The organism is Mucilaginibacter psychrotolerans (assembly GCF_004519315.1).
In the GTDB taxonomy this organism is placed as follows: domain Bacteria; phylum Bacteroidota; class Bacteroidia; order Sphingobacteriales; family Sphingobacteriaceae; genus Mucilaginibacter; species Mucilaginibacter psychrotolerans.
The window spans coordinates 1-57,671 of sequence record NZ_SOZE01000027.1; the positions used below are offsets into that span (position 1 = coordinate 1).

Here is a 57,671-nt window from a genome sequence, read left to right on the forward strand (position 1 = left end):
GCAACTTATCTAAAAGAACAATTAGTGCCTATCTGGTACCATATCCAAAACAGTGGTAAATACACTCCGAAAAGACTGCTTTTAAATATATAGGGCAGTCGACTTATTCACCAAACCCTAAGTAAGGTGATGTAAAATACTCATTCGCTTTGGCAATGGACAGCAGTGCTTAAATAAAGGCGAGAAAGCATTGACTTAGTTCAATTGCCGGCAGCACCATACAGATGATCAACAAATCTGGCTGTCAAATTGCCATCTGCTTTACTACCAATGATTGCATGGCAAAGAAAAGCATCATAACACAATTTTTGGACCTCTGCGTCCTGCTGTTCATAGTCAGTAAACCAGGAGATTGTACCCGCATTTTTTAAACTGCAAAATGTAGGTTAAAACCAAAAGCCGCCTCAGTATCTGAAGCGGCTTTTATACATGCCGAATGCAACATAAGGATCAACAGAATACTAACCTACCGAGTTTGGCTCGCCGTGCGGAGTATGGATAAAGGTTTTGTTTGCGCCTTTAAGTTTAAACAGCAGTTTAAACATACTGAAGAATGCCAGCGGTAAATTCAATATTGCAGTTAATAGCTGTTTGTTAACGTATCTGCGTGGCACAGAAATCATTACTGCTGCATAAGTTGCAACGCATAAGCCAAACCAATATACTACGGGCAAGCCCGCTCCGGGTATCAACGATAGTAAAAAAAGCATACCAGTAATGCCCAACATTAAAACCCTGGGAAGTAAAAGCGTTTGTATTACTTTATCAAAAAAATCTACATTTCCTTTACCCAATTGTACAAAACCGTCAATTAGATAGCGTTGCATGTAATGCACCTGGGCCGATAACCATCGGCGGCGCTGATTTTCGAAGTTGCCCTGTTTGGCTATTTTTTCGTCGTAAACAATTGCACGCTCAGCATATTCAAATTTGATTCGCTTGCGCAGCAACCTTAGTTCCATCTCCTTATCAAAACCGCCTACTGCGGTAATCTCGGGCATTATTTCTTTAAAAAGGCTAAAATCCAATGCCACGCCCGATCCAATTATAGCACACGATAAACCTAATGCCCGGTGCCCTTTTCTAAAAATATGGTTATTGATGCCTTCGCTCAAGGCATCCAGGTAAGCAAAACCGGTGTCGGTATTTTTGGCTACGCGCTGGCCTTGCACAACCTGGTATCCGCTAACTAATGCATCGTTCATACGATGCAGGAAATCCTCTTTACAAACGTTATCTGCATCCAATATCAATGCGTAATCATAATCGTTTTCGGTTTGCTGCATAGCCATATTCAATGCCTTTGCTTTGGTACTTTTTTCGAATTGCACTTCAACCACCTGTATAGGCAGCAGTCTTAACCTTTCAAGTGTTTCCTGTTGCAAGGAATCGGCAATAACTACAATATGCCGCTTATCCTGCGGATAATTTAAGGTTAGTGCAGCTATAGCGGTATCTACAATAACTGCATCCTCTTTATAAGAGGGTATATAGATGGCAAAACTGCCCTGCTTTAAGGCATCACCGGGAGGGCTAAGGCGGCGAATACAACCCGCAAGTGCAAACAGCAGCAGATAAGCTGCCTGTAGTGCCAGCAGTATGAATATGGCCAGGCTAAGCCAGTAAAAAATTTCGTTTAAATAACTCATTTCTTAATTCTTTATAGGTTTATAATTCATATTCCAGGCGAGCCCTTTGCATATTTGCCCCGCCATGGCCAGGTTGCCCTTCGCCAGGAATTTAAGGATAGCAACAGGTTCTGATATTAAAGTGAAGAAAATTTTGCTGATGAGTCCTTTTACCCCAAACACATTTCGGCGTATAAAAAGCAGCCTGTTTCTGTTTTGATAATAAACTTTTATGGCGCTCATCTTGCCCACACTCATCGATTCTTTATGCAAAACCAACGACCTGGGCTGGTACCAAACCTTAAACCCTGCCCTCTGCGCATGTTCGGTAAAATCAAGTTCCTCGTAATAAAGGAAATACATTTCGGGTAGTAGCCCTATTTTATCCAATACCCGGCGATGTATGGCCATTGCCGCGCCGTGGGCGAGGTGGGTTTCAATAGGCATATTAAACTGCCCATTATCTTTTTCGCCAGATCCTATGAACTTTCCGCGCGCCGTAAATGGGTTAATGGCATCGCCACCCGCGTATTGTATAATATCCGGGGAATGGAAATAACGAATCTTCGGGCTGATGATGCCGATTTTATCTGATGTAAAAAAAAGGTCGACAACGGGCTCTATAAACCCGGCAGCAACTTCGGTATCATTATTAAGCAAGAAGATAATCTCTCCTTTAGCAACTTCTATACCCCGGTTGTTGCCGCCTGCAAAACCCTGATTAACTTTATTTTGGATAAACTTAATATCCGGAAACTCGGTAGCCAGATAGCTGGCATCAACCGCCGAGGCGTTATCAACCACAATGATCTCGATATTGCGGTAAGTTATTTTTGATAGCGACCGCAACAATTCGGCTGTAACTTTATCCGTATTGTAGTTTACCGTTATAATAGAAACCAGCGGAAAATAAAAGGTCTTGTTCATTTTAGTGTGGTTAGTGCATGTATTGTATCTGGTTTGGCATTCTTATCCCAACGATAGGCGAGCCAAATGAAGGCCATGCTCATGAAGCCAACTATGCCGCTGGGTGCCTGCCCTAATATCTGATTACCGTAACTTGCGAAAGCTATACCCACAAAGCCCGAAAGTAAAGCCATAGCCATTTGACGCAGCATAGCGTCATTCTTCATTTTAAAAATAAGTACGGTACCGGTTATAATGAATGTAAACACCATACCCAGGTGCACCCACAGACCAATGATGCCGGTCTCGGCCCATATTTTTACATACCAACTGTCGGTTGCTGTTTCTGCAAGAAAAGTACCCGGACTAAACCGCTGCCCCCACGAACCTGCAGACCCAATACCACCACCGATGGGCCTGGTTGCCAAATAGGCCTTGAACTTTTTCTGATTTTCGATGCGAACCTGTAAAGACGGATCATTGGGATCAAGCGCGCTGCGCATGCGCTGCACCTGGTAATTGCCTGCACCTGCGTTGGTAAACTTTAGCAGGCAAAACAATACGCCTACGATCATGATGCCTACGGATAGTATCTTAAAGTTTCTGGTCAGGAATAGATATACCATTATACCTGATAAAGGCACAAATAAGGCCCCGCGTGTTCCCGAAATAGCCATTCCCCAAAAAAAGAAAGCAGCCAGTGCCCAATACATGAGTTTGATTTTAAACTTATGTGGCCCGAAGGAAAGTATCAGGCAAACCAGCAATATATGGCCCATAGCCGCGCCAAATTGCCCCGCATCAGAATAAAAGGAGAAAGCACGTAGTCGGCCAAACAGGATATGGGTTTTATAGGCACCCGCGTCAAGCCATATCTGTTCGTAATGGTTAACGCCCAAATACAGTTGTTTCATGGCCCAAAGGCATGCTATTACACTCCAGATAATCCAAACCTTAAAAAAGATTTTCAGCTCTTTGGGGTCATTAAGCAACAACAAAGTAAGGATAACCAGTTGTATCATGTATAATGCTACGCCGCGTACCGCGTAAAACCAGGCTACAGCGCTGCGCGATTCCGGATTGACCAACTCAAACACGCAAAACACGGTCCATACCGCTATCGCGTACACAAACGGATTTTTCAAATAAATAAAGTTTCTTTTTCTCGATTTAGCTAATGCGGCAATTAACGTAATCAACAAAAATATATCTATTGACAGCCCGAATGGTGCGGTAGAATAGCGTACTGTACCGTTTACGAAAAAGCCAAAATTAAGTACCGTAAATAAGCCAATGCGGGGATCTTTAAAAACCAATACGAGATATAAAACAACAAACGGCAAAGCTAACAATGCCCCCGCACCTGCCACATCCGTACGAGCGATAACAAAACCCAGTGCTACTGCAACTAAAGCGATAAGCGATACCTGCACCAGCCATTTAGGGAATATTTTCGCAGAAGTTATCATAACGGTAAAGGCACTTTTTTAAACGATCTTATGGCACTTATTACGCCTTCATCCCAAAACGATTTTGCGTTAAAGGTTCCCAAAACATCTTTAAGCTGAACCCAGCCGATGATAACACCCGATAAAAAGGTAAGCGTAGAAGCAGCGGCAACGCCATATACGCCAAACCCGAATTTCAAGGCAAGTAAATCAAGCAATACGTTGGTTATCAACATGGCAATTACCTTGATGGAGTTTTTGCCCGGTTGGTTACCCGCGTCGAGCAAAACACCGCAGTACCTATCAATAGGGATGAGTATTGCATACAAGCAAAATATTTGCAGCAATAAGGCCGACTCGTGGTATTTTGCACCACCCAGCAGGTTTACCAGTTGCGAAGGCAAAATGAGAAAGGCTAAGATCAGCGGCAGGATAACTACGATAAGCAAACCGCATTCGCGATAAAAGAATGTTTTTAATGCCGCAAATTTACCCTGGTGCCACAATACGGTAGCATTAGGTATAGCTACCGAAGCCATTGATCTAACCGGTATCTCTACAGCTTCAATTAATTTTTGAGGTAACGAATAAACGGCCACGGCCGCAGGCCCCAACCAAAGTGCTATGATAAATTGGTCGGAACTGCGCAACAAGCTGGCGGTAACCATAGTTATCATGCTGTACTTACCAAAATTAGAAAGGTCTGCTCTTTCCTGTTTCAAATTGGTGAACCATTTCCCTAGTTCGAGCCAACCGAAAAGAATACCAGCCACGCCTGCCAAAAGCTGAAGTGCAGCATAACACAAAGCAATTGTGCTTATACCTAATTTTAATTTTGCCTCGAACAGTAATAAAGCTGCAAACGCCAGCGGGAATAAAAGGCGCATGATTGCCAACTTTTTGAAAAACATTTTGGCCTGTAATTGCCATTGCAACAACTGATATGGCAAGGCGGCAATTAACCAAATCACCGTAAACCTGCGGGCCAGGTCAAATGCGTCGTCTTGCGCTTTTACCAGGTACATCAGCGGCAAACCTATAGCGATAAAAATAAATGTAAAAAATAAAAGCAGTTGCCAGGCTGCCGCTACAAGCTTAGCCCGGTGAAACTTACTTTTTGACACCACATAAAAGCGCACGAATGGTGTTTGTACCCAACCACTTCGAAGCAGCTCCAGCAGCGTATACACGGTGAGTAGCATAAACCATTTACCGGCATCTTCCTTTGAAAAGGTGCGGGCAATAAGCCCAAGGTTTACGAAGCCCAAAAGCGCAGTAACCCCGTTAGACGCTAAAGACCATGAGGCATTGCTGCGAAGCAGTTTCTTAATCATATCAGCTCGGTTTGATAATTATTTGATTTGAGGCGCTTACTGGTTTTGTATTGCAACACATAGTTTATGAGTTGCCCGGCCCTTACGGCCCAGTCTGCTTCTTTTGCGAGCTCCATACGGGCTTCACGTGCCTGCAGGGTGTCTGCCTCTAAAGCAAACTCCAGGGCGCTAACAAAACTTTCGGGGCTATTGGCGAAATGAACAGCCTTATCTGCCTCGCCAATAGAGGCGAAAGGCGTCATTACAACCGGCAGGCCCATCGCCAGATATTCATTTGCCTTTAATGGATAAATGGCGGCGGTAAGGTCATTGCATACGTAGGGTATTATGCCCACATTCATACTGGTAAGTAAATCAGGTATTTCGGCTGCACTAACGGGTGGTGTAAAAACCACGTTTCGGTTTTTCGATAGCTTAGCTTTGATAGCATTGTCAAATACCTTACCTATGAAAACAAAGGCGGTGGCCGGCATCTGTTTAATAACTTCCTGCAAAAGGCCAACATCTAATCGATCATCTATATTACCCGTATAGCCAACAATTTTTGTAGATGCCCCCTGCATTGAACGGTTAAATTTATGGCCATCAAAAGCATCGAAATGCACACCATTATTTACAACTGCTATCGGCGTATCTTTTGTTTGTTTACGTTTTTTTAACACATCCGAGGTTACAACTACCAGGTCGGCAGCATTGGCGTATTGCTTTTCTTCGCGCTCGGCAAAGCCTTTAAAGTAAGGCACGCCTGTGAACTCATCGTAGATGTATGACACTTTAAAGTGTACGTTAATAAGCTTCCAACGGTTACCTAAAAACGGTTGATAGGCGTTAAATTCTATCACATCTGTCATCCCTAGCTTACGGATTGCCCTATTGATATAAAACCCGGTTATAACAGCGTTGATTTTGCATAATACATTAAACAACTTATAGGTATTTGCTGCAAATGCCGGTAACGTTGGCGGCAGCGATAGCACATACATACCGGTTTGGCCATCACCGCTCACCTTCCTTAACCTGCTTTTTAGGCCAAGCAGCCGTTTCCAGTCGAATGGCTTTTTACCTGTAATCCCTTTCACTAAATCGGTAAATGTGTAGTTATAATCTACATAAAGCACCAGGTTATCTACCGACAAGCATTTCATCAATTCTACGGTAGATCGCAGGTAGGCGGCCTCCCATGCAGGCAGGGCGCAACACACTATATGGTTTGGCTTTTGCACTTATCGTAAATTAAGGGTTATCACTTTTTTTATTTTTTTGCGCAGCCAGCTTCGTTCTTTAGGCACTTCCCCAATTATGCTATCGAGGTTGTTTTCGTCGGCATTTACAAGCCAGGTGCACAGGTTTGCACCTGCCAGCATAGTTTTTAGTTTAATCAATAAATCTTTGTCTACCGGCAACCAGGTATCATTGGCGTTTACCATGAGCAAGTTAACTGCCGAATTTTTAACTATGGCAGCCGGCAGACTGTGCTGGGCGGGGTTGGGCGCAACATAAATAATGAGTTTGTATGCGCTAAGCGTAGTATCTACCAGTTGCGCAACATCAATATAATTCAAATGGGCTATTGCTGGTTCATAAATGCTGTACTTCCCTTGAGGTAGCGCAGTGGCAAATGCAGCCTGCTTACCGGATGGAATTACCCAGTGCACACTATCGAACAGTTGCGAAAGCATGCCATCAGTTAGTTTTATGTCTTCAGCATTAAAAAGGCCTGTTTTGGTTTGCAGCAATGTAATCTGCGCCGTACCATGAGCAGTAACAGCTTCATTCAAGGCAGGCAACAAACCGCTTATAAATTGCTCGGCGAGCAAATGCCTCAAGGCTTGCACATAAGTTTTAGGCTTACTGCTATTGGTGGCAATTGATATGCCCGCTAATGGTAAATTAATCAGTTTCTTTGCCCTATCGGGGGTGCGTATAGATGAATCCATCAACTCCCGCCCAATAATAACAGAACCAACGAGTATAAAGCCTACAACGAACGATAGCATCACCAGCAAAGCGCGGGTAGATTTCTGAGCTTTCAAGGGCAAAAATGGCGCATCCTGAACAACTATATTTGAGTTTAGGGCGATGTTGCTTTGCCTTAACCTTGCCAGGTTGAGGCCATGCAGTATAGATAAAAACTCTTTCTCGTTGATATCTATCTGGCGTTCTAATCTTTTCAAGGTTGAGCCCAGCGGAGCAAACTCATCAAAGTTTTTAAGATAATCTCGCTTTTGGTTATTAAGTACATTCAAACCTGCTTTAGCATTGCCGCTGCTAACTGCATTATCTACCCATTCTTTTATCAGGCTGGTACGTGGTATGGTTTCCAACGAATAGTTAAGGTTGTCATAGTCGGCCGAAGCGCTCTTTATAGAGTCTTCAAGGATGCGTGTACGTGCAGTTATCTGACTGATTTTTTCTGTGTTGCCAAAAACTTTGGCCCTTTCTAAGGCCGTATTCGCATCGCTTAACTGCTGGCGCAGATTGATAATGCTGGTGCCGTTGGCAATTTGCTTATCGCGGGTGCTCAGTTTATTTTTTACCAGGGCCAATGCGTTATCGGCCCCTGTTTTTGCTATCTTTTGTCCGTATATCTCCCTGTTCAGCTGCTCATTTTCTTCGGCAATGTAACGGGTTTGCTCGTAGTAGTTAATGATGTGGTTTTGCTGGCCAAAAATCCTCATGTCGTCCTCAGATTTTTTCAGCTTTGCTTTTGCTTCGGCCAGTTTAGCTTCAAAATATTGAACGGCACTGTTGGTTTGATCTGTTTTTAACCGCTTATAATTGGCCAGGAATATCTCTATATGTATTTGCAACACGCGTTGGCATACAGCTGCATCGGTACACCCATAAACTATCTGGATAATATCGCTTGTGCTGATACGTGTAACCACCAGGTTAGATTTCAAGTCGTCGATATTATAGTAACTACCTGGCTGGTTTAAAATATAAGCTATTACATTGCCCTGCTTTGCTGCGTAAACCTGGTTGATGTAATTATATATAGCCTGCGGAGTACGCAATTTTGCGGCAGTGTTAAGCAGGGCCTTCCCGGCCATTTTGTGCAGGTTTTCGAAACCATCGGGGCTTAATACTTTAACGTCAGGTTTTCGCAAAGACAAATGCTCGGCCAGTAGATGGAGTGCAACCTGCGCAATTGTTTCGCGCGATTTTGCAGAAGCAAGCATATTATCGAACGCGTTATTGACTGCAAAATAATCCAGGCGCTCGTCTTCGGTACTGGTGATAGAATAACCGCTGGCCACACCCGTGTACAGGGTTGTTGAACTGGAGTATTCCTTTTTTGATTTCCGGGTAAGCATAAATACCGTAGCGGCGCAAATAACAGGCACCAGTATTAACCAGTTCAAATGCCTTAATAAAAGTTTTATAAAATGGATCATGATGTTATTTGCGCATTAGTTGTTGAACCGGTACCCCAACAAACGTTTCAATCTGGAAGTAAGCAATAGAAAATTCGCGTTTGGCCTCTTCGTAATCTGCCCGGGCATTCACCTCGAAGACCTTGAGGCGGGATAGCTCTGCAATATCAATTATGCCATCTTTAAACTGTTTTTGGGCTACCGCCAGCTGGCTTATGGCAGATTGCTTGGCTTCGCTACGGATGTTAAGCAGGTTGTTATAATACAGCAAACTGTAATAAATCTGGATTACGTTCCTTTTCAAAGCCTCGATGGTTTCATCGCGTTTATCAACTGTAGAATTTAGTTGGTATTTATATAAGTTCACTCTCGATTTACGGCCCACTAGTTCGTACAAGGGCAAGTTGATTTGCACACCCATGCGATAACCGTTGGTAATATTAGACGATGAAAGGTTGCCGGCACTTTGGCTGTCTGAAGATATAATGCTTTGGTTACCCGAAGAATAATTCACAAATCCCATGATGTTGTTGGTCCAAACCAGTTTGCTAAAATTGAGCTGCGATTTAGCGGCTTCGATAAGATCCTGCTGGAATTTTACAGAGGGCGAATGCGCAACTGCGATATCAATAATATTATCCAGCGGAATGAGTTGTTGCTGCAAATCTATTTGCTCATCCAAAATGCCCGATGTGGCCGCTTTACCGCCAGGTGTTTGGGCATAAGATGGCATTAGGGCCATGGTTAAAAGCAATAGCGCGATGATGTTTTTAAAGATAGTGTTAAAGGTTTGCATTTTTATAAAACCTGTGTTCATGTATTTTGTACTAATAGTTAAAAAGCATACCAAAGCGAAAAATAACCCTAAAATGCTTATTTATAGTATTTTATATAGATTTACGCGGTAAACCTGTTCCAATTTAAGGATTAAATTCTAAAAAATAGAACGACGCGCCTGTTTTTAGAAAATGTTCCAAAACCAGTAATGGCATGGGGGTTGCACATTTATGCCAGATACTTTTTTAACTTCAGAAAAAAGTCATCGGGGTTAAATGGTTTTGTAACATAATCTTGCATGCCAACTTCCAGCACCCTGCTCCTAACATCACTTGTAGCAGATGCAGTTAAAGCAATAATTGGCGTTACATGATCAAACTCGCGTATTTTGCGCGTTGCGGTGTAACCGTCCATTACGGGCATTTGCAAATCCATCAGCACCAGATCGCAACCTTTTGTTGCTAACAGATCAACAGCAATGGCTCCATTTTCGGCAATTTCTACGTGCGCATTCCATCCCTCAAGCAGCTGCGTGGCATATAAAATATTAAACAAGGTGTCTTCTACCAGTAGTATTTTTTTGTTGTTAAGGTCATAGGTAAGCGTATTATCTACAAAGCCGCCGTTATATGCGTTGTTATTTACTTTATAATCTATTACGAAAGAAAATTTCGACCCTTTACCCAGCTCAGATACAACCTCAATATCGGCATTTAAGAGATGTAAAAGGCGCCGGGATATTGCCAGGCCCAAGCCAGTGCCGCCGTACTGCCTGGTGATGGAGGTTGAGGCTTGCATAAATGGCATAAAGATATCGTTCAATTTATCTGCTGCAATACCTACTCCGGTATCTTCAACCGAAATTTCTATCCTGGCTATATCAACCTGGATTGTTATTAGTTTAACGATAATATTTACAGTGCCGCGCAGCGTGAACTTTACCGCGTTTGACACCAGGTTGTTCAATATCTGGCCTAAGCGCAGCGTGTCGCCAATAAAGCTTTGAGGTATGCCTGGATCCATCGAAACCACAATCCTGTTTTCGCGTTCGTTGGCGGCATTTGTATTGGCTGATACAATCTCATTAACAAGCCTTTGTACACTAAACGGCGCATCCTCCAGATCGAGTTTTCCTGCCTCGATCTTATTGAAATCCAGAATATCATTTATCAATACCAATAAGTTATCTGCAGATGTTTTTAGCGTAGTTAGATTATCTACCTGATCTGCCCGCGGCTGATGTTTTAACAACAGATGCCCCATCCCCAGAATAGCGTTTAATGGTGTGCGTATCTCATGACTCATGATAGATAGGAACTCTGATTTGGCCAGATTAGCCTTTTCAGCCTGCTCTTTGGCCATCAATAGTTGCTCTTCTGTTTCCTTTCTTTTGGTTATCTCATGGTTAAGCAGTTCTACAATCTCTAATATGTCGCCATCGTCGTTGGTATCGTATTCACTGTCCTCGGGCTTGATATGGTTGAGTGTATTTTTTAGCTTCTGGATGGATAACTTCTTTAAGTCGCTTTCTTCTTTTAAGCGGGTATTTATTTCCGCAAATTCCTGCTCGCTTATACTGAAAGCATGGTCAGACAGTTCCTTATCTTTATCAAAGGCATCGTAAGAGTCGTTTACCGCCTCAATAAAGCGCAGGAAATCGGCATTAGACAGCAAGCTTTGGTTAGCGTACTTCTTCAATTGCCTGCTTAGGAGTTTATGAGGTGTCATTTAGGCTATGCTTTCGTTAAAGGTGGTTATAGTCATGGTTTGATTATGCAGTTGGCATTGTGCAGCCGGATTGAGCGGCGATATTTCTCCGTAAGAGTAAAAACCGCTCAACATCGTCTCCGGGCCAAATATTTCTTTTATTGTTTCTACTTCTTCATCAATACGCTTGCCCAGTATCAGCTTTCGCCCTACGCAGCTAATCAATAAAGCAAACTTTGGTTTGCCCACTTCAAATGGCTGAAACTGTGTAACGGCGTTAACTGCGGCAAATGCTGCAGCGTCTATCAGCTTATCAAAATTTGCTTTCATAAACCTGATATAGGAGCCCTCGGGTATATCGCCGGCAAAAACCATGCTTTGCTTTAAATTGTCAATAGAAAGAATTGTGCGAACAACGCTGGTATCACTGTTTTGCGTACGTACGTATAAAGGGAATAGCAGCGCCGATCCGGGTAGTTCATTGGCATACTTTCCCAAATATTGCTTATAGATGTCCAAAGCATTTTTTCCATCTATTTCATACAAGCAATTAGCATCAGACCGGGTAACTTTTTTTTCGGGCCCAAAAATATCCCAACCGCCAAAGGAGCTATGCCCTATCTTCAGATGCTCGCCGTAAAACCCTACCGCTATGATATTCCCCTGGGCTGGCGGCTGGTTTAAACCAACCAAAGTAAAATTAAATTTGTCCCCATCGCCTGCAAGCCCTCCTGTTACCGGTATTCTGTTTTGGTTCACATCTTCTATACCCCGCACTAATTGGCTGCCGTTAACCAACCCACCGTCGGAAATGAGCAATACATAAGATAATTCTACATCACTCAATTCCGAAAACAGCGCTTTGCCCGCTTCGTAACTATTTTGGTAATCTTTAATATTAAGCGTAATTGCCTTGAGTTCAGTTTGCTCAAATTGCAATGCCGTAACTGATAAGCTGTCATCAGCCACCATGTCGTCGTAGATCTCTCCCGCTGTCGAGCACAGTACAATATGTCCGGTCGGATAATCAGCCCTTAGCGTTGCGTAAACGTTGCTGCTTAGCAAAACTTCCTTACCGGCAAAACCCAATACCATTGTATTTCTGGTACAATCAAACAGCTCGCCGGCCTGGGTAATCAGTTTGCCTCCCTTATAAAGTTTTTGTGCAACTCGCATAAGTTCAAATTAATCGGGATATTCTTGTTTCATTAATTTAACCACAGTTTCTGTCAACTCCCTGGCTTCTTTCAATAATTTATCAAGCCCGGTATCGTCCTGCTTTTGTTTGCCAATATCTTCTATCGTTTTTATAACATGCTGCAAAAGCTTTATCTCCAAATTCTCTACGCTTGGTTTTAATTGGTGTGCAATGGAAGCCATACGGGCAAGGTCGTTTTCACGGTAAGCAATATCCATATCCGCTACCAAACCAGGTGTTTGTGTGCAAAATATATCTACCATACGCTCCACAAAAACTTCATTGCCCCGGCTTATTTCTTTAATTCTACTTAAATTATAAAGTGGTTCTGCGGGCGTTTCAGCTTCCTGAGATACCGATAGCCATTTGTTTATTATTTTCAAAAACTCTTCTTCTTTAAATGGTTTAGTAATATAATCGTTCATGCCAGCTGCGATGCATTTCTCGCGCTCGCCCTTTATTGCGGCTGCAGTTAGCGCAATTACCGGGATACTGATGTTGCTCTGCCGCAACTGCTTGGTTGTTTCGAAGCCATTTAAGATGGGCATTTGCACATCCATTAAAATAATGTCTGGTTGTTCATCCTCTATAATTTTTAAAGCAACCATGCCATTTTCTGCTGTAAGTACGGTTGCACCATGATTCTGCAGGATGATAGATGCAATCAACCGGTTCAGGTCATTATCATCTGTTACCAATACTTTCTTTTTCCGCAAGAAATCCGGAGCGAAGTGTACAACCGTTTTTTCGGGCAAATCGGATACGGATCCTTTAATAAGCTCTAAAGCAACTGAAACGGTTGTACCTTCACCTTTTTTGCTTACCACATTAATTTGTCCTTTCATCAGTTCAATCAATTCTTTACAAATACTCATGCCCAAACCCGTACCGCCATATTGCCTTGTTACAGACTCATACTCCTGACTAAATTTTTCGAATAACCTGGCAATAAATGATTCTTCCATCCCCACGCCAGTATCCATAACCGATATCTCTATCAACTGGGAGTCGGCATTGTTTTTCAACAGTTTACAACTAAGGCTTACCGATCCGGAATCGGTAAATTTTACAGCATTGCTCATCAGGTTCAACAACACCTGGTTTATGCGGTACGGATCACCAATTAAAACCGGACCTATTTCAGAATCTATGTCGCCTGTGCGCAGTTGAAGCCCTTTTTCTTCTGCTTTGTGCGTAATTACTTGTTTTACGTTCTCAATCAAGCGGGTAATGTCAAAACCAATATTTTCAAAGGTGAGCTTTCCAGCCTCAATTTTAGAAAGATCGAGTATATCGTTTATAATTACCAACAGGTTATCCGACGCTGAAAGTATCGTATTGAGATAAAAGTGCTGTTGAGGCTCTAATTTGGTTTTAGCCAGCTGATTGCTCATACCCATTATGGCGTTCATGGGCGTGCGTATCTCATGGCTCATGTTTGCCAAAAAAGCATCTTTTGCTTTGGCCAAACGTTCTGCCTTTATACGGGCAGCTACTAATTCTGTTTCCTGTAGTTTTTGATTGGTGATATCCAGGTGAATACCTATGGAGCCAACGAGTTCGCGCTTGTCATTATACCGCGGGGCGCCGCTTAGTAACCACCAACGCTTTTCGCCGGCCTTGTTGGTTACCTCCAATTCGTAAGCATCCGATATCCCCTCTTCTCTCCTTTGTTGCTTTTCTTCTAAAATAGCGTATTGATCGGGCGTTAAAAACACTTTACCTGCATCTGCACCTATCAGTTCATTTACAGTGTAGCCGCTCATATCGCAAAAACTTTGGTTGGCGTACGTTACACAGCCATCATTATCAACTTCCAGCAAGCCAAGATTCATGTTGGCAATTATGTTGCGGTATTTTTCTTCGTTAACCCGTAGCGAGCCTTCAATTACTTTGCGCTCGGTAATATCTTTCATGAAGCCTGTAAAAACAGTGGCTCCATCCTGAGAGATGTACGAGAATGAGGAATCTACCGCATGCCATCGTGGCGGCTGGCCGGGTATGAACAACTGGGCTTCGATATAAAATGGCGCTAATGTAAGCCTGCTGTGTTCATTCTTTTGCCTGATGATCTCCAGATCGTCTGGATGAATATACTCAAGGTAGCTGCCGAAATGTTCTGGAGCAATGCCAAAAACGCGTTCCATAGCCGGGCTAATATAGCTCAGGCCCTCGGTGCCATCTTTACGGAACTCATACTCATATATCACGCCCGGAATATTTTCAGATAAGGCTTTAAACCGCTTCATGCGCTGCTCCAGTTCCTTTTCTGTTTGTTTAATAGTCGTAATATCAGTATGCGTACCTATGGTTTTTAGTGGTAAGCCATTGGCTTTTCTTTCTAAAACCACCCCTTTGTCCAATATCCATTTTATGCTGCCGTCTGCATGGCGTATCCTATATTCCAGGTTATGCACATAAATACTCCCCGCTTGATACTGTTGGTAATTCTCGGTAAGCCGCGGAAGGTCATCCTGATGAACACTGGCCCACCAGTTCATACCGTCTACAGGTTTATGGGTATCGCAGCCCCAAAGGTCGTCGTTGGCTTTATAAAAATGAGTTTTGCCGGTATCGAAGTTGTGTTCCCAAACATTATCGCCAATTTTCTCCAGCGCCAATTTAAAACGGTCTTCAGATTCTTTTATGCGTGTCTGAATCTCCTTTTCCCTTGTAATATTTTCTTCGATGGCAAAAAAACCAATTAGCTCGCCGTTATCACTTGTGATGGGTTGCCCTTGTATGCGTAACCAATAGCCATGGCCTGTTTTGTGGTAGTTGTAAATCTCGGTATTAAAGGGCAAGCCTTTTTGTATCTGGTTTTTTAAGTAGGCAATGGTTTTTCTATCGGTAGCGGGGCCCTGCAAAAGGTGACCGGGTTTTTTGCCAATAGCTTCTGCACTGGTGTAACCTGTCATGTTGGTAAAACTGCGGTTTACCCAATTGATTGAACCGGAATTATCTGTTATGATTACCGCATTAATATTATTTTCGGCAATTTGCGACAAAACTTTAAGTTGCCCTTCCCTGTCTTTTTCACGGGTGATATCTTCTACTACAGAAAAGTAGTGAACTTCCTGGCTATTTGTTTTATAACTTTGCCCACGAACACGCGCCCAAAAACAACTCCCATCTTTACGGTAGTGCAACAGTTCTCTGTTAAAAGATTTACATACACCAATATCTTTCTTTACTTCGCTAAGGGTCTCCTCATCCGAAATAGCACCCTTGCAAAAATCCAAAGCGTTTTTGCCAACAACCTCATTAGCTTTATACCCTACCAGCTTACAAAAGCTTTCATTAGCCCACAAAATTCTTCCTGTTGCATCATTAAAAAGAACTCCGTTTTCGTTAGCGCTAGCTACCAAAGACAGGCGCACGAGTTCGTCCTCGTTACGTTTTACCTGGGTTATATCGCGGCCATAAGCATTAAAATAGTTTTGCTCTGGTAAATACCTGCAAATAAAAGAGTAAACTTTAAACCCGGATGTAATTTCGAATGTGAAGTGGTCAAAAATATAATCACCTTTTTTGGCGAAGTGTACCCAAAAATCCGCTATCGAATAATTTTTGCTTTCAAAAGTCACACAAACCAACTCTTCTGCCGCAGGGTTGCAGGTTAGCACATAGCCATGAATGCTTATGCAAAATAATGGGTCGGGGTTCTGTGACGTTAACAGAGCCAGATCTCTTAATTTACTATTGATGTTTTCCATCGCATCTATATTTTGGTCTGGCTCATCGGCAAATATCACTTTGTAAAGCATTGGATCAGTATCTGGCAGGATGCATCAGCTGCTCTATACAAAATCATACCAGTATTAAATTTCAACACAACTACTTGATTATCATATTAATGAATTGAAAATGCGCAAATATTTTTTCTATATTTTGGAAAAAAGTCTAAAATTTGGAAAACAGCTTTAGGTAAGTTCTTTATCCTGCATCATTTTGTAAATTGTGCTCTTGCCTATGTCAAGCATCTCGGCTGTTAATGCGATATCGTTGTTGTTCTTTTTAAGATAGAATTTGATAATATCGCATGTATAAGCGCGCAACGTTTTTTGTTCGCCTAAAAATTCGTTTTCACGTTTAATGGAATTGAAAGTGATATCGTCGGCAGTTATTTCGTTGTTCTCGCACATCACTGCGGCGAGGTCAACAACAGCCTTTAATTCCCTAATATTACCCGGATACTTATAACGGATCAACTTATTTTTTGCATCCTGTGCAATAGTGATCGGCCCAAGTTTGTTTTGGCGGGCAAATTCGTCGGCAAAATGCTTGGCCAGTATCAAAACATCGTTATTACGATCGCGCAGGGGCGGTAATTCCACAGGTAGCCCCATCAGCCTGTAATATAAATCCTCGCGAAATTTATTGGCCTTAACCGCTTCTGCCAGGTTTTGATGTGTTGCAGTAATTAAACGGATATCGAGTTTTACTTTTTCGTTGCCCCCAATACGCACAACTTCCCGCTCCTGCAGTACCCTCAATAATTTACTTTGTACGCTAAGGTCTAATTCAGCAATCTCATCCAGGAAGATGGTGCCGCCGTTTGCTTCCTCAAACTTACCCGTCTTACGCCCTAAGGCACCGGTAAAAGCACCCTTTTCATAGCCAAAAAGCTCACTCTCTACCAGTTCTTTTGGTATAGCAGCCATGTTTACAGGCACAAACGTTCCTTTTCTCCTGTCGCTATTGTAGTGGATGGCTTTGGCAACCAATTCTTTGCCAGTACCGGTTTCGCCCGTTATGGATACGTTGATGTTGGTTTTAGTGGCTTTTTCCATCATGCCGAATATGCGCTTAAGGGCATCGCTTTGCCCAATCAGCGTTTTTTCGAAGGAGAACTTCTGCCTTAACTCTTCTTTTAGATGAATTACTTCGTTTTTTAAGGTTTGTGTTTCCCTTATGCGGATAACACTGTTCCACAAAATATCTTTCGCGGCCTCATCTTTTACCACATAATCGCTCACCCCCATTTTCAAGAGATTTACAGCCACTGTAATTTCCTGCTGCGAACTCACTACAATAACAGGCACTGTAGAGTTAATCTCCCTGATTTTCTGATACAATTTATCGCCGCGCATATCTGGTAAAGAAAAATCGATGGTGATGAGGTCGGGCTGTAGGTATAGGTTATCAAGGAAAGCATTGGCTGTTTCAAACCGGGTTATCTTATAGTCGGGATTAAGGCTAAAATGATATTGCAATATTTCGCCATACCATCTGTCGTCTTCTACTATAAAAATATTATAAGCATTCATGTTAAACATTTAAAATAAAGGTTCAGCTATATACGCAAAGCGTTTTTAAAGGTTGTATGTTAATATCCGCACAGGTTTATTTTTTTGCTACAGATAGTTTATTTTTTAGAAAAATTTCCAAAAAAAAGAAATTGGCATAAATTAAAATACTGATAATCAACATAGTAATATAATGGCACATTAGTGGCAATTGTGGATTTCAGTATTCACAATATAAGCTAAATATATGTTACTTACCACTACTTTATTACAGTCAGAGAAACCATCACTTTTAAAAGGAAGGTTACAAATTGCCATTGAAGCACATCGCATCTTCAGGCCGCACAAACACGGCATGGATGTAGTAGCGCATGAGTTGCTTAAACGCCTTCCGCTTGGCGAAGACAATATTGATTACCATGTAATGGTAAAACAGGATACCGACCGCTGCATTTCTACTACGCAAAACAGGGTTGTTCACATGCTGAAAAAAGCCCCCTATTTTATATGGGAACAATTCCTTTTACCAAAAGCTTGCAAAAAAATAAAAGCCGACATATTGCATTGCACAGCCAACACCGCTCCGCTTAACTCAACAGTACCGCTTATATTAACATTACATGATGTTATTTTTCTGGAGCAAAACAACCTGCTAACCAAATCGAGCTGGTACCAACGCCTGGGCAATATGTACCGTAAAGCACTGGTTGGGCGTATAGCAAAAAAAGCGGTAAAGGTTATAACCGTATCCGACTTTCAAAAGAAGCTTATTATAGAGAAACTTGGCATAGCCGAAGATAAAATTGAAGTAATACACAACGGTGTAGACAATCGTTTTTTTGATAAAGTAAACGACGGAGACTTACAGGCCAAATTGCAAGCGTACGGGTTAAAAAGAGGGTACATATTCTTTATGTCGAACAGTGCTCCGCGCAAAAATACTATCGGCGTATTAAAAGCATACGCCAAATTACTGATACTTAATTCGTTTTCGCCACGATTGCTAATGAAAGGCATTTCCGAAGCTGAATTGACCAAGCTACTTAAACAAGAGAACCTGCTTTGGATGAAGGGCTATATAGATACCATGAAATATATTCCACAAAACGATCTGCCCGCTATATATCAGGGTGCTAGCATGCTTTGGTTCCCTTCGTTTAGCGAAGGCTTTGGCCTGCCGATCATTGAAGCCATGGCCAGCGGCACCCCGGTAGTAACTTCTAATGTATCTTGCATGCCAGAGATTGCAGGCGATGCAGCATTATTGGTTAACCCCAATAAGCCAAATGAAATTGCAACAGCTGCCTATCAAATTCTTAACTTGCCCCTATTAAAATACAGCCTTATACAAGCAGGGCAAAAAAGAGCGGCTAGCTTTAGCTGGGATGCCGCCACCAAAAAAACAGTAGCTATTTACCACGAAATAGAAAAAGCAATATAAGCCATGGGTATCAAGGCAAAGATATCAAGCAAAGTGATGGTACTGGCGATGGAGTATTACGGGAGAGAACCGCAGTCGACGGCCGAGTATATGCGGATTTACCGGGTATTGCTGGTATCCATATTAAGTTGCATGTGCTACGAGCCGAATGCAGCAATAAGCCATACACGCTCGTAGGCGGCGTACCCGCTAAACACATCCGCGATACTAAAATACACAAACCAATCAATAGCTACCTCCTATCAGCTTTACTGACTATTACGTAAAGGAATTAATTATCCCAAATTAAATCCACCGATCCAATAAAAGCAGTATTGCATCAATTAACCGTAACCAATGAACGGCCAAGTTTTTGGGTGCGTTGCTTTTCTGCATCGCTATTCCATAAACGCGAAAAATGTAACTATCGAGGACTTCTGCACGTTTAACGACAGCATAAGCGATATCCTGATTGGTGATAAGCCACATAGGATTGAGGACCGCTTTTAAAGGTTGTATCATAATTTCCACACCAGTTTATTCTTTTGCCACCGGTAGTTTATTTTTTAGAAAAATTTCCAAAAAAAAGAAATTTTAATAAATCAAAACGCTGATAATCAACTAATTAATATGGTGGCACATTAATAGTAACTGTGGATTTCAGTATTCAAAATATAAGCTAAAAGATATGTTACTTAACACTACTTTATTAGAGTCAGAAAAACCAACGCTTTCAAAAGCAAGGTTACAAATTGCCATTGAAGTACAGCGTATCTTCAGACCGCACAAACACGGCATGGATGTAGTAGCACATGAACTGCTTAAACGCCTTCCGCTTGGCGAAGACAATATTGATTACCATGTAATGGTAAAACAGGATACCGACCGCTGCATTTCTTCTACACCAAACAGGGTTGTACACATGCTGAAAAAAGCTCCTTACGTAATATGGGAGCAATACATTTTGCCAAGAGCCTGTAAAAAAATAAAAGCCGATATTTTGCATTGCACAGCCAATACCGCTCCGCTTAATTCAGGCGTACCACTTATATTAACATTGCACGATGTTATTTTTCTGGAACAAAACAACCTGCTGACCAAATCGAGCTGGTACCAGCGCTTAGGCAATATGTACCGTAAGGCAGTGGTCGGGCGCATAGCAAAAAAAGCGGTAAAGGTTATAACCGTATCCGACTTTCAAAAGAAGATCATCATTGAGAAACTAGGCATATCTGCTGATAAAATTGAAGTAATACACAACGGTGTAGACAATCGTTTTTTTGATAAAGTGAACGAGGAAGATTTGGAAGCCAAATTGCAGGGCTACGGATTAAAAAAGGGTTACATTTTCTTTATGTCTAACAGTGCTCCGCGCAAGAACACTATCGGCGTTTTAAAAGCCTATGCAAAATTACTGGTACTCAATTCGTTTTCCCCACGATTATTGATGAAGGGCATAACCGAAGCCGAATTAACCCGGTTGCTTAAACAAGAGAACCTTCTTTGGATAAAGGGCTATATAGATACTATGAAATATATCCCACAAAACGACCTGCCGGCCATATACCAGGGTGCCAGCATGCTTTGGTTCCCATCGTTAAACGAAGGCTTTGGGCTGCCTATAATAGAAGCTATGGCAAGCGGTATACCTGTGGTAACTTCTAATATATCTTGCATGCCAGAGATTGCAGGCGATGCAGCACTATTGGTTGATCCACGTAATGCAAATGAAATTGCGACAGCTGCCTACCAAATTCTTAACTTGCCATTGCTAAAATACAGCCTGATAAAAGCGGGGCAAAAAAGGGCTACCAGCTTTAGCTGGGATGCCGCCACGAAAAAAACAGTAGCGATTTACCACGAAATAGAAAAAGCAATATAAGCCATGGGAATCAAAGCGAAAATATTTAACAAAATATCGGTACTGGCGAACGACTACTACGGGAGGGCACCGCAATCGGCAGCCGAGTATATGCGGATTTACCGGGTGCTGCTAATATCCATAATCACCAGCATGTGGGATGTACCAAACGCAGCAATAAGGTTGCGCAAATGCACCACCGGCAAAATGGTAAGCGTTAAGGGCCGGTTGAAGGTAAATGCGAAAGGCAAAATCTTAATTGGCGATAATTGCCGCATTTGGTCGCACATGGGCATTACATTGATATCGGCCGGGCCGAGGGCAACCATCGAGATAGGCCAAAACACTTTTATCAATACAGGCGCAAACATATCATCGCGTAATCACATAAAAATTGGCAAAAACTGCCACATAGCAAACGAAGTTATCATTATGGATGATGATTTCCATGACGTAAGCAGCCACACCCAAAACTCTGGCAGCGATGCCATCATCATTGGTGATAATGTATGGCTGGCTACCCGATGCATCATACTAAAGGGCGTATCAATTGGCGAAGGGGCCGTGGTTGCCGCAGGTGCCGTGGTTACCAAAGATGTACCGCCGTACACGCTCGTAGGCGGCGTACCCGCTAAACATATCCGCGCTATCCATACAAACAAAGATGTGGCCCCTTCTTATCAACTTAACTAACCTAACGTAAATGACCATAATAGCCAAAATCAAATCCAGCGACCGAATAAAAGCAATATTGCATAAATTAATAGTAACCAATGCACGACCACGGTTTTGGGTACGCTGGTTTGCGGCACCGCTGTTTCACAAACGCGGAAAAAACTCAGAAATACGTAGAAGTGCCAGGGTAGATATTTTTCCCTTTCACCAATTCTCGCTGGGTCAAAATGCTACGATAGAAGATTTTTGTACGGTAAACAATGGCGTAGGTAGCGTTATTGTTGGAGACGATAGCCGCATAGGATTGGGTAGCGTGCTTATTGGCCCGGTTACAGTAGGCAACCAGGTAATACTGGCCCAAAATATCGTATGTAGCGGCCTGAATCATAGTTATCAGGATGTAACTACCCCTATTCGTTTGCAAAAGGTAACCTCTGCCCCTATTGTAATTGAAGACGAAGCCTGGATAGGCGCCAATGCCGTAATAACAGCCGGCGTAACTATAGGTAAACATAGCGTAGTGGCCGCGGGTGCGGTGGTTACTAAAAGCATCCCCCCTTACAGTGTAGCTGTTGGCAACCCGGCTAAAGTAATTAAGCAGTATAATTTTACCACCGGCACGTGGGAAAGAGTGAACAAGTAATTAGTTTTTAGCACTATTCAGGCATGTGAAAATCGGCTTTGCTGGTTTTGTCGGTAATGCTGCGGATAACGCCATCCAATTCATTAGCAGATAATTGCAGAAATTGCAACATCGTTTCCCGTTCTTCATCGCAGTTAGCATCTTTTATCAAAGGGATAAGCCCCATGATCCGCGCAAGCGGTGCACGTACTAAATGGGATTGTATCCATGATATCTCCTTCAGTTTCTCGTTTTGATTTTCAACGGCATTAACATGGTCCCGAAGAGCAGTGGCTATCTTTTTACGTTCTATAGTATAAACAATGCTTTTAAATAATGACAAGGAGGTGAGTTCCTCCTTCAACATATAGTCAAATACTCCTAAAGACAATGACTTCACCCCGAAGTCAAAATCCGCATAACCCGTTAAAACAATTACCGGTGCCTGGCTACCGGCGTCAATAATATCTTTGATAAGCAATTCGCCTGTATTATCCGGCAGCGACAGATCTAAAAGCACTACATCAAAACTGCTATCGGCACTTAATAACCCGACTGCAGATTTACAACTTTCGGCACGCACTATCTCGGGCGATTCTATTTGCTCAAACAAAAAATCTTCCACAAGGGCAAAATCGCCGTGGTTATCTTCAATAACCAAAATTTTATGTTTTCCTTGGTAGGTATGCATCACCGGCGTTTATCAGGTATGGTTACGATATTTATCCAAAAGTCTTCTATTTTGGCGACTGCCTTTATAAAATCGGTCACATCAATGGGTTTTGTAATGTAGCAATTAACATGTTCTCTGTAGGCCGTTAAAATATCCTGCTCTGCAGAAGAAGTGGTAAGCATAATAACCGGGATGTGCTTAAAGTTGTTGTGGTTCTTTATGTACTGTAGCACTTCATGCCCGCTCTTTTTGGGCAAATTAACATCAAGTAATACCAAATCCGGTTTCTGCGCGCCACTGCTCAGGGCGGCAAAATAATTGATAGCAGCTTTGCCGTCTTTTATAACGGTGATGTTGTTTACTATTTTGCTATCGTCTAACGCCTCGGTAGTAAGCAGAATGTCGCCTTCGTTATCTTCAACAAGTAATATATGTACTGATTTCATACTTACAGATTTTTTAAAATGGTGAAATAAAAGGTACTACCCTTTCCCTCTGCAGATTCTACCCATATTTTACCACCCATACTTTCAACTATCTTCTTGGTAACAGCAAGCCCCATCCCTGTTCCAGAGTATTCGTTTTTATTGTGTAAGCGCTGAAAAATGATAAATATTTTCTCAAAGTATTCCGCATCTATACCAATGCCATTGTCTGTAACAGAGAACTCCCAGTACGAATCGTGATCGACACACTTAATTTTTATTTCCGGATGCACCGCCGCATTGCTGTATTTTAAACTGTTACTGATTAGGTTTTGAAAAACCTGCCGCAAACTGGTTTTATAAGCTTTCAACACAGGCAAATCCTTGCATTCAATTTTTGCGCGTTTATCCTGTATTTGTTTTCGGTAAAGGGCTAATATATCTTCAATAATTACATTGATGTTAACTTCCTGAAGTTTGTCTTCAATTTTACCCACTCGCGAAAACTCTAACAGATCCAATATAATTTGGCGCATCCTTTTGGCACCATCAACGGCAAAGTGGATGTATTGCCTGCCTTTATCGTCGATAATATCATTATACTTCCTTTCTAACTGCGTTAAAAAGCTGGTAACCATTCGCAAGGGCTCCTGCAAATCGTGCGAGGCTACGTAAGCAAATTGCTCCAACTCAGCATTTGAAATTGCAAGTTCTTTGGCCTTCATACGCAGGCTTTCATTCAATTCTAAAAGTTCTATGTTGTGTATTTTGCGTTCGGTAATATCTTTAAAATACACAGATAAACCGCGCGCTGATGGATAGGCGCTTATTTCGTACCATTTTTGCAACGGTGGGTAGTAATCTTCAAAATGCACCGCTTCCTGGCTCATCATGGCCCGCATATAGTTTTTGTAAGATTCAGAGTGCACAGAATCAGAAAAAACCTCCCACAGGTTGCTATTAAGCATTTCATTTCTCGATTTGCCCAAAATTTCCTCAGCAATCCTATTCCAGTACGTAACAACCCAGTTTTTATCAACAGCAAAAAAAGCATCTGCAATGCTTTCTAAAATGGTGTTCTTCTCAATTAATGTTTCCTGGTTTTGCAATTCGGCCATCTTGCGGATGTTGACATCCTGGCAGCTGCCGTACAGCCTTACGCAAACACCGCCTACAAATTCGGCATCGCCAATAACACGTATCCATTTAGTTATCCCGGCCGGAGACTGTACTTCAAGTTCTTCATCCCAGGGTGTGCCATGTTCCATGGCATTTTTTATCACTTCAAGTACCGTATCTCTGCTTTTCCCTTCTTTGTACAAACTTATACCTAATTCAAGCGTAGGCTCAAAATCACTGTCGACGTGCAGTATTTCTTTGGTGATAGCCGACCAGGAAACCGTTTGCTTTCTTAAATCAATTTCCCAGCTCCCAATGCGCGCGAGACTGGTGGCCTGTTCAACTTTTTCAGTTTGCTTTTTAAGCGCACGTTCTGCTAATTTAACTTCGGTTATATCATGAATTAACGAGTAAAAACCTTTGACTAAGTTGCCTTGCCTATCTGGTAGATACTGCGTATAGGTATAGATTGTTTTGCCGCCTTCTTTAACAAAGGTCCGTTCAAAACTCTGCGGAAAGCCCTTTAATACTTCGTTTATAAATGGTTCGTATGATGAAAATTCTAAGGGACCGAATAGCGCTTGCTTGCTAATACCGTGCATCTGCTCCGACTGCATTTCAAACCAATCTAAAAGCGGCTTGTTTGCAAATGAGCAATGCAAATCGGCCGTCCAGTAGGCCATCATCGCCGGCAGATTGTCGGTGATGGTCTTGATAAAACGGCTGTTTTCAACTATTTTTTTCTGCTTATCCTTTCGTTCGGTAATATCGCTCCGGATGGCTACGTATTGGTATGGTTTGCCCTCTTCATTCAGGAACGGAACAATTGTGGTATCAACCCAATAATAGCTGTCATCTTTAGCTTTATTCTTTAATTCGCCCTTCCATATATTGCCATTTGCAATGGTCGTCCATATGTTTTTGATGAATGCCTTTTCGTGATAAGATGAGTTGATGATACGGTGGTCCTGCCCAATCAATTCTTCCCTGGAATACCTGGATATATTGCAGAAATTATTGTTAACGTGTTTTATTATCCCTTTATGATCGGTAATTGCCACTATAGCTGATTCATCCAGTGCATATTTGTAATCAGACAATTCATGGATGGATTGCTCAAGCGCTAACTCTACATTTTTTTGCGCCGATATGTCTTTAAAATTGCAAACAATGCCATTCACATCGGCATCCTGTAGCAGATTGGTAAAAATAGCTTCAATCCAAATAAAATGCCCACCGGCATGCTTTGTTCTAAAAGTAGCGTTTACCGGCAAACCGGGGTTACCCATTACCTTGTCGAATGTTTGGTTTACTATTTTTAAGTCTTCGGGGTGTGTAAGATCATTAAGAGATTGTGATGATAAATCTTCTCGTTTCCAGCCGCTAATGCGTTCTGCAGAGGGGCTACGATAAATAATATTCAGGTTTTTATCGAATAGCGTAATGCCCGAATAGCTGTTTTCTATCAGTTTTTGAAATAACTTATTATCAACCAAAATATTTGGCACAGCAAGATTATGATCTATTGGGTCGAACGTGTCTAACATTGCCATTATACAATGAACATGAAGAGTAAATATTATTCCCGGTTAAGGTTAAAGCAAGTATAACTAGTTGATCGGCTTAACTACAATTATAAGAAAAGAAATAATATTTCTTTCATTTTATCAAATATAAATAAATACGAAAAAATGCACTATTTGAAGATAAGATCATAAAATTTATTGGCATTTTGTTAAATCATGCCTCAATTTTTGTCGTTAAGCGATACAAATACCCGCCGGACCAGCGGTTTGTGTGATTATTGTTTAACCAATTGTATTTTCAGAAATGTTGGACACATTCGGTGGAGTTGGGTAGCCACCAAAGCGCATGATGAGCCCGATTGTGGCTTGTGTCGCGGGCTTAAATTTGCTCCAGAGTCGACTGGCCGGCCACAAAAAATTTTCCAGCGCTTATTTCCTTTGATAAACCCTTACGTAATCCACCTCATACTGCTGAGGGAAGCGGGTATTAGCCGGGTCACCACCATTGTCGCCGCCTATGGCGAGGTTTAAGAGGATATAGTGTGGCTGCTTGAATGGGTTTATCGCTTCCGCATCTCGGTTTGTTAAATCTGAAAGTGGCACACGGTTCAATAAGCTATCGTCAACATATAAACTGATAGCCTGCTCGTCCCAATCCATTCGCCAGATATGGAACTGCTTGCTCCAGCCGGGCCCAAAGGTTTTAATATCCTTTGTAACGCTATACCATTTGGCTTTGTAGGCCGTGGCGGTACCGCAGGCAATATTGGCCAGCAGCATGTTGCGGTAATACTCCATAATATCAATTTCACCGTTAGATGGCCACTGCCCTTTTTCGCCCAGCGTCCAAAACGCGGGCCATAAGCCGTCATCGGTAGGTATGCGGGCGCGCATTACAAAGCGGCCATATTGCCATTGGTGCAGGCCACTGGTATTGATGCTGGCAGATGTATATTCTATATACTCCCTGCCGGTTCTCCAATCCTTACTCCCGGCAACATAGCCTGGGTTTGGCTGATGCACTTTCTCCGCGCTAATCACCAGCATACCCTTACGGCAAACGGCGTTCTGCGGCTGATACCATTGCGCTTCGTTGTTGCGCTTAAACCCCTCTTCAAATTGCCAGCTTTTTGGGTCGACGGGGCCATCGGTGTCAAACTCATCGGCCCAAACCAATTTGTAGCCGCTGGTATCTGCCTGCTGCGCGCGGCTAAGTAAGGGCATGGCTGTTAAAAACGCTAACAGGGTTACTATCCTTTTGATATGCATATCCAAAATCTATTTTTTGATATCAAGCGCGTGGTCGGCAGGCATATCCTGCCCGCTCCATATTTTTACCGAGGTCCAGGGGGCATCGGCAGCGGACCAAAACTCATCGGTATCGGGCAGGCCAAGCGGCAAAAATATATCCATGCAAATGTAAAGGCTGCCCGTGGTGATGTAAAAATCGGCCAACCCGGGCTGCTTGCCATAAAGGCCCATGTTCAGCCAGCCCGCGTTGTTGAAAGTTTGCGGTGCGGCCAGGGTTTTCTGTATCACTGCGGTTAATGCGCCCCTTACCTGGGCAGGCAGCAAAGTGGCGGATAATTGCTTTTTATAGGCCACATTGGCCAGGTGCGTAAACAAACCGCCCCGGTAAACAATAGAGCGACCGGTTGCCGGGAAACTACCGTCGGTATTGATCAGCCGTTCCAGTATTTCTGCATAACGCTGACCAGTGGCTGTTTCGCGTACTTGCTCAGCGCCGTACTTTTTGGCTTTTTCGTTCAGCACATCCAGTATCGCACCCAGGTTTGGGTGGATAACGATGCTGTTATAATAATCGAAATGGAATTCCATCCCGTCGGAATACATACCATCGCCAACGTACCAATGTTGCGTAAACTCGCGCACCGCATACTCAACACGCACGGGGTCGTAAGGCAAATCATATTTACAAAAGAACGCTTCTATCACCCCCGTGAACAGTATCCAGTTACTGTAAACCGGCACGGTGCCGCGCGTAGCCATCATGGCATCTATCACCTGCTTTTTTACCGGCTCATCCAAGTGCTGCCACAGCCATGGCGAGCGGATAAGCCCCAGGGCCACAAAAGAGGCATCAACCAGCGGCTGCCCACCCTTCCACTGCATATAGTCTTTGGCTTTCGGGTCAACAGCGTTGCCAATAGCTTTCAGCGCCCAATCGCGGTATTGGGTACGCAGCTTTACCTCGGCAGCATCTCCCCCTTCCATCTGTAGCCAGGGCGCTATGCCACTTAGCGTACGCCCAAAGGCTTCCAAATAACCTGCTTCGGTACGGCCCTGTTTGTTATCTGTCCTTTCAGACACTTCCATGGGCATCTTCAGCCTTAGCTGGTCGGCCGCCAGGTTCGATAAAACCGGCCGGGCAACTTTATCCAGGTAATTCAGCCACAGCTTACGCGTAGGAATAGCCTTCGCCGTCTGCTTTTGTGCAAACGATGATACGCTCAAAGCGAGTAGCGACAGCAGGACAAGCGTTTTCTTCATGCTCAAATTTCAGCATTTATTTCTTCCCTGCCTTCATCTTCACCGGCTTTAACTTGCCGAAAACATCTACGGGCTTTATGTTTCCATCGGCATCAAAATACATCCGTTCTACACAGGTTTCGCGGTTGTAGCCGTTGCCATCCGGTATTTTAAAGCGATGGTAAGCAATATACCATTCATCTTTGCCCGGCACCTGTACCACCGAATGGTGGCCCGCGCCTTTCACCACGCCCTTGCCCTTCAGCACAGGGTGACCAACGGCTTTTACGAACGGCCCAAGCGGCGATTTGGAAGTTGCGTAGGCTATGGAATAACGCGGGTCGCGGGTATCATATTCCGACCACATGAGGTAGTAAAGACCCTTACGTTTTATCATAAAAGGTCCCTCGTTGTAACCCTCCGGCTTAAAGGAAGTTATTTTGCTGGTGTCGCAGCTAATCATATCGGCATTAAGCTTCACCACATTGCATTGGCCCTGCCCCCAATAAAGGTAAGCGCTGCCGTCATCATCTACAAAAGCCATCGGGTCTATCATCTGCCCGCCCAGCAGCCCTCTGCGGATGAGCGGTTTGCCCAGGGGATCCTTAAAAGGTCCGGTAGGTTTATCGGCAACCGCCACGCCAATATTTACATCGGCGGTATAATAGTAATAATACTTGTTGTTTTTAGTGGCTATGGTTGGTGCCCAGGCCCGCACCTTTGCCCAGGTGAGGTCTACAGGCAAATCCAATATCACACCCTCATTCTTCCAATCGGTAAGGTTGGCCGACGACCAGCAACTAAACTGGGTAGATTGCCAGCCCTCGGTACCATCGGTAGTTGGGTAAATGTAGAATTTGTTATTGAAAACCGCGATGTTAGGGTCGGCATAAACGCCCGGTAAAGCCGGTGCGGGCGCATGCAGGGTATCGATGCTTTGCGCGTTAACAGCAGCGGCTGCAAAACCTAAAACCAGTGTTGTCGTAATTTTTCTCAGGATAGATGTGCTATAACTCATAATATATGTTTTCTTATTGGATGCTTAATTTACTGGTTGCCACTGTATCACCTGAACGGGTTGTGGCTCTACTGCGGCTCTGCCCTCCCCATCTATCTGCGTAGTGCGCTGTACAAACAAGTTCAGTATGTGTTTGTGTGCCCACAAAGCGGTATCGTAACTTGGTTCCCAGGAGCCAACAGATGCTTGCGACAAATCTGATATCCCCCATTTATTGGTACCCAAATCCTGGTTAACCGCCATAGATACTTTACTGCCGCGTTCCTCGTCCCTAAAAACAAGTGCAGCTGCGGTATGCCCTTTATGCTGCCAGGCAACGATTTGCGGCCTCGAGATGGGTATGGCCTTCGTGCCTACGCCACCAAGCGTAAAAGGTGTTTTGCGGAAACCCAGGTTGGCCGTATGCCATTTACCACCCGCATGATAAACCAAATGATATTGCGGCACGGTTTCGTCGGCTTCGCGCCAGTAAGTGGCTATGTATGGGTTGCCCTGCTCATCGGCAAACATGGCCGTTTGGTTAATCAATTCGCTTTGTTGCGGTATGCGGGCGGCATACTCTACCGTGGCTACGGTTATGGGTATGCTGTATTTTTGCCCATTGCTGCGCTGCCAGGTTTTACCGCCATCGGCAGACAGGGCGTAACACATATCGTGGTTGCTGGCCACATCTGCCGATTCGCGCCAAACCCACGAGAGGTGAATGATGCCCTTACCGTCCACCGCAATTTGCCAGTAGGCGTTGCGTGCCTTTTCGCCATCTATTAGGTTATCCTGCACGCGCAGCCATTTTTTTGATTTTACGCTGTAGCGATTCAACACCAGGTTGCCATTGCCCGATTGGCCGTCGCGGTAAAAAAACAGCAGGTCGCCGCCCGGGAGCTTATAAAACTCGGGGTAAGTTACCCTATCCTCGTTCAGGCCGGTCATAGGCATCGGTTCGCTTAGTGTTAAACTACCTGGAGCTATGCTACGGGCATAGTTTAGCGGCTGGTTATGGTGCCCCCAGGCTACATGCAGGTAACCCCGGCCATCTACCATGATGCTGATGCTTTTATGGGCATCGGCAGCATCGGCCTTGTAAGCGGTACGTAGGGTTTGCCAATTTGCAGATGCCTGTTTGCGTTTGGCCAGTACCATATACTGCTCCGCATCGTAATATGCGGCGTATTGGGTATCCTTAAAACTGACCAGTGAATTTTTGCGGAAGATAACCGTGTTTACAGAGTTGGCTGCCCAGCCATTGTTGGCTATGGTACTCACCTGGGCAAATGCACCGGTAGTGGCTATGGTATATAGTACAAAAAATAAAAATTTCCTTGTTCGCAGCGTTAAAAGCATGGTTACCCGTAAAAAGTAAGCGACAGCCTAAAGCTGCCGCTTAACAACCAATTGTATAAACTATCCTAAATATAGCTGTTTTTATGAAACTCATGCTGCTTTATTGCTAACGATAAAACACCATGCTGTAAAAGCAAAGTAATTCCTTTTGAGGATAACTTACAGGGGGTAAAATTGTAAACTTTAGGGGAGTAATACGAATGAGCGTATTCATGAAGGTGCCTGTTTGCGCCTGTTGGTTTAAAAAAGACGAAAACTCTCATACTGGGCCTGCATCTACTGCACCTGTGCCAACGCCTGGTTAGCCGACCGTGACGTTAAGAATCCGCTCAGTTCGGCCAGTTTATCGGTATTGATGAGGTCTACGCCGCAATCCAACAGTTCGGCCCACACGGCTGTATTTTCTGGCGAGGCCCACAGCCTTACCTTTTTGCCAAATTTGTGTGCCATGGCTACATAGGCCGTCAGCCGTTCACGTTCTTCTGTGGGTATTGTGCCCTTCCCGTCCCATTTCAGCATTTTGCTGTATTTGCAACTGGCAGTTTGATAAATATTCACGGCGAGGGTGTCGCGATAGGTTTTCAGCAGGTCCTCATCAATAAATGCCAGTCGGTTTTGCTGGGCCTTCAGCAGCTTAACAGGTTTGTGGCCGGTTAGCACGATGTTGATTTGCCTTTGTACATACACACCTTTCTCGTAGCCGGATATCAGCGATTTGTATTTGTCCAACAGCACTTCCAGCGCAGCATAGGTTTTATCGGCACCGGATTTAATATCTATCATCAATGTAACCGGGGCAGCCGGACGGGCGACTAACTTATTATTACCGTTAATGCAATCAGCCAAAGGCTTAAGATAAAGGTTCTCAAGCGTACCGTACTTCCCCAGCATGGGCAGTATGTGGGCAACAACTAAATTACCATTGCGCAGGTAAATATCCGCTTCAATATGGGTAAAGCCTTGTTCAAGCGCATCATATAAGGGGCGTTTGTGCCAATAATCGTTATGGGCAAAGCCATTTGCAAGGGGAGTATTTTGTGCGGAGGCTATGCTACACGTTAGCGCGAAGCAGGCTATCAACAAAAATTTTTGAAGGCCAAAGCAATTTGGGTTTGATCGCATCTACAATAATTGATTAATGCAAAAATACGGTAGCTGTATTTAGTAGATGATATTAGGATGACAATTTATTGTTAAGTTTTCGTGCTGATATTAAAAGCCTGAGTATTTATAGATTATTGTCTATTAACAGTTTATATTTGTTACGAACCCACTGACCAAAGCTTCAAAAAAAACGCAATCATCTAATAACATGGCCTACAACATTGGTACTAAAGAAGCCTCTTTGGCATTAAAAACACCGCCGCTATCGTCGGAATACGCCATGCATGCCGATGTAAAAGACGGCAAACCAATTTTGGTTTGCACCGTGGGTAAAACCGTATTGCATTACGATTACCGTTGCCTGGATGATTTACACGCTATGCTGAAGGCACACGGCGATTGGATGGAACTGGGCAGTGCCGATGAGCAAAAACCCGCCAAAGAAGGCACCGTTGAAGCATGGGGACGGGCCGAAAGCAACCCGATTGGTGGTTGGTATGGCTTAAAGAAAGGCCTGCGCGGGCGCTTTGGCATGTACATACCGCCTTTGATGGAAGCACTTGGCCTGGCCGAAGTAACACACGATCCAAAAGGCAATAAGATGAGGGCAATTTAATCAGCCGTTACCTGATCAGCATTTTTTGGAAGCTGAGGCTATCCCCTTTAAACACGTTGAAATCTACCGCGTGGTTGATACCGTTTACGCGCGCCTTATCCGAGTGCTGCCAAAAACGCCAGGGCGTATGGCTATCTAACGCCAAGCGCGACTGGTAGTAGTGCGCTATCCAAAGCTGGTAACCGTCAAAATAACCATCCAGATAATCCTTATAAAAACTGATGCCGGTATAAATGATAGGTTTTACCCCGGTTTTCTTTTCTATATGTTTTAAAAAAACTTTCAATTCTTTGCGCATGGCTTCGGGACTGGTGCCATCGAGCACCTCCACATCGCATACTGCGGGCAGGTCGCCGCGTTCCATGGTTACGTTTTGCAGGAAGAAACGCGCCTGCCACAGACCGCTTTTTTTAGGCCTGAAGAAATGGTAAGCCCCGCAAGTGATACCCGCCTTGGGAGCCTCGCGCCAGTTACGCTTAAAGTACGAATCTACCAGCATCACTCCTTCCGTGGCCTTAATAAAGGCAAAGCTCACCCGAACGCTGTCGTCCTCCATTTCCCTCACGCGGTTCCAGTCGATTTTACCCTGCGCGTAAGAGACATCTATACCATGTATTTTATACCCCGATGGGATGCGTATCTTATAGCTTTTATAGTTGCGGTAATGCGGATCCTCGCCAATATCGCGTACCCAGCGCCACATGCCGGTAAAACCGTTGAGGATGTACCCATAGTAGAAAGGCGAAAGCAGGATAAGCACGCCTATAACCAGCGGCCAGAGCCACCAGGTACTGGCAGGCTTGCCTTTTTTGCGGCGTACAGCGGGCTTGGTAGTCCGTTTAACAGTAGGTTTGGTAGATTTAATAGATTTCGGGGTTGCCACGCCGCAAAGGTAGCTGTCTGAACCATGATTCGCATGATTTTAGGATTTTGCCTGATAAAAAAGTTAATTACATCCGTAAGTCTTTTGATGATTATTCAGATGCTTGGTAGAAAGGTTGTCAACATCATAAAAATTCCTAAATTCTGGTTAAGACAAACCAAACTACTTTTTATAAGTTTGTGTTTATACCATCACCACTCACCTATGAAACAGAAATTCCACTATGCTACCGTATCCGAGGCTATCGAAAAACTAAAAGAACAGGGTTTTAACCTCGATTTTAACCTCGAAGCCAATCACTTAAAAGCCGAAGACCAAAGCTACCCTGCAGATGAATTCGAAATTGTAGATGTGTACCGTTACGAAGGTCCATCAGACCCTGCCGACGAAGCTACCGTTTATGCACTGGCCTCAGGCTCGGGCGCGAAAGGTATCCTGGTTACCGGCTACGGCTACTCGGCTGATGAAGTGGCAGAGGAAACGCTAAAGCAATTGCATTACCGCTACCAGGCCAGCCAGGGTTAAACCCTGCATCAAATCCTTCCTTGCAATGCGTTCACTGATTTTCTTTTTGGACGCATTGAACGCGCCTGAACCATTGGCTGCGCCGCTTTTCCAGCTTCAAAATACTTCTAAACTTGCGCTATTTTGCAAATTCATAATGTATTTGTACGCTAACGCTTCTTTGAGCCACAAGGGGCATAAAAGCATTTTACATCGTTGAAACAAAATAAAAAAATATATATTTTAAATAATACAAAATATAATTCCGAAAATAGAATAAATAATGCTATTTTGCCAGACCAAGCGCGACAATGAAAAACGCCGCTGAATGTTGAATTGTTAAATAGCAGCCATGAATAACCTCGACTTTAAAATTGCATTCCGTACCTTTTTGAAAGGCAAATGGTATAACTTTTTGAACATTGCCGGCCTGGCGCTGGGGTTGGCGGCTTTTATTTTTGTGACGCTTCATGTAGATAACGAAACCGGGTATGACCGGTGGAACAAAAACATTAACCGCATTTTTTTGGTGGAGCGGGAGATGCCCAACGGCCCTTCGCCCTACACGCCGGGGAAACTGGCGGCAGCCATCAAAAGCCAGTGCCCCGAAGTTGAAGAAACCGGGCGAATGAACACCGCCTTATTCCAGCTGCCATTTTTTACGCCATCGGGCAGGTTTCTGGTAACCAAATGGGTTGGCGCCGATTATTCAATCAGCAAAATATTAGGGATAAAACCAAAGGGATTTAACCTGGACCCTAAGAGCACTGTGCCCACTGTTCTGCTCTCAGCGGAAACAGCCCGGATACTTTTCCCCCGAGATAGCGCTATCCAAAATAAAACGGTGAATATGATTTCGCGCAACGGCATGCCTATGCCCATTGCAGGCGTTGCCGAAGAGGTACCGGGGAACACTAATTTGAATTTCGATTGCATTGGGTTCAGCGAAGATATTACCCAGGGAAAAGATCAGAGTTACGCCAACCAGATCTATCAAACTTACCTGTTGGTAAAACCGGACGCCGACATTAAGCTCCTCTCGCAAAAAATAGACAGGATATATAAAGAAGCGGCTTTAGCAGATACCAGCCAGGTAGCCAGAGAAGCTTTAACCCGGTCATCTGGCCCGGCCATCTATTTAGACGCGTTAGACAATCTGCATCTAAAACCGCATTACGGTACGCAGGTAAACAATCAAATCGTACACGGGCTGGTCATACTGTCTATCATCATCCTCATTGTAACCGGAGTAAACTTCACCAACCTGTATATTTCGCAGGCCAATAAACGAGCTAAGGAGGTCGGGATAAAAAAAGTGAACGGCGTTATTAAAAAGCAGATCATCCTGCAGTTTTTAACCGAAATCTTTTTTCAATGCTTTGTTGCCTTAATTATCTCCTTCGGGATAGTGCTGACTGGCTTGCCTTACTTTAACCAGTTATTGGGCGTAAACCTGCTTATCTCGGGCATCAACCTCAGGATAGTACTGCAACTGCTGCTTACGCTAATCTCGCTAACGCTTTTGGCCGGATTTTATCCTTCGCTGGTAATGGCCGGGTTTAAGCCTATAGCGGTATTAAGTAGTAATCAATTTAAAAGCGGGGCAACGTTCTCGTGGATCCGCGGCTCCATAACCGTGCTGCAATTTACGTTTGCTATCGGTTTTTTGATTACCCTTATGGTTATCAATCAGCAGGTTACTTTTATGAGATCTGAAGACCCAGGCTTTAAGGCAAAACAAGTGGTATATATCGATAACCTGGGTATTTACAATACACCTCAAAAATTCGAATCAGCCAAAGAGCGGATACGGGCTATTCCCGGGGTAAAAAACGTTACCGTTGCATCTCATGTGCCGGGCGGCATTATTCCCGCCACTTTTGAATACACCTTGCAAAGCAAGGCCTATTCCATGCAAACTATTGGGGTAGATTATGGCTACTTTGAGACGCTAAACATCGGGCTAAAAGCGGGCCAATACTTTTCGGCTTCTTTCCCGGTAGATTCTGCAAACACTGTGATCAACGAAACAGCAGCAAAAGCAATGGGGTTGAACAACCCCATTGGTGCAACAGTTGCCGGCTGCGGCGGTAATTATAAAATAATTGGTGTTACCAAAGATGTAAAGGCGCAGGGCTTTGAAGCAAACATACAACCTACCATCTATTTAATGAATGCAGGCTGCGGCCTAACCAAAACCCAGATCATGATCAGCGCGGAAGGCCCGGCAATGGCACCATTGCTGAGCACCTTAAACCGGCAGTGGAGCAGCATTAACAAGCTCGACGGCGATAATTTCAATTACCATTTCCTGGATGAGCTATATGGGCGGCTCTTCATCAAACAAGAACAATTAAGATCCGTACTCGGCTATTTTTCAGGATTGGCGATCTTCATTGCGGCGCTGGGCTTTTTTGCTTCGGCAGCGCAGGCCATCCGTTTGCGGATGAAGGAGATCGCCATCCGGAAGGTTTTTGGGGCCAGCGGCGAACAGCTGACGGGTACCATCGGCAAGCCGTTTTTCTACATCGTATTGATAGCAAATGCCATAGCCTGGCCCCTTTCCTATTTCGTAGCCGGTAAATGGCTCGAAACCTTTGCTTACCGCATCCATATATCTGTAGCGCCTTTCGTAATTGCTCTGCTTATTTCAATAGCCATAGTTGCCCTTACGGTTTGTTTACAAATTATCCGCGCGGTAAGGTTTAACCCGGCGGTGAAGTTGAGAATGTAAGGGGTAATAGGAGCAAAGATTATCGTTCCCCTCTTGAGAGGGGGCGCGCCGGATTGTGTGGTGGCAGGCAGGGGTGTGTTTGCCCCAATGCACTAACGTGAGCGTTGTGAAGCTGTCTATAATATAATTCGTTTTAACCGCGGCTGTTTCCCAAGGGCGGAATCGACCGTAGAGACAATATTTTGCGTCTCCGTTATGCAAATCCCATCCTGCCAATCCGTTTTGTATGGAGACGCAAAACATTGCGTCTCTACGAAAAAATAAATCATTTTAGAAAGCTTCTAAGAGGGTAATCGCACATGCCCATCGCATTTATTGAATCTACTTATCCCTTTTCTATTCTGCACCTCTCGCCTTTCAATAATTCGATCGTTTCGGTCATCTCGAAATCGGATTTTACGCGGTCTTCTTCCTGCCGATAATATTTTTTAAGCTGCTTACGGTGCAGGCCCTGAAAAAAGCGGCGTATCTCTACGTCGGTATGCAATACCAGTCCAGGTACTTGCAGGGGTTGGTGCTGCTCATCCATCGCTACCATGGTAAAATAGCTGGTGTTGGTATGCTTTATCTGGTGGGTCTTTACGTTTTCAGATACCACGCGGATGCCCACCACCAGCGAGGTGCGCCCCACATAATTTACCGATGCCATCAGCGATACTAGTTCCCCCACCTCTACCGGCGCCAAAAAATAGATGTCCTCTACCGATGCGGTTACGCAGTAAGCCCCTGCGTGCTTGGCCGAACACACATAAGCAACCTTATCCATAAGGCCCATAATAATGCCCCCGTGTATCTTGCCGCCAAAGTTGGCGTAAGAAGGTATCATCAATTCGGTAAGGGTGGTTTGCGATTCGGCAACAGTTTTATAAGCTTCCATAAGGTTATTTTTATGATGGCTCAATTTGCGCAAATAATTCGGCGTAGCAAAAGGCGATGATTGTTTGATAGCAAGGTTAAAACAACCAATTGCCCAAAATACCGTATCGTTTAGCAACATTGCGTCAAAAGTTCGCCAAAACGTATCAACGTTATTTTCAAAAAAAACAAATCGATACTATTGCATCCTTTATTTTCTTTAACCACGAACCTGACATTCTAAAACATCATTATAGTACATGAATAAAATCGTTAATTCCTTTTTGGGTAGGTTAAGCTGTAGCAGCTTGCTTTTATGCGGAGTCTTGCTCACTTCTTTGCCCGCTATGGCCCAGCAAGACCATGCGCCGGCTTACCCCCTGATCACGCACACACCTTATTTTAGTATCTGGTCTAACACCGACAAGTTGAACGAAAGTACTATCGTACACTGGACTGGCAAAAGCCAATCGCTGCTTGGTGTAATCACGGTAGATGGCGAAAACTATCGCTTTATGGGCCAGCCCGCCCCGCAATATAAAACCATACTGCCCGCTGCCGACGAGGTTGCCTACACTTGCCAATACACCTTTACAGCGCCAGGCGATGGCTGGGAGAAAACAGGTTTCGCCGCAGGCGGTTGGAAGACAGGGAAAGCCCCCTTCAGCGATAACGAGCACGCCACCGGCACCCGCTGGACCAGCCGCGAAGTTTGGGTTCGCCGCGCGGTCAATATTTCCGAACTGCCCAAAAGCCCATTAATCCTTCGCTTGTTTCATGATGATGATGTGGAGGTTTACCTCAATGGCAAACAAATATTTGCACGTGGCGGCTCTAACGGCGATCTGCAGATGTTTGCCCTAAGCGATGCTGCATCCAATGCCTTAAAAACCGGCGAAAACGTTTTGGCTATCCATTGCACCAATACCGGCGGTTTAGCTTCACTGGATGCTGGTCTATCCGTAAAGGTTGAAATGCCCGCTAATGACGATATCAAGTTGGCCAAACAAACCAGTGTTAAGATAGATGCCACCCAAACGACTTATGGCTTTACCTGCGGTGGGATTGATTTGAAGGTAACCTTCGCATCTCCGTTGATTATTACGGATATCAAAAAACTGGCCAACCCCGTATCGTACATCAGCTACGAGGTAAAAGCCAACGACGGCAAGAAGCACGCTGTAGATATCTTCCAGACCGTATCTGCGGATGCCGCCGTAAACCAACCGACACAAGAAGTTAAGGCGGAGGCATACACAGCCAAGGGCCTCAAGATACTTAAAGTGGGCAGTACGCAGCAGCCCATCCTGCAAAAAAAGGGAGACGACTTGCGTATAGACTGGGGTTACTTATATGTGGCCACATCATCGCCAACGGCCAGGCAGTATATTACCAATGATGAAGATGCCATAGGCCCGTACCTGAAATCATCGGGTATGAACCGCAGCATTACCGGCACGCACCTCATGTTGAACACGATGCTGCCCTTTGGCCGTGTGGGCAGTACGGCTGTTGAGCAACACCTCGCCTTGGGTTACGACGAATTGTACTCCGTGCAGTACTTCGGCACTAATTTAAAGCCATGGTGGCGCGATACCCCCGGCGCAACCATGGACGGCGTATTGGCGGCCTCGTTCAAAAACTATGCGACAACCCTGCAGGCCTGCCGCGCCACCGATGCTAAAATTTACCGGGGTACCTACCGCGCCGGGGGCGAAAAATATGCCCGCCTTTGCGTTTTGGCTTACCGCCAAAGCCTTGCAGCGCATGCCCTCGTAAAAAGTCCACAGGGTGAATTGCTGTTCCTATCTAAAGAGAATTTCAGCAACGGCTCTATCAACACGGTGGATATTACCTATCCATCGGCACCGCTATACCTGCTGTACAACCCCGAACTGCTTAAAGGTATGATGAGCAGCATTTTTTATTACAGCGAAAGCGGCAAATGGGCCAAGCCCTTCGCCGCACACGATTTGGGCACCTACCCGCTCGCCAACGGCCAAACTTACGGCGAGGATATGCCGGTAGAAGAAAGCGGCAATATGGTGATACTTGCAGGTGCCATTACGCTGGCTCAAAAAGACCCCGCCTTCGCCAAAAAACATTGGAAAACCCTCACCACCTGGACTAACTACCTCGCCGAAGCAGGCTTCGACCCCGGAAACCAACTGTGCACCGACGATTTTGCGGGCCATCTGGCGCATAACGCCAACCTATCTATCAAAGCCATTGTAGCTATTGGTGCTTACGCAAAAATGGCCACTATGCTGGGCGATACTAAAACCGCGGCCAAATATTGCACGCTCGCCCAGGATTTAGCGGCCAAATGGATAGTTAAAGACGATGCCGGCGATCACTATGCACTGGTTTTCGATGACAAGAACACCTGGAGCCAAAAGTATAATATGGTTTGGGATAAGGTTTTGGGCCTTAACCTTTTCCCGCAATACGTTTATGATAAAGAACTCAAATACTACAAAGGCAAGCAGCAGGCATTCGGCCTGCCGCTGGATAGCCGAAAAACCTACACCAAAAGCGATTGGATACTATGGACGGCAGCCATGACCAGCAACCGTACCGACTTTGATGCGCTGGTAAACCCCATCTACAAATACACGCAACAAACCCCAACGCGCGTGCCTTTAAGCGACTGGCACGAAACCACCGACGGCAAAATGGTGGGTTTCCAGGCGCGCAGCGTGGTTGGCGGCTATTTTATGAAAACGCTTAAAGATAAATTGACGGCAAAAAAATAAGTAACAGTTATTTTTTTGCTAAAAAGCCACACACTCGATTTGGGTGCGTGGCTTTTGTTTTTTTAGCCAATATAGGCTATATCTCTAGGTTTTAATCGAATTCTTCAAAAGCCTGATAAACAAGCACCTGGTGCTAATCCACACACAGCATTCATAGTCTGAATACATTTAATACACAATAAATCAGCTACTTGCTATTTATCTTATGCAATCGATTGTAACATTCATGATTAATTAGCAGAAAATTAGTTTTTATGTGCAATATTTGGGTTTACCAAGATGCCATTTATTAAATTATAATATTATCTTTATTGCGTTATAAACACACAATGAGAATAGAGCTGTTTACCAACTAATTACCAATTATATAAACCTCAAAAAATGCGATTAAAAATTACCTTATTGCTCGCGCTGTGCGTTATGCTATTTAGCTTTAGCAAAATACCGGTGAAACCGCGCATACTGGTTTTCACTAAAACCAGCGGCTATCACCACGCCAGCATAGCTGTGGGCGTGCCGGCAATTATGAAACTGGGCCAGGAGAACAACTTCCTGGTCGATAGTACTTCTGATGCCAGCAAAATCAGTGAAGATAACCTGAAGAAATACTCGGCGGTGGTATTCCTGAACACTACAGGCTACATGCTGAACAACTACCAGCAGGCCGACCTGGAACGTTACATGCAGGCAGGTGGCAACTTTGTTGGCGTACACGCCGCTGCCGATGCAGAGTACGACTGGAAATATTATGGCCGTTTAGTTGGTGCTTACTTTGTAAGCCATCCTATGCAACAGGAAGCCGTATTGAAAATCGTAGACAAAAACCACCCATCAACCCGCGACCTGCCAGATACCTGGAAACGTAAAGACGAGTGGTACAACTTCAAAAGCATCAGCCCCAAAATACATGTGCTCATCAACATTGATGAGACGAGCTACAAAGGCGGCATAAACGGTGCCACCCACCCAATGGCCTGGTACCAGAACTTCGAGAACGGACGTTCGTTCTACACCGAACTGGGCCACACAGACGAATCGTACAGCGACCCAATGTTCCTGGGCCATTTACTTGGCGGTATTAAATATGCCATTGGCGATAACAAACCGCTTGATTACAGCAAGTGTACCACCATGCGCGTGCCAGAGACCAACCGCTTTGAAAAAACGCAGTTGATACAAGGCACTTTCTTCGAGCCAACCGAAATGGCCGTATTGCCCAACTTCGATATATTGGTATCGCAACGCCGCGGCGAAATCATGCTGTATAAAAACAGCACCAAAACCGTTAAACAGGCCGGCTTTTTAGATGCCTACTGGAAAACACATACCAAAGGCGTTAATGCCGAAGAAGGCGTATTAGGTTTAAATATCGACCCTGATTTTAAAACCAACCATTACGTATATATCTATTACAGCCCTGCTGATACGTCCGTAAACCGTTTATCGCGCTTCACCATGACGGGTGACACCATTGATAACAAAACCGAAAAAGTAATTTTGCAGCTGTACTCTCAGCGCGAGATCTGCTGCCATACCGGTGGTTCTATCGCCTGGGGTCCGGACCATATGCTGTTCCTATCTGCCGGTGATAACTCTACCCCTTTTGACGAGCCGGGCAAAAAACCATACAATACCCGTGCGTTCGCACCGCTGGATGACCGCCCTGAGTTCCTGAACCATGATGCACGCCGATCTGCGGGTAATACCAACGATTTGCGCGGCAAGATCCTGCGTATCAAAATAAACCCCGACGCTACTTACAGTATCCCCGAAGGAAACTTATTTAAACCAGGTACACCAAAAACCCGCCCCGAAATTTATGTAATGGGCGACAGGAACCCTTACCGTATATCTGTTGACCAGAAGAACGGATTCCTGTACTGGGGTGAGGTTGGTCCGGATGCGCAGAAAGACAGCATCGACACCCGTGGCCCGCGCGGTTACGATGAGTTTAACCAGGCACGTAAAGCAGGTTTCTTCGGCTGGCCGTTCTTTGTGGGCAATAACTATGCTTATCGCCCTTACGATTACGCAACAGGCGTATCGGGTGCACCTTTCGACCCGCTGCACCCTGTAAACGATTCTAAGAACAACACCGGCTTGCGCGAATTGCCACCGGCACAACCGGCATTTATCTGGTATCCGTATGCCGAATCTCCGGATTTCCCGCAGGTAGGTACAGGTGGCCGTAATGCTATGGCAGGCCCGGCTTACTACACCGATATGTTCCCTAAAGCTACCCGTTACCCAGATTACTTTAACAAAAAGGTAGTTTTTTACGATTGGATACGCGGCTGGATGAAATTACTTACCCTTCAGCCAAACGGCGATCTGGATAAGATGGAGCCATTTATGGCAGATACCAAACTAAACAACGTAATTGATATGGAAACCGGTCCGGATGGCAGGATATACCTATTAGAATACGGCAGTGGCTGGTTTGCCAAAAACAAAGATGCCGGCCTGGCCCGTATAGATTACAACAGCGGCAACCGTGCGCCCGAAGTAGCAACAGTGGCTACCAGCAAGGCATATGGTGCACTGCCGTTAACTACTGTGCTTACCGTAAAAGCAACCGACCCTGAGAAAAACAAGATGACCTACGTATGGGATTTGGGCAATGGCGTTAAAAAGACAACTACACTGCCTAAGCTTACCTATACCTACACCAAAAAAGGCAACTTCACCGTTTCGGTTGTGGCTAAAGACGAATACGACGCTATCAGCACGCCGAAAACGATTGCTGTACTGGCCGGCCAGGATTCACCGGATATGAAAGCCAAACTAGCAACCATAAAAGCCAATGCTGCGGGCAAAGCCCTGATGCTGTCGCTGGATTGCAGCGCCTGCCATAAGATCAACGAAAAATCGGTAGGCCCGTCTTTCACCGATGTGGCTAAGAAATACCCGGCCAACGCTGCTTCTACTGCCCACCTGAGCAAGAAGATCGTAAACGGTGGCCACGGTGTTTGGGGCGATGTGGACATGCCAGCCCACCCGGCATTGAAACCAGCCGATACCCAAAAGATCATCAACTGGATATATACACTTAAATAATAAAATCCTTTTCTTTGCAGCGGATATGGTAATAAGCACCATATCCGCTTTTTATTTTAATAATGAAACATCTATATCTATTCTTCCTATTTATGCTGGCCGCGTTTGGCGTAGCATCCGCTCAAAACGGCACTAACTTTACGGGTACAGTTACTACCACAGCCTCGGCCCCGCTATCGGGTGCTACCGTAAGTCTGCTGAATACAAATTATGCTACCACTACCAACCAGCAAGGTAGTTTTACCTTTAAAAACGTACCAGTTGGTAGCTATACCCTACATGTAAGCAGCGTTGCTTACGCAGCTATCAGCAAGAACATTACCATTGGCGCAGGTAATCAACCCATTAGCATACAGCTAAGCGAGGAAAGCAGCCGCCTGGATGAAGTAGTGGTTACGGCGCAGAAACGTGAAGAGAGTGCCCAGCAGGTGCCGTTCAGTATCTCTACCCTATCGGCAAAACAAGTGCAGGAATATAAGATCTGGAACCTGAAAGATATCACCGCCATTGTGCCCAACTTATACTCGGCAGGCCCAGGCGATGACCGTAACGTTACAGGACTAAGGGGCGTTGCCACTACCTCGTACGACCCTGCAGTAGCTACCTATATCGACGGTGTGAACCAGTTTAGCCTGGATACTTATATACCCCAGCTTTTTGATGTAGAACGTGTAGAAGTATTGCGTGGCCCGCAGGGCAGTCTGTATGGCCGTAATGCCATGGGTGGCGTTATCAACATCATCACCAAACAGCCCACCAACCAAACCACCGGCTTTGCCGAGGTAAACTTTGGCAGCTATGGGCAAAAACGTATCAGCGCGGGCATCCGTACGCCGCTGATAGCTGATAAATTGTTCCTTGGTGTTGCAGGCCTTTATAACGGCTTCGATGGTTTTTACAACAACCAATTCAACAACACCAAGCTGGATAAGCAGCATTCGTTTTTGGGCAACTATTACCTGAAATACCTTGCATCGCAAACCTTTGCTCTGACGTTGAACGTAAAGACCTACATCAACCGTAACAACGGCCCCTTTGCTTTATCGGGCTCGCCGGATGATGCTTTAGCAAATCCGTTCCAGGTAAGCCAGAACGCTACTACCAAAATGATCGATAACACGCTGAACGCATCGTTATCAGCAAATTATACCGGCAAGGGTTTCAACTTTACCTCGAACACCGCTTACCAAAAAAACAACCGTTACTATACATTGCCAATTGATGGTGATTTCTCGCCGGCTGATCAGTATAGCTTAATTAACAATTACGGTCCGGACTTTAACAAGGTAAAGGTTACTACACAAGAATTTAGATTCTCCTCACCTGCTTCTGCCACGAAGATTAAGTGGACGGCTGGCCTTTACGGTTTTTACAGATATGCTCCAACTAAAACCGGCACGCATATCGGCGCTGACACCGCTTACCTGGGTGTACCGTTCCCTAACTTTAGCACAATCAACACCAATATCGAACGTAACTACGGTACCGCCTTTTTTGGTCAGGTAACTTTCGCACTCGCCCCAAAAGTGGATTTAACGGCCGGCCTACGTTATGATTACGAGCATAAGAAAGAAGAAGTAAATGGCGAATTAAGGACTGATGGTGGTTACGTTATGGTTACCCAGAACGATACCTCGTCTACCGCCAGCTTCAAAGCATTTACACCAAAGCTTAGCCTGGCTTATCATGTTTCTGATGCCAATAACCTGTACGCAACCTATAGCCGCGGTTTCCGCGCAGGTGGTATCAGTCAGTTAGGTGCCGATCAATCGCAACCGCCACTGTTTGCTTACAAACCAGAGTACAGCAACAACTTCGAAGTAGGCTCCAAAAACTTCCTGCTCGATAATAAATTAAGGGTGAACGTGTCCTTGTTCTACATCTCTATCAACAATGCCCAAGTGCCAACGCTGGTATTACCGCAGGCCATTACGGTAACCAAAAACGCCGGTAAGCTGCATAGTAAAGGTGCCGAGCTGGAGCTGGCTACTACGGCCATCAAAGGCTTCGACATATCGTATAACTTTGGTTATACCCATGCCCGCTATACCGACCTTAACGTGCCCAACAACGGCAGCGTAGTGAGCCTGAAAGGCAACCGCCAGGTTTATACGCCTGATGTTACCTCTATGCTGGCCATACAATACAATTATCGTGTAACCGCAGACGTTAAGCTCATTGCCCGCGGCGAATGGAAATACCTGGGCAAGCAATACTTCGACCTAGGCAACAATGTAGAGCAAAAATCATACAGCCTGTTCAACGCCCGTTTAGGCGTAAGCACCAGGAAATTCGATCTATTTGCATGGGGCAGCAACCTCAGCAACAAACACTATATAGATTATGCTTACGATTTCGGCGCATCGCACCTGGGCAACCCAAGGATGTACGGCGTAACCTTGAGGACGAATTTTTAAAAGCCCCCTCTAATCTCCCCCGGAAGGGGAGACTTTAGCTTCTTTTTAAGTCCTCCCTCCCGGGGAGGATTTAGGAGGGGCACAAAAAAACCGCCCCGGCAAACCGCCGGGGCGGTTTTTTTGTGCCTTGCTGTAAGGCATCACTTCTACCTGCGACTAAGCCAGCAAAAACCAAAATTCGCAAACAGCATGAACCACACAAAAACAGGCTACACTTTAGGGGTAGCAGCTACAGCGCTCCTATTAATATGGATAGGCATTTTTAAATTTACGCCCACCGAGGCAGCAGGCATTAAACCACTGGTAGAGAACAGCTTCCTGATGAGCTGGACGTATAAGATAGGCACAGTACAACAGGTATCCAACTTCATCGGCTTTTTCGAGATTGTGACCGGCACGCTGCTGGTTTCCTCCTTTTGGCAGAGCAAAGCCGGGTTGATTGGCGGCTACCTTACCCTCATCATCTTTCTGACGACGCTAAGCTTCCTGGCGACTACGCCGTGCGTTTGGAAAACGGTTGACGGTGTACCCACTACTGATTTCTTCGTGGTGAAGGACCTCGGCTACCTGGCCATCGGTTTGATGGTTATCGGTACAAATTCGCCAAAAAAATAAAACCGGAGCGGAGTGGTTGACGTAAATAACAATACATCTACCTATAGAAAAACAACCAATGATAAAAGCAGGATTATTAGTAAAACTAACAGCCAAAGCCGGTAAGGAACAAGACGTTGCCGACTTTTTGGAAAGCGCTGTACTGCTACTTGATGGCGAACCGTTAACCGTAAACTGGTTTGCATACCGCATCAGCGAAAGCACCTTCGGCATATTCGATACGTTTGAGGGTGATGAGGGCCGCCAGGCACATCTGGCTGGCAAAGTGGCCGAAGCATTAATGGCCAATGCGCCGCATTTGCTGGCCTTAGAGCCAAGCATAGAGCCGGTAGAGATATTGGCCAGTAAATAAAGAATTTAAGTTAGGGTGTGATAGGGGAAGTCCTCCTGCTTTAGGGCGGGGGCTTTTTTGTTTTAGGTCGGCAATGAAAAGTAGCTATCAAGTTCTTCGCTATCGCTCAGGATGACAGAAGGAGAAAAGTTTGTTATGCTGAGGTACGAAGCATCTGTTAGCCGATATGCATGACCGCTATGCATAGCCACGAGCAGATCCTTCGCTATTGCTCAGGATGACAAATTGGAAAACAAAAAAGCCTCCTGTCCTAAAAAGCAGGGGGCTTTTCAGCTTCAAAATATGCGTTTTATACCTTTTATCAAATAAATTTTTTTTGAATAAATTTTTTGAATTTTTTTATTTAACTTGCTGAAAGATAAACCTTTCACAAATGTTAAAAGTAAACTACAAAGGTCGTAGCAGTGTTTTGCAGGCCGCCATCGAGCAAATTAATTTACTGCTTGAAAATTCTGAATTTTACAATGAAATTTCTGAAAAAGCCACTTTTAAGGAATCTGATGGAACAGTACACAAGATATCGACTCGCTTGCGAGAGCTTGACGAAGAAATAACAGTTACGGGTTACCTCAAGATCAAAGCAATACCGACAACATTTAAGGAAAATCAAATTAAGATAAGTATCACAGAATTGGGGCATGATATACCTAATGCTGTAAAACTTGTTATAATAGAAATTATAAAAAATAAATTTGCTGGCGATGAATCGTCAGAGCTGCCAAAGTCTATCGGTCTTATTGCTGAGGAAATGGCGCGAAATTCAATTTACCGTCAACCAACATATGGGAACACTGTTCAGGGCCTAGATCTTCAACTTGACTTGCATACACAAAAGATCTGTGAAACATACAACGCCTCTTCCGCCGCGACAAGGAGCGTACTTTATCTTCTATTACTGGTAAGTGTAGTTTCGTTACTGGCGGTTTTCAATAGTAACCCCATTTTTAATTGGCCAAATGACAGAATGCATAGTTATGAAAAAAGACGTATTCATGATTTGAGATTGATAGACACTCTGAAACATCAGAGTAATGCTGACACTAAAAACAAGATTAAGATCGATTCGTTAGCAAGGGATACCATACTAGGAAATCAGGAAGAAAGCAATTTCCAAAAAACATACGTAGACTATTTTTCTGTAAAAGTGCCTATCATCGGAATTCAGATTGATTTAAACGACATGGTCGCGATTACAGCGCTATCCTTTGCGATTCTTCTGTACTTATTAAGATTTGCTATAATTCGCGAAAAAAGTAATTTAAAATTAGCGTTCAATTCAATTTCTGAACGTTATCCTGATCATGCGAACTTCAAAGATTTTAAAGAAAAAATAGAGGCAGACCGAAAAACTGAATATTATGGAAAACCCAAGGCTATTAGTTATGAAGATCAAAAAGCAAACAAAGAAATAGCTAAAAAGAAAAAAACAAGCGATTATCAATTCATAGTACCTAAAACTGCGCAGAATCAAATTCCTCCAATACCAGAAAATGCAGAGAAATGGCGGCGGTTAATAGCAGACATCAATTTCACGCGTAGAAGGAGTCATTATAACTTTCTTTCAATGAATGAAATCTTTAATTTACCATACCTAGATATAAGTGAAAATAGGACGCAAGATAAAGGCGTGGTATGGTTGGTCAACCTTTACCTCTATTATTTTTTCTTTTTGATTTACAGTTATATACTTTTTAACGATTTCTGCTCGTATGATAAGGGGTTAATAAAAAATGCTCCACATACCTTTTTTATAATGATAATTGAGATTTTTGGATATTTCGTTGTTTATCGTTTGTGCCAAGCCTGTATCAACCAAAAAACAGCGGTTAGGGTATTATTTTTAGATTTCTATTACAGCCAATATTTTTACGATTACCACAAAACACACTCTACCACGCCTTCGAGGCTTTTTTTTAGGGTTTGGTTCCCCGCGATTTTTCTATTGGTCATGATAGGGATTAGCGTTCTTTATAGACTGTATTTTCCCCATCTATTTAACGAAGGTTTTATCAAAGCGTTCTTCAAATACGGATTTTACTATTGTGATTAAGTAGCAGGTGTATTCGTTTGTGTTTTGAACTCTAATATTAGTCATTGTTTGTCGTCACAGCAGGACCTCCCGGCAGAAGACGTTGTCGATGGGCAAATAAGCGTGAATTGCACTAATATCGCTCACTTTACAAAAAAGCCTCCCGTTAAACAGGAGGCTCTTGTTATATATATAGGTGTTAATATTATTTATTTCCAGCCGCCGCCTAAGGAGCGGTACAATTCGGCTACTGCACTTAACTGAGTACGTTTTACGGTAGCCAGTTCCAGCTCGCTTTGCAATACGTTGCCCTGTGCGGTAATTACTTCGAGGTAATTGGCCAGGCCATTCTTGAACAACAGGTTGGCATTGGCGGTTGCCTGCTGTAGGGTTTTTACCCGGTTGGCAGCTATGGCCTGCTGTTGTTTCAGCTTCTCAATCTTCACCAATGCATCGCTCACTTCGCCTACTGCGTTCAGTACCGATTGGCGGAACTGCAGCACGGTTTTCTCGCGTTCTACCTTGGCAACTTCAAACTGCGTACGCAGTTGTTTCTTCTGGAAGATGGGCTGCACAATGCCGCCCGCTACCGTACCGAACAAAGAGGCAGGCAGGTTGAACCAGTTGCTGGCCTTGAAAGAATTTACGCCACCGCTGGCGGTGATGGTTAATGACGGATACATGGCAGCCTTGGTAATACCCACGTTGGCATTAGCAATAGTAAGCGCCAATTCGGTGCTTTTTACATCGGGCCTGCGGCTTACGACGGCGGATGGCAGGCCTGCCGATAAATTATCGGGGATAGTCAAATCATCTAATTTCGCGCTGCGGGCAATCTTATCAGGCAATTGACCGGCCAGGATGCTCAGGGCATTTTCCTGTATAGTAATGTTCTGTTCGAATTGGGGCACCAGTCGTTCTGCTGCCTGGCGCTGTGCTTCGGCCTGCTGCACGGCCAGGGAGGTAACCTGCCCGGCATCGTACTGTAAGCGGATGATGCGCAGGGTGCTATCGTTCAGCCTTACGTTGCGTTGGGCAATGTTCAATTGTTCATCCAGCATCAGCAGGTTGTAATATCCCTGCGATACACTGGCCACGATATTGGTTTGGATGGCCTTTTTGGCTTCGGCAGTTTGCAGGTATTGGGCCAACGCAGCTCGCTGGCGGTTCTTTATCTTACCCCATATATCTGCTTCCCATGACAACGCAAGGTTGGCAGAGTAATCTTCTACATGGCTGGTGCCGATACCAAACTGGGCGATGCTTAAGCCGGTGACACTGTTGTCGCTGGGGCGGTTGCTGCTGGCGGTAACATTGAGCGCAAGGTTGGGCAGATAATCCCACTTAACCCTGCTAAACAGCAATTGCGACGATTCGATGTTCTTCACCGCTATCTGCATATCGTAGTTTTTGGCTATCGCGCTGTCAATCAGCTTTTGCAGCGTTGCATCGGCAAAAAAGTCTTTCCATTGTATATCGGCAACGCTGGTGGTATCGCCTACGGCTGCCACGTTCCTGAACTCGGCAGGCAAAGCCGGCTTGGGCGTTTCGGTATCTTTCGAAACTGAACAGGCACTTAATACTAAAAGCATTAATGCTGTTGCCCCGTTTATATATTTTTTCATTTTGTGTTTTGTTAAAATTTAGCCTCTCCCCAAACCCCTCTCCGGGAGAGAGGGGCTTAAGATTTTTTTGAACCCTCCCCTCCGGGGAGGGCAGGGTGGGGCTGGTATTTATATCATCTCCGGTTTTAATTCACCTACGTGCTTGTCGCTACCGTCGGTATTCTTATTCCGGTGTCTATCGAATGGTACGCCGCTGATGCGTTCCTGCAAATGCTGGAATATCACGAACAGTACCGGGATGATGAATAAGCCCAGCAATACGCCGGATACCATCCCGCCGGCGGCGCCGATACTGATAGAGTGGTTACCCTGGGCCGATGGGCCGGTGGCTATACTCATTGGGAACAAGCCGAACACGAAAGCGAGCGAAGTCATCACAATCGGGCGTATCCTTAAGCGGGCTGCCTCAATGGCTGAATTGACCAGGCTCATGCCGCTGCGTCGTTTCTGCACCGCAAACTCTACAATCAGGATGGCGTTCTTGGCCAGCAAACCGATGAGCATGATGAGCGCTACCTGTACGTAGATGTTGTTTTCGATACCGGTTAAACCCAATACCGCAAACACACCAAACAAACCGGTAGGGATAGAAAGGATAACCGCCAACGGCAGGATATAGCTTTCATATTGTGCCGATAACAGGAAGTACACGAATACCAAACACAGCAGGAACACTACGGTTGATTGCCCGCCTGATGATATTTCTTCGCGGGTTTGGCCCGAGAACTCGTAGGTAAAACCGTCAGGCAGTTCTTCTTTGGCCGTTTCTTCAATAGCTTTAATGGCATCGCCCGAGCTAAAGCCCGGTTTAGGGATGGCATTTACTTCGATTGAGTTGAATAGGTTATAGCGCGAAGCCGTTTCTGAACCGTAAACGCGGGTAAGTTTCACCAGTGTGTTTATCGGTACGTTTTCGCCTTTATTGTTCTTAACAAATACGCGATCGATAGTGCTTGGGTCGGTGCGGTCTTGCACATCTGCCTGTACCACCACGCGGTAATATTTACCGAAACGGTTAAAGTCTGATGCTTGTGCCGTACCGAAGTAGGCCTGCATGGTAGAGAGGATGTCTTTGACATTTACGCCCAGTTGACTGGCTTTTTCGTCGTCGATATCCAATTGCAATTGCGGATAATCGGCTTTGTACGATGTAAATGCATAGGCAACAGCCGGTTTCTGCATGAGCTTGGCAATAAAATTATTGGTGATGCCGCTGAATTTATCCAGCTTACCGTTGGTTTTATCCTGCAATACTACATCCAGCGCTTCCACGTTGCTAAAGCCTGGTACAGTTGGGAAACTGAACACGAAGAAAGTGCCGCCCAGTACAGCGCCTAATTTGCCGCGCACGATGTTTTGTATCTCGTCGATATTTTTCACCTCGCCCCTATCGTCGGTTGGTTTAAGCAACAGGAAGATTACACCGGCAGACGGGCTGCTGGATTGAGTAAGGAAGTTGAAACCCGATAAAGCGGTTACAAACCTGGCAGATGGCAGCGTTTTCAGCTGGTCTTCGGCTTGTTTGAATATCTTGTTGGTACCGGCAAGGGAAGTACCCGATGGCGTAGAAACCGCAATGGCCACAAAGCCCTGATCCTCAGTTGGGATAAAGCCTGTTTTGGTACGGTTCACCATAAACACGGTAACAGCAATCAGTACGGCAAGGCCTGCCATGCTTACCCATTTATTTTTGATAAGCACTTTTACGCCGCCTATGTACCTATCGGTAATGTAGTTGAAGCTGCCGTTGAAGCCCGCATAAAACTTATCCGCAAAGCCTTTTTTAGGTGCTTCTTTTCCATCGGCAGTATGCTTGTTCTTCAGGAACAGGGCCGCCAGGGCTGGGCTCAAAGTTAAAGCGTTAACCGCCGATATGATAATGGCTATGGCCATGGTAAGTGCAAACTGTTTGTAGAATATACCAGTAGAACCACTCATGAAACTCACGGGCAGGAACACCGCAGCCATTACCAACGTAATCGAAATGATGGCGCCGGTAATTTCGTGCATGGCCTCGGTAGTTGCTTTCTTAGGGCTAAGCGTAGGGTCGTGCTCCATCTTGGCGTGCACGGCCTCAACCACCACAATGGCATCATCTACTACGATACCAATGGCGAGCACCAGCGCAAACAGGGTTAGTAAGTTAACCGAGAAGCCGAACAGGTTCATAAAGAAGAACGTACCGATGATAGCCACCGGAACCGCGATAGCGGGGATAAGGGTAGAGCGGAAATCCTGCAGGAAGATGAACACCACAATGAACACCAGTATGAAGGCTTCTATCAAAGTATGTTCTACCTGCTTGATGGATTCGTCCAAATCGGTTTTGGTGCGATAGAACTGGTTGTATTTGATACCCGGAGGGAAGCTTTTAGAGGCTTTCTCCATCAGCTTATCAATCTGTATCTGTATCTCGTTCGCATTAGAGCCGGATAACTGAATAACACCTAATATAACGCCATCGTGCCCGTCGAGGTTGGTGTAGCTATTGTACGAATAAGCACCCAGTTCTACACGCGCCACATCTTTAAGGTGCAGTACGCTACCATCTGCATTGGCGCGGATAGCGATATTCTGGTATTCTTCGGGCTTGGTAAGCTTGCCTTTATATTTAATTACATACTCGAACGATTGGCTGCTGTTCTCACCGAAACGCCCGGGGGATGCTTCCAGGTTTTTATCCTGTATGGCGGCCATTACTTCGGCCGGGGTAACTTTGTAAGTGGCCATTTGCGTAGGGTTAAGCCATACGCGCATGCTGTAATCCTTAACACCACCAAATACCTGTGCAGAACCTACGCCGGGGATACGTTTTATCTCGGGTATGATGTTTATCTGCGCGTAGTTAGCCACAAAGGTTTGGTTAAACTTGGTGGTATCCTCGGTATAAATGGCTATTGCACCAATAAAGCTGTTTTGCTGCTTGGTTGTTGTAATACCGTATTGCACAACCTCTGCAGGCAGCTGGCTGGTGGCCTGCGACACGCGGTTTTGCACGTTTACGGCAGCCTGATCGGGATCGGTACCTTGTTTAAAGTAAACGGTGATACCCAGCGAACCATCGTTACTGGCGGTAGAGGTCATGTAAGTCATGCCTTCCACACCGTTTATGGCTTCTTCCAGGGAAGGTGTTACCGAACGTAAGATGGTTTCGGCATTGGCGCCCGGGTAAACAGCGGTTACCAATACGGCCGGAGGGGCAATATTAGGGAAACGCTCTAAGGGCAGTTTGCTTAGGCCGAGTATGCCAACGATCACCAATAATATGGAGATAACTGTGGAAAGTACCGGCCGTTCTATAAATTTCTGAAACATGGCTTTTGTATTGCAGAGGCAAGATATAAGAACCAAGAGACAAGACACCTCACGGTCTCCACTCTCAATCCCTATTGGTCTTGACTCCTGATTCTTATATCTTGATTCTTATTTATTAATTACGGGCAACTGCTACAGCTTTATCGGCCGCAACTGGTTGAGGTTGTATCACAGCACCTTCCTGCAATTTATCAATGCCTGAAAGTACGATACGGTCGCCGGCTTTAATGCCGTCTTTAACCAGGTAGTTGTTACCGCTTCTGCCTTCTATGGTAATAGGCAGCTTTTTTACTTTATTGCTATCGGCTACGGCCCAAACGAATACTTTATCCTGCATTTCTACCGTAGCGGATTCGGGAACGATGAGCGCATCCTTGTGCGGCAGGCTCAAGCGTATTTTGCCGGTATTGCCACTGCGCAACAGGCCTTGTGGATTGCTAAAGCTGGCTCTTAAGGTGATAGCGCCGGTAGTTTTATCAAACTGGCCGTCTATCATATCTATATGACCTTGCTTGGCGTATTCGCTGTTATCAGATAATAAAAGCGCAACAGCAGGCAGGTTAGCCAATTTGGCTTTAAGACTTGCGCCGGGATATTGCTCTTTAAAGGCCACGAAATCCTTTTCGCCCAGAGAGAAGTAAACATGCACATCGTGTACATCTGATAATTGGGTAAGCGCGTCAATATCCTGCGGAGAAACCAGGCTGCCTTGTTTTTTGATAAGGCGACCGATATAACCGCTAACTGGTGCTTTTATCAGGGTGTAACCCAGGTTTATTTGCGCGGTAGATACATTCGCCTTTGCCGATTCGATATTGGCAATAGCTACCTGGTAAGCTGCTTTGGCAGTTTTAAGCTGATAATCCGATACTACTTTGTTGGCAACCAGCGGGGTAAGTTTATCAACTTCCAGTTGGGCGTTGCCTGCTGCTGCTTCGGATGCGTGTAAGGCGGCTAATGCATTGTTTAAGGCTGCGCGGTAAGGCTGTTCGTTTATTTTGAATATCGGCTGGCCGGCAGACACGAATGCGCCTTCGTCAACAAATACTTTATCTAAAGCGCCGCTAACCTGCGGGCGAATTTCCACGTTAACCGTCCCTTCTATAGAGGCAGGGTATTCCTGGTAAGTGGTTTGATTGCCCGATGCTACGGTAGTTACGGGCAAAGCCGGCGGCGCGGGGGCTTGCGCCGCTTGTTGGCCCGGCGAGCAACTGAATAGTGCTATCGCTATGATGGCTATTAAGATACTTTTCATGATGATGATTAATTTTGAGTGTGAGTTAGTAGGATTAATTGTTGCCCGAAGGCTATTGATGTAGATGGATTCGTTTGCATTGATGGTATTCATAGTGGTACGATGAAGGGCCTTGTATTATTTCGATTTTGTCAACTTATTGATGCAATGTTTATCAACATTGCATCAATTTGCATGTTATAACATCATTAAATAGTTTAACAGTGTTAAGTAAATGATATGATTGTGTGAATTTAATTTCCATAGTTGTAGTTTTTAAATGTTAATAATGTAGATGCTTTATCTTTATCAATACCAGTCGTGCCGGTGTCGCATTCCCTTTATAACGTTAAGGTGTTATGCTCCTGATGATGCCGGTGATGGCATCGCGCAATACCTGCCTGTTGATCTCATCTGAGTTGCCCCTATCCAGCAAATTGATAGAGACCAAGCCGTGGACGATAGACCAAAACGTATAGTACTTGGTACAGATAATCTCCGATTCTAAATCTTCAATCTTCATCAGCTCGCTGATGGAGCCGGTGATAATGTCCCAGGGTAATTCTGCCTCGGGCAATTTGTTTACCATTTCGCAGGCACAGCTGGTGGTGATACCGAACATGCCCTGATAAAGCTCCTTGTTGGCAAAGGCAAAGTTCCAATAAGCAAGCCACATCGCTTCCAGTTGTTCTGCCGGGCTGTTATGATCGTCTTTAGCTAACTGCAGTTCCTTTGCTAGCTTAAGATAACCCTGGCGGTTTAGCTCTAATAAGATAGCTTCTTTACTTGCAAAGTACTCATATATAATAGGCGCGGTATATTCAATCTTGTCGGCAATCTTGCGCATGCTTAAAGCCTGCCACCCTTCCTCTTTCACTATACGCAGGGCAGCATCCAGGATATTTGCCCTGGTTTCTTCCTTTAAACGTAATATCCTGTCTTTACTTGCCATTTTGCGTTAACAACTATTAAATCATTTAACAGTGTTAAGCAAATGTACAGCGATAAATTAGATTCCGTATAATTTAATTGTCATGAAGTGAAATAAGTCAACTTGGTTTACTAAATAGGTTCTCTGAACTCGAATTTATTGAATTAAACGAATTAACAGAAGGTATGTAGAGGATTAGCTTTTTGCAAAATTCCAAAATCGTTTAACGGCAAAGCCCTCTTGAGCGCCTTTTTAATTAATCCTGCGAAAAATTCGAGTTCAGACAATCTCCAAACTTTCCCTCCTCCCTCCTGTTAAACTTACAAACCAACTGAGTATTGCTATGGCAGATATTGCAAAACGCTTCCCGCAAAATCCTTTACTATCCCCCTCCCATTTAAAACCGAGCCAGGACGGGCTGCATATAGCTTGCCTGCTCAATCCAGGGGTATTCAGGTTCGAAGGCAAAACATGGCTGCTGGTACGCGTTGCCGAACGGCCCCAACAAAGCGAGGTAATTGTTTCCTTCCCGATATTAACCGCAACCGGCGAAACACAGATTATGGAAATTGCTTTAGATGATGCCGACCTGATTGCCACAGATGCGCGCGTAGTACGCTATAAAGGCGTGGATTACCTAACTACCCTATCGCACCTGCGTTTGCTTTGCAGCGATGACGGCGTTAAGTTCTATCAACCAGAAGGCTATCAATACCTGGTTGGCAAAGGGCCGTTACAAACCTTTGGGATAGAGGACTGCCGCGTTACACATTTGGAAGATAAATTCTACCTCACTTTTACCGCCGTAAGCGATAGCGGTGTGGGCGTAGGTATGCGCACCACTACCGACTGGAAGAACTTCGAAGAGCACGGTATGATTCTACCGCCGCATAATAAAGACTGCGCCATTTTTGAGGAAAAGATAAACGGCCTGTTTTACGCCCTGCACCGCCCCAGCAGCGTGGATATAGGCGGCAATTACATCTGGCTGGCACAATCGCCGGATGGCGTGCATTGGGGCAATCATCAATGCATTGTAAAAACCCGCAGCAATATGTGGGACCGTGCACGTGTTGGTGCCGGCTGCTCCCCAATCAAAACCGAAAAAGGTTGGCTGGAGATTTACCACGGCGCCAATTATGAGCATCAATATTGCTTGGGTGCCTTCCTTTTAGATTTAAACGACCCTTATAAAGTGCTGGCCCGCACGCAGGAGCCAATTATGGTACCATCAGAAGGTTACGAGCTTACCGGCTTCTTTGGCCATGTGGTATTCACCAACGGGCATATTGTGGAGGAGGACGGTGATACCATTACTATGTATTACGGCGCTGCCGATGAGCATGTTTGCGGAGCGCATTTATCAATAAAAGAAATATTCGTTGCGATGGGTTTGAGTTAAGAACTTCGTAATTTCGAAAAACAAAACCTCCATAAACCTATGGAAACACAACCCCTTATAGTAGAACGTTTGCTGGCTGCGCCGGCGAGCACAATTTGGGAGGCCCTTATCGATAACGAAAAGATTAAGCGATGGTATTTTCAGCTGGAAAGCTTCGAGCCGCGTGTTGGCTTTGAATTCAGCTTTGCCGGGCAGGGTGCCAAAGGCGAGAAATATATCCATCATTGCCTTATAACTGCCGTTGAGTCTGAAAAGAAGCTAAGTTATACCTGGCGTTATGAAAATTACCCCGGAGATTCGGAAGTAAGCTTTGAGCTATTCCCCGAGGGCTTCCAAACCCTGGTACGCATTACACACAGCGGCCTGGAAACTATGCCACAAGATAGCCCCGATTTCGCACCAGACAGTTTCTCTAAAGGCTGGAATTACATATTGGGCGAAAGCTTAA

At 44.7% G+C, this 57,671-nt stretch carries 42 protein-coding genes (1 of these 42 running past the window's edge); 17 read left to right on the forward strand and 25 right to left on the reverse strand.

Features of this window, described 5'->3' with window-relative positions; genetic code table 11:
* Nucleotides 1–461: 461 nt before the first annotated feature.
* The 11 genes from E2R66_RS20965 to E2R66_RS21015 all read right to left on the reverse strand — a co-directional run bounded on the left by E2R66_RS20965 (nucleotide 462) and on the right by E2R66_RS21015 (nucleotide 17,645).
* Entirely contained in the window at nucleotides 462–1,649 is a 1,188-nt protein-coding gene (locus tag E2R66_RS20965) for a glycosyltransferase (RefSeq protein ID WP_133234419.1), read from the reverse strand.
* A 3-nt stretch (nucleotides 1,650–1,652) separates the two neighbouring features.
* Nucleotides 1,653–2,555 (reverse strand): glycosyltransferase family 2 protein, encoded by a 903-nt coding sequence (locus E2R66_RS20970; protein WP_133234421.1) that lies wholly within the window; start codon nucleotides 2,553–2,555, stop codon nucleotides 1,653–1,655.
* On the reverse strand, nucleotides 2,552–4,003 hold the full coding sequence (locus E2R66_RS20975; protein ID WP_192901999.1) for an O-antigen ligase family protein: 1,452 nt from the start codon (nucleotides 4,001–4,003) through the stop codon (nucleotides 2,552–2,554). Before E2R66_RS20975 ends, E2R66_RS20970 begins: the two co-directional genes overlap by 4 nt.
* On the reverse strand, nucleotides 4,000–5,316 hold the full coding sequence (locus tag E2R66_RS20980; RefSeq protein ID WP_133234423.1) for a lipopolysaccharide biosynthesis protein: 1,317 nt from the start codon (nucleotides 5,314–5,316) through the stop codon (nucleotides 4,000–4,002). Before E2R66_RS20980 ends, E2R66_RS20975 begins: the two co-directional genes overlap by 4 nt.
* Nucleotides 5,313–6,539: a glycosyltransferase gene (locus E2R66_RS20985; protein WP_133234425.1), complete on the reverse strand. Its 1,227-nt coding sequence runs from the start codon at nucleotides 6,537–6,539 to the stop codon at nucleotides 5,313–5,315. The genes E2R66_RS20980 and E2R66_RS20985 overlap by 4 nt, the downstream gene beginning before the upstream one ends.
* Nucleotides 6,540–8,681, reverse strand: coding sequence for a GumC family protein (locus E2R66_RS20990; protein ID WP_133234427.1), 2,142 nt, complete (start codon nucleotides 8,679–8,681; stop codon nucleotides 6,540–6,542).
* 37 nt (nucleotides 8,682–8,718) lie between these two features.
* Nucleotides 8,719–9,510, reverse strand: a complete 792-nt coding sequence (locus E2R66_RS20995; protein ID WP_133234429.1) for a TolC family protein — start codon at nucleotides 9,508–9,510, stop codon at nucleotides 8,719–8,721.
* 188 nt (nucleotides 9,511–9,698) lie between these two features.
* Nucleotides 9,699–11,198 carry a response regulator gene (locus E2R66_RS21000; RefSeq protein WP_133234431.1) on the reverse strand — a complete coding sequence of 500 codons (1,500 nt, stop codon included), beginning with the start codon at nucleotides 11,196–11,198 and terminating at the stop codon, nucleotides 9,699–9,701.
* On the reverse strand, nucleotides 11,199–12,353 hold the full coding sequence (locus E2R66_RS21005) for an FIST signal transduction protein (protein ID WP_133234433.1): 1,155 nt from the start codon (nucleotides 12,351–12,353) through the stop codon (nucleotides 11,199–11,201).
* 9 nt (nucleotides 12,354–12,362) lie between these two features.
* Nucleotides 12,363–16,142 carry a PAS domain S-box protein gene (locus E2R66_RS21010; RefSeq protein ID WP_133234435.1) on the reverse strand — a complete coding sequence of 1,260 codons (3,780 nt, stop codon included), beginning with the start codon at nucleotides 16,140–16,142 and terminating at the stop codon, nucleotides 12,363–12,365.
* A 156-nt stretch (nucleotides 16,143–16,298) separates the two neighbouring features.
* Nucleotides 16,299–17,645, reverse strand: coding sequence for a sigma-54-dependent transcriptional regulator (locus tag E2R66_RS21015; protein ID WP_204985970.1), 1,347 nt, complete (start codon nucleotides 17,643–17,645; stop codon nucleotides 16,299–16,301).
* A 226-nt stretch (nucleotides 17,646–17,871) separates the two neighbouring features.
* Between E2R66_RS21015 and E2R66_RS21020 the strand changes: the two genes are divergently transcribed.
* From E2R66_RS21020 to E2R66_RS21035, 6 genes are all read left to right on the forward strand, one after another.
* Entirely contained in the window at nucleotides 17,872–19,065 is a 1,194-nt protein-coding gene (locus tag E2R66_RS21020; protein ID WP_133234439.1) for a glycosyltransferase family 4 protein, read from the forward strand.
* 3 nt (nucleotides 19,066–19,068) lie between these two features.
* Nucleotides 19,069–19,242 (forward strand): hypothetical protein, encoded by a 174-nt coding sequence (locus E2R66_RS28465; RefSeq protein ID WP_158288468.1) that lies wholly within the window; start codon nucleotides 19,069–19,071, stop codon nucleotides 19,240–19,242.
* A gap of 159 nt (nucleotides 19,243–19,401) precedes the next feature.
* The gene (locus E2R66_RS28470; RefSeq protein WP_158288469.1) at nucleotides 19,402–19,554 is read left to right on the forward strand and encodes a hypothetical protein; all 153 of its coding nucleotides are present in this window, start codon (nucleotides 19,402–19,404) and stop codon (nucleotides 19,552–19,554) included.
* A gap of 178 nt (nucleotides 19,555–19,732) precedes the next feature.
* Complete coding sequence (locus tag E2R66_RS21025; protein WP_133234441.1) at nucleotides 19,733–20,926, forward strand: glycosyltransferase family 4 protein; 1,194 nt, start codon at nucleotides 19,733–19,735, stop codon at nucleotides 20,924–20,926.
* Between the two features lie 3 nt (nucleotides 20,927–20,929).
* Nucleotides 20,930–21,598 carry an acyltransferase gene (locus E2R66_RS21030; protein WP_133234443.1) on the forward strand — a complete coding sequence of 223 codons (669 nt, stop codon included), beginning with the start codon at nucleotides 20,930–20,932 and terminating at the stop codon, nucleotides 21,596–21,598.
* Nucleotides 21,599–21,608: 10 nt separating this feature from the next.
* The gene (locus E2R66_RS21035; protein WP_133234445.1) at nucleotides 21,609–22,223 is read left to right on the forward strand and encodes an acyltransferase; all 615 of its coding nucleotides are present in this window, start codon (nucleotides 21,609–21,611) and stop codon (nucleotides 22,221–22,223) included.
* A 13-nt stretch (nucleotides 22,224–22,236) separates the two neighbouring features.
* Here E2R66_RS21035 and E2R66_RS21040 read toward each other — a convergent pair whose 3' ends face one another.
* The 8 genes from E2R66_RS21040 to E2R66_RS21075 all read right to left on the reverse strand — a co-directional run bounded on the left by E2R66_RS21040 (nucleotide 22,237) and on the right by E2R66_RS21075 (nucleotide 31,916).
* Nucleotides 22,237–22,893 (reverse strand): response regulator, encoded by a 657-nt coding sequence (locus tag E2R66_RS21040; protein WP_133234447.1) that lies wholly within the window; start codon nucleotides 22,891–22,893, stop codon nucleotides 22,237–22,239.
* Complete coding sequence (locus tag E2R66_RS21045; protein WP_133234449.1) at nucleotides 22,893–23,321, reverse strand: response regulator; 429 nt, start codon at nucleotides 23,319–23,321, stop codon at nucleotides 22,893–22,895. Before E2R66_RS21045 ends, E2R66_RS21040 begins: the two co-directional genes overlap by 1 nt.
* 2 nt (nucleotides 23,322–23,323) lie before the next feature.
* Nucleotides 23,324–25,972, reverse strand: coding sequence for a PAS domain S-box protein (locus E2R66_RS21050; protein ID WP_133234451.1), 2,649 nt, complete (start codon nucleotides 25,970–25,972; stop codon nucleotides 23,324–23,326).
* A gap of 402 nt (nucleotides 25,973–26,374) precedes the next feature.
* A complete protein-coding gene (locus E2R66_RS21055) occupies nucleotides 26,375–27,214 on the reverse strand; it encodes a glycoside hydrolase family 16 protein (protein ID WP_133234453.1) in 840 nt (279 codons plus the stop codon).
* Nucleotides 27,215–27,223: 9 nt separating this feature from the next.
* Nucleotides 27,224–28,456 (reverse strand): DUF2264 domain-containing protein, encoded by a 1,233-nt coding sequence (locus tag E2R66_RS21060; protein ID WP_133234455.1) that lies wholly within the window; start codon nucleotides 28,454–28,456, stop codon nucleotides 27,224–27,226.
* A gap of 16 nt (nucleotides 28,457–28,472) precedes the next feature.
* Nucleotides 28,473–29,453 carry a family 43 glycosylhydrolase gene (locus E2R66_RS21065; RefSeq protein WP_133234457.1) on the reverse strand — a complete coding sequence of 327 codons (981 nt, stop codon included), beginning with the start codon at nucleotides 29,451–29,453 and terminating at the stop codon, nucleotides 28,473–28,475.
* A gap of 24 nt (nucleotides 29,454–29,477) precedes the next feature.
* Nucleotides 29,478–30,794, reverse strand: coding sequence for a BNR repeat-containing protein (locus E2R66_RS21070; RefSeq protein ID WP_133234459.1), 1,317 nt, complete (start codon nucleotides 30,792–30,794; stop codon nucleotides 29,478–29,480).
* 276 nt (nucleotides 30,795–31,070) lie between these two features.
* Nucleotides 31,071–31,916: a phosphatidylinositol-specific phospholipase C/glycerophosphodiester phosphodiesterase family protein gene (locus tag E2R66_RS21075; RefSeq protein WP_133234461.1), complete on the reverse strand. Its 846-nt coding sequence runs from the start codon at nucleotides 31,914–31,916 to the stop codon at nucleotides 31,071–31,073.
* A gap of 190 nt (nucleotides 31,917–32,106) precedes the next feature.
* Between E2R66_RS21075 and E2R66_RS21080 the strand changes: the two genes are divergently transcribed.
* Nucleotides 32,107–32,514, forward strand: coding sequence for a DUF6855 family protein (locus E2R66_RS21080; protein WP_133234463.1), 408 nt, complete (start codon nucleotides 32,107–32,109; stop codon nucleotides 32,512–32,514).
* A 7-nt stretch (nucleotides 32,515–32,521) separates the two neighbouring features.
* On the opposite strand, the gene E2R66_RS21085 is transcribed toward E2R66_RS21080, so the two are convergent.
* Complete coding sequence (locus E2R66_RS21085; protein WP_240049367.1) at nucleotides 32,522–33,397, reverse strand: glycoside hydrolase family 25 protein; 876 nt, start codon at nucleotides 33,395–33,397, stop codon at nucleotides 32,522–32,524.
* Between the two features lie 204 nt (nucleotides 33,398–33,601).
* Between E2R66_RS21085 and E2R66_RS21090 the strand changes: the two genes are divergently transcribed.
* On the forward strand, nucleotides 33,602–33,922 hold the full coding sequence (locus E2R66_RS21090; RefSeq protein ID WP_133234465.1) for a hypothetical protein: 321 nt from the start codon (nucleotides 33,602–33,604) through the stop codon (nucleotides 33,920–33,922).
* Nucleotides 33,923–34,253: 331 nt separating this feature from the next.
* Entirely contained in the window at nucleotides 34,254–36,635 is a 2,382-nt protein-coding gene (locus E2R66_RS21095) for an ABC transporter permease (protein WP_133234467.1), read from the forward strand.
* Between the two features lie 325 nt (nucleotides 36,636–36,960).
* On the opposite strand, the gene E2R66_RS21100 is transcribed toward E2R66_RS21095, so the two are convergent.
* Nucleotides 36,961–37,512, reverse strand: a complete 552-nt coding sequence (locus E2R66_RS21100) for an acyl-CoA thioesterase (RefSeq protein ID WP_133234469.1) — start codon at nucleotides 37,510–37,512, stop codon at nucleotides 36,961–36,963.
* A gap of 238 nt (nucleotides 37,513–37,750) precedes the next feature.
* On the opposite strand from E2R66_RS21100, the gene E2R66_RS21105 reads away from it, so the two are divergent.
* The 6 genes from E2R66_RS21105 (at nucleotide 37,751) to E2R66_RS21130 (ending at nucleotide 48,737) form a co-directional block, all read left to right on the forward strand.
* Nucleotides 37,751–40,246 carry a glutaminase family protein gene (locus E2R66_RS21105; protein ID WP_133234471.1) on the forward strand — a complete coding sequence of 832 codons (2,496 nt, stop codon included), beginning with the start codon at nucleotides 37,751–37,753 and terminating at the stop codon, nucleotides 40,244–40,246.
* 381 nt (nucleotides 40,247–40,627) lie between these two features.
* The gene (locus tag E2R66_RS21110) at nucleotides 40,628–43,303 is read left to right on the forward strand and encodes a ThuA domain-containing protein (RefSeq protein ID WP_133234473.1); all 2,676 of its coding nucleotides are present in this window, start codon (nucleotides 40,628–40,630) and stop codon (nucleotides 43,301–43,303) included.
* Nucleotides 43,304–43,365: 62 nt separating this feature from the next.
* On the forward strand, nucleotides 43,366–45,720 hold the full coding sequence (locus tag E2R66_RS21115; RefSeq protein ID WP_133234475.1) for a TonB-dependent receptor: 2,355 nt from the start codon (nucleotides 43,366–43,368) through the stop codon (nucleotides 45,718–45,720).
* 189 nt (nucleotides 45,721–45,909) lie between these two features.
* Nucleotides 45,910–46,335: a DUF417 family protein gene (locus E2R66_RS21120; protein WP_133234477.1), complete on the forward strand. Its 426-nt coding sequence runs from the start codon at nucleotides 45,910–45,912 to the stop codon at nucleotides 46,333–46,335.
* Nucleotides 46,336–46,393: 58 nt separating this feature from the next.
* Nucleotides 46,394–46,687 (forward strand): putative quinol monooxygenase, encoded by a 294-nt coding sequence (locus E2R66_RS21125; RefSeq protein WP_133234479.1) that lies wholly within the window; start codon nucleotides 46,394–46,396, stop codon nucleotides 46,685–46,687.
* Nucleotides 46,688–47,060: 373 nt separating this feature from the next.
* The gene (locus tag E2R66_RS21130) at nucleotides 47,061–48,737 is read left to right on the forward strand and encodes a hypothetical protein (protein WP_133234481.1); all 1,677 of its coding nucleotides are present in this window, start codon (nucleotides 47,061–47,063) and stop codon (nucleotides 48,735–48,737) included.
* A gap of 188 nt (nucleotides 48,738–48,925) precedes the next feature.
* Here E2R66_RS21130 and E2R66_RS21135 read toward each other — a convergent pair whose 3' ends face one another.
* The 4 genes from E2R66_RS21135 to E2R66_RS21150 all read right to left on the reverse strand — a co-directional run bounded on the left by E2R66_RS21135 (nucleotide 48,926) and on the right by E2R66_RS21150 (nucleotide 55,842).
* Complete coding sequence (locus E2R66_RS21135; RefSeq protein ID WP_133234483.1) at nucleotides 48,926–50,341, reverse strand: efflux transporter outer membrane subunit; 1,416 nt, start codon at nucleotides 50,339–50,341, stop codon at nucleotides 48,926–48,928.
* Nucleotides 50,342–50,449: 108 nt separating this feature from the next.
* Nucleotides 50,450–53,656, reverse strand: a complete 3,207-nt coding sequence (locus E2R66_RS21140; RefSeq protein WP_133234485.1) for an efflux RND transporter permease subunit — start codon at nucleotides 53,654–53,656, stop codon at nucleotides 50,450–50,452.
* Nucleotides 53,657–53,771: 115 nt separating this feature from the next.
* Nucleotides 53,772–54,911: an efflux RND transporter periplasmic adaptor subunit gene (locus E2R66_RS21145; RefSeq protein WP_133234487.1), complete on the reverse strand. Its 1,140-nt coding sequence runs from the start codon at nucleotides 54,909–54,911 to the stop codon at nucleotides 53,772–53,774.
* Nucleotides 54,912–55,239: 328 nt separating this feature from the next.
* Nucleotides 55,240–55,842 (reverse strand): TetR/AcrR family transcriptional regulator, encoded by a 603-nt coding sequence (locus tag E2R66_RS21150; RefSeq protein ID WP_133234489.1) that lies wholly within the window; start codon nucleotides 55,840–55,842, stop codon nucleotides 55,240–55,242.
* Between the two features lie 322 nt (nucleotides 55,843–56,164).
* Between E2R66_RS21150 and E2R66_RS21155 the strand changes: the two genes are divergently transcribed.
* Both E2R66_RS21155 and E2R66_RS21160 read left to right on the forward strand, forming a co-directional pair.
* The gene (locus E2R66_RS21155; RefSeq protein WP_133234491.1) at nucleotides 56,165–57,223 is read left to right on the forward strand and encodes a glycoside hydrolase family 130 protein; all 1,059 of its coding nucleotides are present in this window, start codon (nucleotides 56,165–56,167) and stop codon (nucleotides 57,221–57,223) included.
* Nucleotides 57,224–57,262: 39 nt separating this feature from the next.
* A protein-coding gene (locus tag E2R66_RS21160; protein ID WP_133234493.1) for an SRPBCC family protein crosses the window boundary here: on the forward strand, nucleotides 57,263–57,671 show its 5' portion. The gene runs 23 nt beyond the window's last position; 409 of the gene's 432 nt are visible here — the first part of the coding sequence; it begins with the start codon at nucleotides 57,263–57,265; its stop codon lies off the right edge, out of view.

What these genes read in the sequence shown, in the direction of transcription:
- E2R66_RS21135 (WP_133234483.1), bottom strand. Translation starts at nt 50,341, where the DNA reads ATGAAAAAATATATAAACGGGGCAACAGCATTAATGCTTTTAGTATTA.
- E2R66_RS21115 (WP_133234475.1), top strand. Translation starts at nt 43,366, where the DNA reads ATGAAACATCTATATCTATTCTTCCTATTTATGCTGGCCGCGTTTGGC.
- E2R66_RS21065 (WP_133234457.1), bottom strand. Translation starts at nt 29,453, where the DNA reads ATGAGTTATAGCACATCTATCCTGAGAAAAATTACGACAACACTGGTT.
- E2R66_RS21040 (WP_133234447.1), bottom strand. Translation starts at nt 22,893, where the DNA reads ATGCATACCTACCAAGGAAAACATAAAATTTTGGTTATTGAAGATAAC.
- E2R66_RS21150 (WP_133234489.1), bottom strand. Translation starts at nt 55,842, where the DNA reads ATGGCAAGTAAAGACAGGATATTACGTTTAAAGGAAGAAACCAGGGCA.
- E2R66_RS21090 (WP_133234465.1), top strand. Translation starts at nt 33,602, where the DNA reads ATGAAACAGAAATTCCACTATGCTACCGTATCCGAGGCTATCGAAAAA.
- E2R66_RS21060 (WP_133234455.1), bottom strand. Translation starts at nt 28,456, where the DNA reads ATGAAGAAAACGCTTGTCCTGCTGTCGCTACTCGCTTTGAGCGTATCA.
- E2R66_RS20970 (WP_133234421.1), bottom strand. Translation starts at nt 2,555, where the DNA reads ATGAACAAGACCTTTTATTTTCCGCTGGTTTCTATTATAACGGTAAAC.
- E2R66_RS21025 (WP_133234441.1), top strand. Translation starts at nt 19,733, where the DNA reads ATGTTACTTAACACTACTTTATTAGAGTCAGAAAAACCAACGCTTTCA.
- E2R66_RS21095 (WP_133234467.1), top strand. Translation starts at nt 34,254, where the DNA reads ATGAATAACCTCGACTTTAAAATTGCATTCCGTACCTTTTTGAAAGGC.
- E2R66_RS21070 (WP_133234459.1), bottom strand. Translation starts at nt 30,794, where the DNA reads ATGCTTTTAACGCTGCGAACAAGGAAATTTTTATTTTTTGTACTATAT.
- E2R66_RS20980 (WP_133234423.1), bottom strand. Translation starts at nt 5,316, where the DNA reads ATGATTAAGAAACTGCTTCGCAGCAATGCCTCATGGTCTTTAGCGTCT.
- E2R66_RS21145 (WP_133234487.1), bottom strand. Translation starts at nt 54,911, where the DNA reads ATGAAAAGTATCTTAATAGCCATCATAGCGATAGCACTATTCAGTTGC.
- E2R66_RS21155 (WP_133234491.1), top strand. Translation starts at nt 56,165, where the DNA reads ATGGCAGATATTGCAAAACGCTTCCCGCAAAATCCTTTACTATCCCCC.
- E2R66_RS21050 (WP_133234451.1), bottom strand. Translation starts at nt 25,972, where the DNA reads ATGGCAATGTTAGACACGTTCGACCCAATAGATCATAATCTTGCTGTG.
- E2R66_RS21100 (WP_133234469.1), bottom strand. Translation starts at nt 37,512, where the DNA reads ATGGAAGCTTATAAAACTGTTGCCGAATCGCAAACCACCCTTACCGAA.
- E2R66_RS21125 (WP_133234479.1), top strand. Translation starts at nt 46,394, where the DNA reads ATGATAAAAGCAGGATTATTAGTAAAACTAACAGCCAAAGCCGGTAAG.
- E2R66_RS21080 (WP_133234463.1), top strand. Translation starts at nt 32,107, where the DNA reads ATGGCCTACAACATTGGTACTAAAGAAGCCTCTTTGGCATTAAAAACA.
- E2R66_RS21010 (WP_133234435.1), bottom strand. Translation starts at nt 16,142, where the DNA reads ATGCTTTACAAAGTGATATTTGCCGATGAGCCAGACCAAAATATAGAT.
- E2R66_RS21110 (WP_133234473.1), top strand. Translation starts at nt 40,628, where the DNA reads ATGCGATTAAAAATTACCTTATTGCTCGCGCTGTGCGTTATGCTATTT.
- E2R66_RS21075 (WP_133234461.1), bottom strand. Translation starts at nt 31,916, where the DNA reads ATGCGATCAAACCCAAATTGCTTTGGCCTTCAAAAATTTTTGTTGATA.
- E2R66_RS21130 (WP_133234481.1), top strand. Translation starts at nt 47,061, where the DNA reads ATGTTAAAAGTAAACTACAAAGGTCGTAGCAGTGTTTTGCAGGCCGCC.
- E2R66_RS20965 (WP_133234419.1), bottom strand. Translation starts at nt 1,649, where the DNA reads ATGAGTTATTTAAACGAAATTTTTTACTGGCTTAGCCTGGCCATATTC.
- E2R66_RS20975 (WP_192901999.1), bottom strand. Translation starts at nt 4,003, where the DNA reads ATGATAACTTCTGCGAAAATATTCCCTAAATGGCTGGTGCAGGTATCG.
- E2R66_RS28470 (WP_158288469.1), top strand. Translation starts at nt 19,402, where the DNA reads ATGAACGGCCAAGTTTTTGGGTGCGTTGCTTTTCTGCATCGCTATTCC.
- E2R66_RS21045 (WP_133234449.1), bottom strand. Translation starts at nt 23,321, where the DNA reads ATGAAATCAGTACATATATTACTTGTTGAAGATAACGAAGGCGACATT.
- E2R66_RS21120 (WP_133234477.1), top strand. Translation starts at nt 45,910, where the DNA reads ATGAACCACACAAAAACAGGCTACACTTTAGGGGTAGCAGCTACAGCG.
- E2R66_RS28465 (WP_158288468.1), top strand. Translation starts at nt 19,069, where the DNA reads ATGGGTATCAAGGCAAAGATATCAAGCAAAGTGATGGTACTGGCGATG.
- E2R66_RS21015 (WP_204985970.1), bottom strand. Translation starts at nt 17,645, where the DNA reads ATGAATGCTTATAATATTTTTATAGTAGAAGACGACAGATGGTATGGC.
- E2R66_RS21035 (WP_133234445.1), top strand. Translation starts at nt 21,609, where the DNA reads ATGACCATAATAGCCAAAATCAAATCCAGCGACCGAATAAAAGCAATA.
- E2R66_RS21000 (WP_133234431.1), bottom strand. Translation starts at nt 11,198, where the DNA reads ATGACACCTCATAAACTCCTAAGCAGGCAATTGAAGAAGTACGCTAAC.
- E2R66_RS20995 (WP_133234429.1), bottom strand. Translation starts at nt 9,510, where the DNA reads ATGAACACAGGTTTTATAAAAATGCAAACCTTTAACACTATCTTTAAA.
- E2R66_RS21020 (WP_133234439.1), top strand. Translation starts at nt 17,872, where the DNA reads ATGTTACTTACCACTACTTTATTACAGTCAGAGAAACCATCACTTTTA.
- E2R66_RS21030 (WP_133234443.1), top strand. Translation starts at nt 20,930, where the DNA reads ATGGGAATCAAAGCGAAAATATTTAACAAAATATCGGTACTGGCGAAC.
- E2R66_RS21005 (WP_133234433.1), bottom strand. Translation starts at nt 12,353, where the DNA reads ATGCGAGTTGCACAAAAACTTTATAAGGGAGGCAAACTGATTACCCAG.
- E2R66_RS21105 (WP_133234471.1), top strand. Translation starts at nt 37,751, where the DNA reads ATGAATAAAATCGTTAATTCCTTTTTGGGTAGGTTAAGCTGTAGCAGC.
- E2R66_RS21055 (WP_133234453.1), bottom strand. Translation starts at nt 27,214, where the DNA reads ATGCATATCAAAAGGATAGTAACCCTGTTAGCGTTTTTAACAGCCATG.
- E2R66_RS21140 (WP_133234485.1), bottom strand. Translation starts at nt 53,656, where the DNA reads ATGTTTCAGAAATTTATAGAACGGCCGGTACTTTCCACAGTTATCTCC.